Origin of the sequence: Salinicoccus halitifaciens, from assembly GCF_021026095.1 — a bacterium.
Taxonomy (GTDB): Bacteria; Bacillota; Bacilli; order Staphylococcales; family Salinicoccaceae; genus Lacicoccus; species Lacicoccus halitifaciens.
This window is the reverse complement of record NZ_JAJNCU010000001.1, coordinates 1-57,671: the sequence shown is the minus strand read 5'-3', so window position 1 is coordinate 57,671 and position 57,671 is coordinate 1. Positions and strand designations below refer to the sequence as shown.

51 protein-coding genes are annotated in these 57,671 nt (G+C 44.6%); 9 read left to right on the top strand and 42 right to left on the bottom strand.

The features are described 5' to 3' along the window. Nucleotides 1-47: 47 nt before the first annotated feature. Genes LPW40_RS00255 through LPW40_RS00220 form a run of 8 tightly spaced genes read right to left on the bottom strand, consistent with a single transcriptional unit; the run spans nucleotide 48 to nucleotide 7,841 of the window. Nucleotides 48-875, bottom strand: coding sequence for an SDR family oxidoreductase (locus LPW40_RS00255; protein ID WP_230820243.1), 828 nt, complete (start codon nucleotides 873-875; stop codon nucleotides 48-50). Beyond that, nucleotides 872-1,939, bottom strand: a complete 1,068-nt coding sequence (gene uxuA / locus LPW40_RS00250) for a mannonate dehydratase (protein ID WP_230820242.1) — start codon at nucleotides 1,937-1,939, stop codon at nucleotides 872-874. The genes LPW40_RS00255 and uxuA (LPW40_RS00250) overlap by 4 nt, the downstream gene beginning before the upstream one ends. A gap of 12 nt (nucleotides 1,940-1,951) precedes the next feature. Next, nucleotides 1,952-2,962, bottom strand: coding sequence for a zinc-binding alcohol dehydrogenase family protein (locus tag LPW40_RS00245; protein ID WP_230820241.1), 1,011 nt, complete (start codon nucleotides 2,960-2,962; stop codon nucleotides 1,952-1,954). Nucleotides 2,963-2,976: 14 nt separating this feature from the next. Next, complete coding sequence (locus tag LPW40_RS00240) at nucleotides 2,977-4,251, bottom strand: TRAP transporter large permease (protein WP_230820240.1); 1,275 nt, start codon at nucleotides 4,249-4,251, stop codon at nucleotides 2,977-2,979. Then, a complete protein-coding gene (locus LPW40_RS00235; RefSeq protein ID WP_230820239.1) occupies nucleotides 4,248-4,721 on the bottom strand; it encodes a TRAP transporter small permease in 474 nt (157 codons plus the stop codon). The genes LPW40_RS00240 and LPW40_RS00235 overlap by 4 nt, the downstream gene beginning before the upstream one ends. Nucleotides 4,722-4,778: 57 nt before the next feature. After that, a complete protein-coding gene (locus LPW40_RS00230) occupies nucleotides 4,779-5,828 on the bottom strand; it encodes a TRAP transporter substrate-binding protein (protein ID WP_230820238.1) in 1,050 nt (349 codons plus the stop codon). After that, nucleotides 5,825-6,862, bottom strand: a complete 1,038-nt coding sequence (locus LPW40_RS00225) for an Ldh family oxidoreductase (protein WP_230820236.1) — start codon at nucleotides 6,860-6,862, stop codon at nucleotides 5,825-5,827. The genes LPW40_RS00230 and LPW40_RS00225 overlap by 4 nt, the downstream gene beginning before the upstream one ends. Then, nucleotides 6,852-7,841, bottom strand: coding sequence for a LacI family DNA-binding transcriptional regulator (locus tag LPW40_RS00220; RefSeq protein ID WP_230820235.1), 990 nt, complete (start codon nucleotides 7,839-7,841; stop codon nucleotides 6,852-6,854). Before LPW40_RS00220 ends, LPW40_RS00225 begins: the two co-directional genes overlap by 11 nt. A 120-nt stretch (nucleotides 7,842-7,961) precedes the next feature. On the opposite strand from LPW40_RS00220, the gene uxuA (LPW40_RS00215) reads away from it, so the two are divergent. From uxuA (LPW40_RS00215) to LPW40_RS00205, 3 genes are read left to right on the top strand one after another with little or no spacing between them, the layout of a single operon-like run. Further along, a complete protein-coding gene (uxuA, locus tag LPW40_RS00215; RefSeq protein ID WP_230820234.1) occupies nucleotides 7,962-9,020 on the top strand; it encodes a mannonate dehydratase in 1,059 nt (352 codons plus the stop codon). Then, nucleotides 9,017-9,655, top strand: a complete 639-nt coding sequence (locus tag LPW40_RS00210) for a bifunctional 2-keto-4-hydroxyglutarate aldolase/2-keto-3-deoxy-6-phosphogluconate aldolase (protein WP_230820233.1) — start codon at nucleotides 9,017-9,019, stop codon at nucleotides 9,653-9,655. Before uxuA (LPW40_RS00215) ends, LPW40_RS00210 begins: the two co-directional genes overlap by 4 nt. Before the next feature lie 2 nt (nucleotides 9,656-9,657). After that, nucleotides 9,658-10,665, top strand: coding sequence for a sugar kinase (locus LPW40_RS00205; protein WP_269063138.1), 1,008 nt, complete (start codon nucleotides 9,658-9,660; stop codon nucleotides 10,663-10,665). Between the two features lie 911 nt (nucleotides 10,666-11,576). On the opposite strand, the gene LPW40_RS00200 is transcribed toward LPW40_RS00205, so the two are convergent. The 7 genes from LPW40_RS00200 to LPW40_RS00170 all read right to left on the bottom strand — a co-directional run bounded on the left by LPW40_RS00200 (nucleotide 11,577) and on the right by LPW40_RS00170 (nucleotide 20,973). Next, on the bottom strand, nucleotides 11,577-13,250 hold the full coding sequence (locus LPW40_RS00200; RefSeq protein ID WP_230820232.1) for an LPXTG cell wall anchor domain-containing protein: 1,674 nt from the start codon (nucleotides 13,248-13,250) through the stop codon (nucleotides 11,577-11,579). A 173-nt stretch (nucleotides 13,251-13,423) separates the two neighbouring features. Then, a complete protein-coding gene (locus tag LPW40_RS00195; RefSeq protein ID WP_230820230.1) occupies nucleotides 13,424-15,433 on the bottom strand; it encodes a hypothetical protein in 2,010 nt (669 codons plus the stop codon). Between the two features lie 186 nt (nucleotides 15,434-15,619). Beyond that, a complete protein-coding gene (locus tag LPW40_RS00190; RefSeq protein WP_230820229.1) occupies nucleotides 15,620-16,513 on the bottom strand; it encodes an NAD(P)/FAD-dependent oxidoreductase in 894 nt (297 codons plus the stop codon). A gap of 200 nt (nucleotides 16,514-16,713) precedes the next feature. Next, the gene (locus LPW40_RS00185) at nucleotides 16,714-17,910 is read right to left on the bottom strand and encodes a 2-methylaconitate cis-trans isomerase PrpF family protein (protein ID WP_230820228.1); all 1,197 of its coding nucleotides are present in this window, start codon (nucleotides 17,908-17,910) and stop codon (nucleotides 16,714-16,716) included. 19 nt (nucleotides 17,911-17,929) lie between these two features. Beyond that, nucleotides 17,930-18,373, bottom strand: coding sequence for a tripartite tricarboxylate transporter TctB family protein (locus tag LPW40_RS00180; protein WP_230820227.1), 444 nt, complete (start codon nucleotides 18,371-18,373; stop codon nucleotides 17,930-17,932). After that, complete coding sequence (locus LPW40_RS00175; RefSeq protein ID WP_230820226.1) at nucleotides 18,370-19,857, bottom strand: tripartite tricarboxylate transporter permease; 1,488 nt, start codon at nucleotides 19,855-19,857, stop codon at nucleotides 18,370-18,372. The genes LPW40_RS00180 and LPW40_RS00175 overlap by 4 nt, the downstream gene beginning before the upstream one ends. Before the next feature lie 12 nt (nucleotides 19,858-19,869). Further along, nucleotides 19,870-20,973 carry a type 2 periplasmic-binding domain-containing protein gene (locus LPW40_RS00170; RefSeq protein WP_230820225.1) on the bottom strand — a complete coding sequence of 368 codons (1,104 nt, stop codon included), beginning with the start codon at nucleotides 20,971-20,973 and terminating at the stop codon, nucleotides 19,870-19,872. Between the two features lie 167 nt (nucleotides 20,974-21,140). On the opposite strand from LPW40_RS00170, the gene LPW40_RS00165 reads away from it, so the two are divergent. Further along, a complete protein-coding gene (locus tag LPW40_RS00165) occupies nucleotides 21,141-22,010 on the top strand; it encodes a LysR family transcriptional regulator (RefSeq protein WP_230820224.1) in 870 nt (289 codons plus the stop codon). A gap of 40 nt (nucleotides 22,011-22,050) precedes the next feature. On the opposite strand, the gene tcuA is transcribed toward LPW40_RS00165, so the two are convergent. Both tcuA and LPW40_RS00155 read right to left on the bottom strand, forming a co-directional pair. Next, a complete protein-coding gene (gene tcuA / locus LPW40_RS00160) occupies nucleotides 22,051-23,547 on the bottom strand; it encodes an FAD-dependent tricarballylate dehydrogenase TcuA (protein ID WP_230820223.1) in 1,497 nt (498 codons plus the stop codon). A 172-nt stretch (nucleotides 23,548-23,719) separates the two neighbouring features. Beyond that, nucleotides 23,720-24,247 carry a DUF6241 domain-containing protein gene (locus LPW40_RS00155; protein WP_230820222.1) on the bottom strand — a complete coding sequence of 176 codons (528 nt, stop codon included), beginning with the start codon at nucleotides 24,245-24,247 and terminating at the stop codon, nucleotides 23,720-23,722. A gap of 714 nt (nucleotides 24,248-24,961) precedes the next feature. On the opposite strand from LPW40_RS00155, the gene LPW40_RS00150 reads away from it, so the two are divergent. Continuing rightward, complete coding sequence (locus LPW40_RS00150; RefSeq protein ID WP_230820221.1) at nucleotides 24,962-25,822, top strand: DUF4393 domain-containing protein; 861 nt, start codon at nucleotides 24,962-24,964, stop codon at nucleotides 25,820-25,822. Nucleotides 25,823-25,974: 152 nt separating this feature from the next. Here the strand turns inward: LPW40_RS00150 and LPW40_RS00145 are convergent, their stop codons facing one another. The 17 genes from LPW40_RS00145 to LPW40_RS00065 all read right to left on the bottom strand — a co-directional run bounded on the left by LPW40_RS00145 (nucleotide 25,975) and on the right by LPW40_RS00065 (nucleotide 44,425). Further along, on the bottom strand, nucleotides 25,975-27,117 hold the full coding sequence (locus LPW40_RS00145; protein ID WP_230820220.1) for an O-antigen ligase family protein: 1,143 nt from the start codon (nucleotides 27,115-27,117) through the stop codon (nucleotides 25,975-25,977). 206 nt (nucleotides 27,118-27,323) lie between these two features. Further along, the gene (locus tag LPW40_RS00140; protein WP_230820219.1) at nucleotides 27,324-29,348 is read right to left on the bottom strand and encodes an acyltransferase family protein; all 2,025 of its coding nucleotides are present in this window, start codon (nucleotides 29,346-29,348) and stop codon (nucleotides 27,324-27,326) included. 355 nt (nucleotides 29,349-29,703) lie between these two features. Next, nucleotides 29,704-30,477: a 2-keto-4-pentenoate hydratase gene (locus LPW40_RS00135; protein WP_230820217.1), complete on the bottom strand. Its 774-nt coding sequence runs from the start codon at nucleotides 30,475-30,477 to the stop codon at nucleotides 29,704-29,706. Nucleotides 30,478-30,492: 15 nt separating this feature from the next. Further along, a complete protein-coding gene (locus tag LPW40_RS00130; protein ID WP_230820216.1) occupies nucleotides 30,493-31,320 on the bottom strand; it encodes an FAD synthetase family protein in 828 nt (275 codons plus the stop codon). Nucleotides 31,321-31,351: 31 nt separating this feature from the next. Then, the gene (locus LPW40_RS00125; RefSeq protein ID WP_230820215.1) at nucleotides 31,352-31,828 is read right to left on the bottom strand and encodes a flavin reductase family protein; all 477 of its coding nucleotides are present in this window, start codon (nucleotides 31,826-31,828) and stop codon (nucleotides 31,352-31,354) included. 36 nt (nucleotides 31,829-31,864) lie between these two features. Beyond that, nucleotides 31,865-32,659: a 2-keto-4-pentenoate hydratase gene (locus tag LPW40_RS00120; RefSeq protein WP_230820213.1), complete on the bottom strand. Its 795-nt coding sequence runs from the start codon at nucleotides 32,657-32,659 to the stop codon at nucleotides 31,865-31,867. Between the two features lie 66 nt (nucleotides 32,660-32,725). Next, nucleotides 32,726-34,192, bottom strand: a complete 1,467-nt coding sequence (locus LPW40_RS00115; RefSeq protein ID WP_230820212.1) for an aldehyde dehydrogenase — start codon at nucleotides 34,190-34,192, stop codon at nucleotides 32,726-32,728. 9 nt (nucleotides 34,193-34,201) lie between these two features. Further along, entirely contained in the window at nucleotides 34,202-34,657 is a 456-nt protein-coding gene (locus LPW40_RS00110; protein WP_230820211.1) for a RidA family protein, read from the bottom strand. Continuing rightward, entirely contained in the window at nucleotides 34,638-35,666 is a 1,029-nt protein-coding gene (locus tag LPW40_RS00105) for an amidohydrolase family protein (RefSeq protein WP_230820210.1), read from the bottom strand. The genes LPW40_RS00110 and LPW40_RS00105 overlap by 20 nt, the downstream gene beginning before the upstream one ends. Next, nucleotides 35,651-36,190: a 3-hydroxyanthranilate 3,4-dioxygenase gene (locus tag LPW40_RS00100; RefSeq protein ID WP_230820209.1), complete on the bottom strand. Its 540-nt coding sequence runs from the start codon at nucleotides 36,188-36,190 to the stop codon at nucleotides 35,651-35,653. Before LPW40_RS00100 ends, LPW40_RS00105 begins: the two co-directional genes overlap by 16 nt. A 73-nt stretch (nucleotides 36,191-36,263) precedes the next feature. Next, complete coding sequence (locus LPW40_RS00095; RefSeq protein WP_230820208.1) at nucleotides 36,264-37,757, bottom strand: 4-hydroxyphenylacetate 3-hydroxylase family protein; 1,494 nt, start codon at nucleotides 37,755-37,757, stop codon at nucleotides 36,264-36,266. 296 nt (nucleotides 37,758-38,053) lie between these two features. Continuing rightward, nucleotides 38,054-39,331, bottom strand: coding sequence for a TRAP transporter large permease (locus LPW40_RS00090; protein ID WP_230820207.1), 1,278 nt, complete (start codon nucleotides 39,329-39,331; stop codon nucleotides 38,054-38,056). Beyond that, entirely contained in the window at nucleotides 39,328-39,813 is a 486-nt protein-coding gene (locus LPW40_RS00085; RefSeq protein ID WP_230820206.1) for a TRAP transporter small permease, read from the bottom strand. The genes LPW40_RS00090 and LPW40_RS00085 overlap by 4 nt, the downstream gene beginning before the upstream one ends. A 78-nt stretch (nucleotides 39,814-39,891) precedes the next feature. Then, a complete protein-coding gene (locus LPW40_RS00080; RefSeq protein WP_230820205.1) occupies nucleotides 39,892-40,947 on the bottom strand; it encodes a TRAP transporter substrate-binding protein in 1,056 nt (351 codons plus the stop codon). A 27-nt stretch (nucleotides 40,948-40,974) separates the two neighbouring features. Next, nucleotides 40,975-41,724 carry an IclR family transcriptional regulator gene (locus LPW40_RS00075; RefSeq protein WP_230820204.1) on the bottom strand — a complete coding sequence of 250 codons (750 nt, stop codon included), beginning with the start codon at nucleotides 41,722-41,724 and terminating at the stop codon, nucleotides 40,975-40,977. Between the two features lie 119 nt (nucleotides 41,725-41,843). After that, entirely contained in the window at nucleotides 41,844-43,052 is a 1,209-nt protein-coding gene (locus LPW40_RS00070) for an MFS transporter (RefSeq protein WP_230820203.1), read from the bottom strand. A gap of 404 nt (nucleotides 43,053-43,456) precedes the next feature. Continuing rightward, nucleotides 43,457-44,425: a LacI family DNA-binding transcriptional regulator gene (locus tag LPW40_RS00065; protein ID WP_230820202.1), complete on the bottom strand. Its 969-nt coding sequence runs from the start codon at nucleotides 44,423-44,425 to the stop codon at nucleotides 43,457-43,459. A gap of 113 nt (nucleotides 44,426-44,538) precedes the next feature. Between LPW40_RS00065 and LPW40_RS00060 the strand changes: the two genes are divergently transcribed. Then, the gene (locus LPW40_RS00060) at nucleotides 44,539-45,177 is read left to right on the top strand and encodes a bifunctional 2-keto-4-hydroxyglutarate aldolase/2-keto-3-deoxy-6-phosphogluconate aldolase (RefSeq protein ID WP_230820201.1); all 639 of its coding nucleotides are present in this window, start codon (nucleotides 44,539-44,541) and stop codon (nucleotides 45,175-45,177) included. Between the two features lie 2 nt (nucleotides 45,178-45,179). Then, the gene (locus LPW40_RS00055; RefSeq protein WP_230820199.1) at nucleotides 45,180-46,187 is read left to right on the top strand and encodes a sugar kinase; all 1,008 of its coding nucleotides are present in this window, start codon (nucleotides 45,180-45,182) and stop codon (nucleotides 46,185-46,187) included. A gap of 58 nt (nucleotides 46,188-46,245) precedes the next feature. Here the strand turns inward: LPW40_RS00055 and LPW40_RS00050 are convergent, their stop codons facing one another. After that, nucleotides 46,246-47,097: an SDR family oxidoreductase gene (locus LPW40_RS00050; protein ID WP_230820198.1), complete on the bottom strand. Its 852-nt coding sequence runs from the start codon at nucleotides 47,095-47,097 to the stop codon at nucleotides 46,246-46,248. 93 nt (nucleotides 47,098-47,190) lie between these two features. On the opposite strand from LPW40_RS00050, the gene LPW40_RS00045 reads away from it, so the two are divergent. Further along, nucleotides 47,191-47,670 (top strand): MarR family transcriptional regulator, encoded by a 480-nt coding sequence (locus tag LPW40_RS00045; RefSeq protein WP_230820197.1) that lies wholly within the window; start codon nucleotides 47,191-47,193, stop codon nucleotides 47,668-47,670. Next, a complete protein-coding gene (locus tag LPW40_RS00040; RefSeq protein WP_230820195.1) occupies nucleotides 47,667-48,365 on the top strand; it encodes an ROK family protein in 699 nt (232 codons plus the stop codon). Before LPW40_RS00045 ends, LPW40_RS00040 begins: the two co-directional genes overlap by 4 nt. A 42-nt stretch (nucleotides 48,366-48,407) precedes the next feature. Here the strand turns inward: LPW40_RS00040 and uxuA (LPW40_RS00035) are convergent, their stop codons facing one another. From uxuA (LPW40_RS00035) to LPW40_RS00005, 7 genes are all read right to left on the bottom strand, one after another. Next, entirely contained in the window at nucleotides 48,408-49,445 is a 1,038-nt protein-coding gene (gene uxuA / locus LPW40_RS00035) for a mannonate dehydratase (RefSeq protein WP_230820194.1), read from the bottom strand. A 15-nt stretch (nucleotides 49,446-49,460) separates the two neighbouring features. Continuing rightward, a complete protein-coding gene (gene uxaC / locus LPW40_RS00030) occupies nucleotides 49,461-50,858 on the bottom strand; it encodes a glucuronate isomerase (RefSeq protein WP_230820193.1) in 1,398 nt (465 codons plus the stop codon). Between the two features lie 26 nt (nucleotides 50,859-50,884). After that, nucleotides 50,885-52,189 (bottom strand): TRAP transporter large permease, encoded by a 1,305-nt coding sequence (locus tag LPW40_RS00025; RefSeq protein WP_230820192.1) that lies wholly within the window; start codon nucleotides 52,187-52,189, stop codon nucleotides 50,885-50,887. Continuing rightward, entirely contained in the window at nucleotides 52,186-52,683 is a 498-nt protein-coding gene (locus tag LPW40_RS00020; RefSeq protein WP_230820191.1) for a TRAP transporter small permease, read from the bottom strand. The genes LPW40_RS00025 and LPW40_RS00020 overlap by 4 nt, the downstream gene beginning before the upstream one ends. After that, the gene (locus LPW40_RS00015) at nucleotides 52,670-53,677 is read right to left on the bottom strand and encodes a TRAP transporter substrate-binding protein (protein WP_230820190.1); all 1,008 of its coding nucleotides are present in this window, start codon (nucleotides 53,675-53,677) and stop codon (nucleotides 52,670-52,672) included. Before LPW40_RS00015 ends, LPW40_RS00020 begins: the two co-directional genes overlap by 14 nt. A gap of 191 nt (nucleotides 53,678-53,868) precedes the next feature. Continuing rightward, nucleotides 53,869-55,671: a beta-glucuronidase gene (gene uidA, locus LPW40_RS00010; RefSeq protein WP_230820189.1), complete on the bottom strand. Its 1,803-nt coding sequence runs from the start codon at nucleotides 55,669-55,671 to the stop codon at nucleotides 53,869-53,871. 39 nt (nucleotides 55,672-55,710) lie between these two features. Beyond that, nucleotides 55,711-57,261, bottom strand: coding sequence for an MFS transporter (locus tag LPW40_RS00005; protein ID WP_230820188.1), 1,551 nt, complete (start codon nucleotides 57,259-57,261; stop codon nucleotides 55,711-55,713). Nucleotides 57,262-57,671: the final 410 nt, after the last annotated feature.

The following is a 57,671-nucleotide window of genomic DNA, read 5'->3' as shown; positions in this document are numbered from 1 at the left end:
ACCTAACTCTCCATAGAGAGTCAGATGCTCATAATACTGTTCTAAAGCTAGACTCCAGAATACGCCATAAAACCACCATCAATAGGTACAACGATTCCGGTAACAAACTCAGATTCTTCATCATTTAACAACCACTTTACGGGACCTATCAAATCTTCAGGTTTACCAAACCTGTTCATTGGAGTATTATTCAAAATTTTCTTGGCACGAGCGGTATACTCCCCTTCTGAATCGATAAGTAAATCATAGTTTTGTTTAGTTATGAAAAATCCTGGAGCTATTGCGTTGACCCTGATATTAGCTTCACCATAATAAACTGCCAACCATTGAGTGAAATTATTGATGGAAGCTTTGCCTGCACTGTATGCCGGAACTTTTGTCATTGGCGAGAAAGCGCTCATTGAACTGATATTCAGAATGGTTCCACTACCTGATTCAACCATATCTTCCACAAAAATCTGTGTAGGAATCACCGTCCCCATAAAATTAAGATCCATGGCTTCAGAAAAGCTTTTCAGATCCAAATCTTGAAAGCCCTGGCCTTGCTTTGTGGCCTCTATGTGGGTCTCAAAAGTAGTGGATGCTTTTGGATTATTGCCACCCGCACCATTGAGAAGAATATCGCATTTACCTAAAACCCGATTGAATTCTTCTTTGGCACTCTGCACGGAATCCTCATCCAGCACATCACATCTTATAAAACGGACTTGCCCCTCATACTCGGACAGTTCTTTTTCAACTTCTTTGCCAGCTTCTTCGCCTCGAGATAAGACGGCTACATTTGCACCTTGTTGCACCAGGAATCTTGCCAAGGTCTTGCATAATATCCCGGTTCCGCCAGTAATTGCGATGTTTTTATTTTTGAAATAACTCAATGCTTTTCCTCCTTGATAATATGATCAATAATCCCATTCAAGTACATAATACCAAGTGCTCTATCGTACAGCCCATACCCCGGCCTGCATTTTTCATTCCATATTTGACGTCCATGATCCGGACGTATGTAATATTTATAGTTGTTCTTCTGCAGTATCTCAATGATAGATACGATAGGGATATTACCGTCACTCTCTCTATGTGAGGTTTCTATAAAATCCGTTTCATTCAGGTATCTAATATTTCGGATATGCGCAAAGAATATTTTATCGATAAATTCACCAGCTATTTCTTCCAAATCATTTTCCCGATTTGCTCCTAAGGAACCCGTACAAAAAGTGATTCCATTATGAGTGCTCGGATGGAGATTTATCACTTTCTTTAGATCATTTTTATCTGAAATGATTCTTGGCAATTCAAATAGAGACCATGGTGGATCATCCGGGTGAATTGCAAGTTTGATATCCAATTCTTCGGCCCTGGGAATTACAGCATCCAAAAAGTACTTCAGGTTGTTCCATAGATCCTCTTTCGTAACACTTCTATACTCTGCAAATAATTCTTGAATGATATCCAGCTTTTCTTTTTCCCACCCTGGAAGCTCAAATGTCGTATTGTCTTTCATATTCTTTATAAGTTCTGCAGGAGTCATATTGCTCAATATTTTATGTTCATAATGCATCGCCGTGGAGTTATCTTCCAAGGGCTTTTCCAAATCGGTTCTTATCCAATCGAAGACTGGCATAAAGTTATAGCAAATCACCTTAACACCGTGTTTTGAAAGCAAATCCATCGTTTTAATATACTTCTCTATATAGTCGTCTCTTGAAGTCTTACCCAACTTGATATCTTCATGTATATTCAGACTTTCAACCACTTCAGGATGAAAACCCTTCTTTTTGATTTTCTCTACTTCCTTTGCGATTTCAGATTCAGGCCAAATTTCGCCGACAGGCTGGTCTAACAATGTCCAGACTATCCCTCTCACGTTGGGTATTTGACGAATATCTTCCAATTTGATTGAATCATTTTTTTCTCCAAACCATCTGAATGTCATTTCCATAAAAGCACTCCCTTAGAACTTTATAAGAATCTTTCTGCTTGAGTTATCTTTAAATAATTCCAGGGCATCATTAATTTCTTCTTTATCTTTAATATGTGTAACAATTCCATCAACATCTATAAGATTTTTTTCAAGAAGTGAAATAATATAAGGGAACTGATCTGTCTGAAGTCTTGAACCTCTTACATCCAATTCTCCTTTTGTAATATCCACCTGGCTCACTTGTGCCGGCTTTTCCTCGAAGCCCAACACTACCACTTTGCCAGCTGGTGCACAGCTTTTGACCGCAGATTCAAATGTTGCATTCAAACCTACAGCATCCATAGAGACATTTACACCTTTATCTTCAGTAATTTTAAAGACTTCATCCAATAAATTGTTTTCTCCGATATTGATTGTATAATCTGCCCCTTTGTCTTCAGCAAACTGCAGTTTGTCATCATCCAAATCAGATACTATCACGGTAGCTCCTTTATGCTTGGCTATCAATAAACAACATAAACCAATCGTACCGGCGCCTTGTATGAGTACCGTGTCGCCTTCTCCAACTTCTCCTCTCAATGAAGCTTGAGCACCTATTGTGAGCGGCTCGGCGAGCACTGCTTTTTCGGGTGTTACCTCTGATGAAATCTTATGGAGTTTGTCACTTTCAATGACAAAGTATTCCTGCATACCACCGTCTCTGTGTACTCCATAAACTTGAAGGTTTTCACAAATGTTTGGTCGTCCTATTCTGCATGGCCTGCATTCTCCACAAGTTTTAATCGGTTCAAGTATCACTTGATCTCCCGATTCAAGATCGGACACATCTTCACCGACCTCTTCTACGACACCCATAACTTCGTGCCCGATGATTCGTGGATAAGTTGCAAAGGGATTATGACCTTCGAAAATATGGACATCTGAACCACAAAGTCCGGCATATATCACCTTAACCTTCACTTCATTTCTCTGAGGCTTATCTATTTCCTCAGCTTCAACGATCTGTATATCCTGAGGGTTTTTTACAAGTACTTGTTTCATTATATACACTCCTATTATTCAAATAAACTTGGTAAAAACAGTGTAATCTGCGGAACGAATGCAACCAGTAAGAGAACAATCAAACTTACTAACAAGAAAGGAATGAGTTCTTTACTCACGGTCAAAATCCCCACTTTCCCTATACTTGCGGCGACAAACAAACAGACGCCGACAGGTGGAGTTGAAAGGCCGATTACAAGTCCAAGTACCATTACTACACCAAATTGAACGGGATCCATTCCAATTTGTGAAGCTACCGGAAGCAGAACAGGGAATAAAATCACGAGTGCTGCAATTGTTTCCATAAAAGTACCAACTATAAGCAGCAGTAAAATAATCAGCAGAATCACGACTATATCATTCGTGCTGATGGAAAGAATCGTGTTGGCGACCAGCGTAGGAATCCCCTCGCTTGTCAGAATCCAACCGAAGAGGTTCGCGAATGCAACCAGCATCATTATTGATGCCGCCTGAACCATGGATTTTAGCATTACACTTGGCACGTCTTTTATATTTAAATCTCTATATATAAAAAGACCCACTAAAAGTGCATAAACTACAGCTATAATTGATGCTTCAGTTGGCGTGAAGAAACCACTGAGAATTCCATAGAGAATAATGACAACCATCATAATAGCCCAAAAAGCACCGAAGAAATCCTTGATGATCCCTGTTAATGGAACCCTTTCCCCTTTCGGATATCCCCTCTTCACTGATATGAGATAAGTAGGTATCATCAAACCAATTCCCATCAAGAAGCCTGGAACAGCTCCTGCAATGAACAGATCTCCTATAGAGACAGTAGCAAGTGTACCGACGATAATAAACGGTAAAGAAGGCGGTATAATCGGACCCACTACAGAAGAAGCTGAGGTGACCGCCGCTGCAAACTTAGCATCATATCCTTTTTTCTTCATCGCAGGAATCATTACAGAACCAATGCTTGCAGTATCTGCCAGCGCCGTTCCGGAAATGCCGGCAAAGCCGAGTGAAGCGCCTACGTTAGCAAGTCCCAATCCTCCCCTTATATGTCCAAGGAGGCTGTCCGCAAATTTTATAATTCTATCCGTGATTCCACTCGCATTCATCAAGTTTCCCGCAAGTATAAAGCCAGGAATACAGATGAGGACAAATGAATTGAGTCCACCAAACATACGTTGAGGCACGATATTAAGGGGTATCCCATTTACCAATAAGTAAATGATGGAAGATAAAGCCAAGCTGAATGCAATTGGAATTCTCAAAAACATAAAGAGAAAAAACAAACCGAATAATAATAACGCCATCATTTCAAATCCACATCCTTACTCAGAAGTTTTTCAATATAAAAGATCATTATAAAAAAGGACATGAAGAATATTGAAAGATGTATATAACCCATATGGAATCCAAGTGTAGAAGTCATCTGGCCCTGCCCGAGCAGTACAAACTCATATGCATAATATGAGATAACTAAGTTCATCCCAATTATTACTATGTAAGTCCCTCTTAAATAAATAGCCTTCCATTTTTCTGAAAAAAGTTCAAGTATAAAATCAATTCCCATATACTCATTCCTCACGACTGCCAACCCGGCTGAAGCTGCAATTGAATATAAAAAGAAATAACGGGTCAGTTCCTCAGTCCATACAAAAGAAAGGGGAGTGAAGCGTGTGATTATTTGTAATAAAACAATAAGAATCAAAGCCGTGAAAAATACAATTGTGAGCACTGAAAGTATTTTATCAAGTATACGAAATAAGCTTTTAATTAATTTCATAATTTCACCCTCAATATAGTAGAGGGAGGGATATCATTTCATCCCTCCCACCATTCTTTATTCTGTATCGATAATACGCTCGTAAAGGTCCAGTTGTTCCTCGTCAAGTGAATTTTCAATGCCTGGCTGCATAGCTTCCTGGAAAGCTTCTCTGTCCACTTCAACGAACTCCATACCTTCATCTTCAAGCATTTGTCTGTAATTCTCTATTTCCTCTCCAAGTAAGCCGGCAGCATATTCTTCGGATTCTTCAGCAGCTTCCATGACGCTTGCCTGCAGATCCTCTCCAATAGACTCCCATTGCTCGTTTCCGACTACAACATATATCCAAGAATAAACATGCTCTGTTTCGTTGACGTATTCTTGTACTTCGTATAGCCCTCCACTGTGGATAAGATCTACCGGATTCTCTTGACCATCAATGACATTTTGCTGTAACCCTGTAAATACCTCGCTAAAGTCCATAACTTGTGGACTTGCTCCAGCTGCACTCCAAGCATCCATGAAGAGCGGTACGTTCGGGATTCTCATGCTGAATCCACTGAGGTCTTCTGGTGATTCAATCGGCTCATTAGAAGTGAGGTTCCTTGGTGCTCTCTCCATATAAAATAATGGAGTCACTCCAACTTTATCAACGATATCTTCTTCAATTTCGCTGCCTACATCTCCTTCTACTACTGTCTGAAGATGTTCTGAGTCACGAATTGCATAAGGAGCAGCGAGCAAAGCAGCCTTTGGTGACCAGTTCTCCATGGACTCACCTGTAATGACCATATCGGTGTTACCTGCTCTGATACTATTGATGGTATCGACTTCTCCGCCCAGTTGGCTGTTTGGATAAATTTCAATATTTATTTGACCATCTGTTTTTTCCTCTACAAGTCTGGCGAACTCTTCTGATGTTGTGTGCCAAATATGATCTTCATTAGAGAGGTGTCCTAAGCTCCATGTAATTTGCTCTCCATCACCGCTTGCCTGCTCTTCTGAATCATTATCGTTGTCGGCTGTCTGCTCTTCTGTTTCCTCTCCTTCTTCTCCACCGTTCCCACATGCTGCTAAAGCTAATACCATAACTGATAATAAAGTTAACCATAAAAATTTCTTCATCTTTCTTCCTCCTCAAATAATATTTTGTAAGTATTTTCATTGATAACCACTTCATCGGATTCAAATGCTTTTTCCATCTCTATTTCTCCTGGTATTTTTACAAATGAACCATCAGTTGTGGGAATATCTTTTAATTCTGTTTCCATCTGTTTCAACATACTTTCAAACATCAAATTATTGCCGAACATCTTGGGATTGATCACTATAATACTTTGTGATAGGTTACGGTACCTATGCAGGTCTTCGTACATCGGCGGGATGTTAGTGCCATATGATTCATTGCCCAAAATTCCTGTAAGAACATCTATGGCAAATGCAAGAGCATATCCCTTGGGCCCACCGAAGTGTTTTAGATATTTGATATCATTTGGATTATTTGTCTCTTCTCCATCTGCAGTTGTGCCCCATCCGTAGGGGATTTCTCCTCCTGCCTCTTGAGCATGCAGGACTTTGCCCAATGCGACTTCAGTAGTTGCAATATCTATTATTGTTGGGTACTCCCCTTCACCCTTTGGAAAGCCAAAAGCAAGAGGGTTACTACCAAAATATGGGGCGCTCCCTTTGAAAGGAACTGCTATCGTATCCGTTTGGCTGAACATCATTCCAATATATCCATGTTCAGCGATTTCTTTGACGTAATAAGAGAGCGCGCCACAATGACTGCTGTTTTTAATCAATCCCATTACAATGCCCTGCTCTTTTACTTTGTCTACCGCATATTCTGCGGCTTCATGGACAATATAATGGCCCAGTCCATCGTCTCCATCACATACAAAGGAAGAGCCTGAAGTCATCTCTATATGTATATCAGGTCGAACATTTAAACCACCGTGTTCAATTCTTTTTAAATAGTGTTCAAGGCGCATGAGTCCATGCGAGGAAACCCCTCTCTGGTCTGCATGAAGCAGGACATCTGCAACTATGCCGGCAGGCCCCCTTTCCACTCCCCTGCTTACTAGTTTTTCTGTCGCTCTCTCCTTTGCCATCGGGATATCTACTGATTTTAAAATACTATCAACTCCTTTATCTCTCAATTAATTGAGGTGGGTATTCATTGATGAATTCATAGTTGTGTTCTTTAAACTTAATCTGTTGAAGTAAACAATCAAAAGCATTTTCAGATATGATTTCAATTGGCTGCTTGATTGTGGAAATTGGCGGTTGATATAACTGTGCCAACGGTATATCGTCTATTGATACCAGTTTAAACTTCTCTTGGATGGCAACTTCATTCTGACTTGCAAATCCCAAGAATTCTGCAAGGGCAAAATCATTTGCCAATATTACCCCATTACGCTCAATCGATAAATCTATTTCTTTCGAGATTTTCTGTGATAAGTCCTGAACATCATTTGCAATGATTGAGTGATCGATGGCAGACTCTGATTCTTTTTGTATAGACTTGAATGCCCTCATTCTTTCTATCCTGGGAGTGATGCTTTTTTCAAGGGAGGTGCTGATGTAATAAATCCTATCCAAATCATACTTCATTAAATAATCATATGACTCTTTAATCGCAGTAATGTTATCTAATTTAAAGCAAGGGATCTCCAATCCCTCAATATAACGATCGACGAATACTAAAGGAAATTTTTGTTCAAGCAGTTGACGATAGAGCGTTTCATTCCCAAAAGTTGGAAATATTATTAAACCATCCACTTGCTTGGACATTAAATTCTCTATATATTTCCTTTCTTTTTCAGGGTTATCATCAGCATTACAAATAATTAAATGATAACCGTTTTTATCACAAATATCTTCTATACTCCTGGTGATTGAAGTGGAAAAATGATGTAGTATATTGGCAACAATGATGCCTATTGTTTTTGTAGAACCGCCCTTTAAATTTCTCGCCAGATAGTTCGGCTTATAATTCAATTTTTCTATAGCTGAATCGATTCTTAACTTTGTAGATTCACTCATATAACTAAATCTCTTGTTCAAGTATTGTGAGACAGTACTTACAGAAACACCAGCTTCTTTTGCTACCTCTTTGATTGTAATTTTTTTCATGATATACTACCCTCGAGATTAATAAATCGGTTTACTAAATCGATTTGATATAATATTATCAAAAGTGAAAGCGTTTTACAATAGTGTTTTGAAAATTGTTATTATTCGGAGGAGATACCTATGGAAATGAGTTTTAGATGGTATGGTAAGGAGGATCCTGTCACGCTTGAGAACATTCGTCAGATTCCGCAGATGAAAGGGATTGTATCAGCCATTTACGACATTCCTGCAGGTGAAGTTTGGCCATATGAAGATATTGTGGAATTAAGAGATCAAATCGCAGCTCATGGTATGAGGTTGAATGTGATTGAGTCCGTCCCAGTGCATGAGGGCATCAAGATGGGACGAGGCCGTCGCGATGAATTGATTGAAAACTATAAAGAAACAATCCGCAATCTATCCAAAGCAGGAATCAAAACCGTGTGCTATAACTTCATGCCGGTTTTCGACTGGACACGGATCGAGCTTGATGCACCACTTGAAGATGGTTCCAATTCCCTGAAATATGATGAATCATTGATTAAAGACATAAATCCCTTGAGTGGTGAACTCACATTGCCGGGGTGGGACTTGTCCTATCAAACGGATGATTTAAAAGAAATAATGGATGCCTATCAGGACATCGATGAGAATCAACTTTTTGAAAATCTCATTTATTTTCTGCAACGTATCATCCCGGTAGCCGAGGAAGAAGACGTACTGATGGCAATACATCCGGACGATCCACCATGGAGCATTTTCGGCCTGCCACGCATCATTACAGGCGCTGAAGCGTTACGCAAATTATTCAAGGCCGTACCAAGTAAAAATAACGGTATTACATTCTGTACCGGTTCTTACGGGGCAAGCTCTGAAAATGATTTATTTGAAATCATTGATGTAGCTAAAGAGCGTATTTATTTTGTACATGCCAGGAACGTCAAGTGGACCGGTGAACGTTCATTCCAGGAAACTTCACATTCCATCCATGATGGTTCTTTAGATATGGTTGGTATTATAGAGAAGCTCGTCAAAGAAGGCATAAATGTACCAATCCGACCTGATCACGGACGAATGATCTGGGGCGAAACGGGCAGACCAGGATATGGACTTTATGATCGCGCCTTAGGAGCAACATATTTAAATGGCATTATTGATACACTGAGAAATCAAAATGAAATCCAGGAGGAAACGACATGAAAAAATTCGAAACTCTGAATAAAATTCATAAAAACTATCTGGTAGCTGTTGTGAGAGGGAAAAACTTTGATGACACTGTTAAGATGATAGACGCTATCATTAAAGGTGGAATTAGAAACATTGAAATCACTTACACAACACCGAAAGCAAGCGAGCTTATCGAACACTTTGCAGACACCCCGAACATTTGTGTAGGTGCCGGTACTGTAATGTCCAGAGAAACTGCTGATGCAGCCATCCGTTCCGGCGCAAAATACGTGGTAAGTCCGCATTTTGATCCGGACATCTCTGCACTTTGCAACTTAAACCAGATTCCTTATCTTCCGGGATGTACTACAGCAACTGAAATCACCCAAGCCTTAAAAAGTGGTGTAGATGTCATTAAAATCTTCCCGGGTGGTCTTCTCGGCGCTTCATACATGAAAGATATCAAAGGTCCGATTCCACATGTGAATTTGATGCCTTCCGGTGGTGTCAATAAGGAAAACATGGGAGATTGGATTAATAATGGTGCATTTGCTGTTGGTATCGGAAGTGCGCTTGTAAAAGGTTATGATGGCTCAAATCCTGAAGTCATTTCAGAAAATGCCAAAGCTTTTTCGACCAGATATAAGGAACTGACAGGAGGAGAATAATATTGAAATTCATTACTTTTGGCGAGATATTGATGCGCCTGAGTACAGATGTCTCCTCCACATTTAAAACAGCTGATCAATTCAACATCAATATTGGTGGCAGTGAAATGAATGTAGCGATGAGTCTTGCAGCTTCGGGAATTGAAACATCCGTAATCAGCACTTTACCAGATAATGGATTTGGATATCGTGTGATATCTCTTCTCAAGAGTAACAACGTTGAGACTGGAAATATCAAAATGCAAGGTTCCAAAATGGGTGTCTATTTTTTGGAACAGGGATTTAATATGCGATCTTCATCTGTTATATATGACAGAAAACATTCCAGCTTCGAACAGTCCGGTATTGAAGATTACGATTTCGAGAGCATCTTCGAAGATTATGACTGGTTCCATTTCAGCGGCATCACCCCCGCGCTCAACATCGAGCTACAGGCCATACTGCTCGAAGCATTGAAGACCGCTAAAAATAAGGGCATGACCGTCAGTGCGGATTTGAACTTCAGGGGCAACCTCTGGAGCTTTGAAGAGGCCAGGCGGACGATGCCGCAGTTCATCCATTACTGCGATGTCATATTCGGCTATGAGCCATTAGAACTGATCGAGGACGGCACAGACATCAAGGACGGCCTTCAACGCAATCCGAATGCTGATACACTCAAGCCGATTCTCGAGAAAATCAGCAGCCATTACAAGATCAAGCACATCGCATTTACCCAGCGCACGGTCATCCATTCCAACAAAAATATAATCAAAGGAATGATGTTCACTGACGGGAAGATTATCGAAACAGATGCATATGAAGTGGAGATTTTAGATCGGATCGGTACAGGAGATGCATATACTTCAGGAATCATCCATGGGCTGATGAATGGTTTAAGTCATGAAGAAACTCTTGATAATGCACTAGGCAATATGCTTTATAAGCATACAGTGAGTGGAGATTTTCTTGTTGAAGATATTGCCATGATGAATAAAGTCCTGCATGCTACCCAGGAAGTTAAAAGATAAGAAAGATTCCTTATAAACGTCTGCTACACATGCTACTAAGGAATCTTTAACAACAAAGAGGCCAATGAGAAATCTCATTGGCCTCTTAATGACAAGCTTGAACAAATTGGTGACCTTCGGAAGTTTTACCTCGATGGATCCTCACGGACTCACTGCTTGGAATGCATAGTCATCCTTCAATTTTCCTTTTTATAAACAACCCATATGAAATATAACACTCAAGCAAGCTCAGCCATTTTTTTTGAAAAACTTCTCACCACCCTGCAGTCGTGTAAATAGTTCGAGCAATTTCAATGATTTACTCATGGTTCATCTCCTGACCTTTAATGATTTGATGGTCAATTCAACTCTATTATATTTTTACGACAAAAACTGTCCACTCGTTTTTTTATACTTAAGGCAGATCATTAAAAAGAAAGTAAAACCATGAACCTTATCAATAATTCGCACAACTCAAAAAGATTTTCTGAAATTGAACTGAACACAGAAGAAAAGACGCTCGATATGTTCACCTGTTTTCTCAATCCACTCATTACTTATGTACTGAAAAAGATGAATCAAATTTATCCACATCCAGGGCAAGAACTATTTCAATTTCATGATCAGTTATGACATCTACATTATCATTTCCCTTATATTGCGATTCTGATTGGCGTTGTACCGTTAATCATCTGCTCAATCGCATTTTACGTCTATTCATTCATCGGCATGGCAAAGGTCAACCAAGGGGAAGATTACTTCGTACCCTTCTCCCTACAGTTTATGAAATGAATAAAACCCTATGTGCAGCATGCAAAACCTTCCCCTTTCAGTTACTTTTCTGTATACAAAAACCTTCCCAATACTATTTACTTTAGACAGGGAAGGTTTTTTTATTTCTCTTGGTTGATTAACAAGTCAATTCATTATTATCAGTTTTGTTTGCGTCTAGTGAAGAAGATGAATGCACTTCCCAAAACCATCATTACAGCAGCTGGAATGATTATGTTATTCCCAGCGAGGCCTGTATCAGGTAAAACTTCCTGAGATCTTGCTTCAGATGCTTCAGAAGGATTTACTGAAGTACTATCTGACAAAGCTTTTTTGGTTCCATCTTCAGTTGTCTGAGTAACAGCTTTTGTTACGTTGGATGTCTGAATTTGTCCTGCGTTCTTTGACTCCTTGACATTTTCTGTTGAATAACCAGTCACCAAATCCCCGCTTTCAGTCAAACCATTCTCTAAGTCATTATTTAGATTGGAACTTTGACCTGGGATCACCGGCTCATCCTCAACATTTTCTTCTTGTTGAAGAAGTTGATTACCATCGTTTTGATCATACTGCTCCCTTGATTCTTCGCCATGGTCAGTAGCTACTTGTCCACTTCCAGTGGAAGGAATGCTGTTGACATCATCTTCTGCGCTTTCGTCTTCACTTTCCGGTTGGTATGAATCGCCTAAATAAATTTGAATATCGTATAGATGACCTGTATAAGATTCACCTGATTCAAAAGTTTTAGTGCCGTAACCGGTGGAAACGTCAATATGTCCTAGAGTGAATTGTCCACCAAAAACATGCTCCATATTATATAAGGCATATCGAATGGAATCATCTATCGTTTCACTTGCAACATAAGAGTAAGGCGGAAAGATTCCGTTATCATGATGGATGGTTATAGTGCGCATGGCCTCTCTAGAGTCTACATCATCATAATAAGTTTCCATTACAGTCTCGTCAGTCATCACAAAAATCGTCAAGTTATTAAATGTCCTTGTGAAAGTCTCACCTTCATATTCCACTTCTTCTGTATAAGATTGAGGAATTATGTCTCTCACTGCTTCATAATCCATACTTTCCAGATATGACTCTAATTGCTCTTGATAGTTTTCCCCGTATAAAGTGAGTATTTCTATGATGTCATTACTACCCGCATCGAGGATACCGACAGCAGTAATCACTGTTTCTCCCTCATATGGATCTTCTTGTAGCTCATAATATTCTTCATATGTTTCGTCCCATTCTTCAGCAACATACTCTCCCTCTTGTGCAGGAGATGCATCTTCTGAATACCACTCTTCAGTTTCATTTTCTGAATCGCTTATAGAGAAATCATCTTCCTGTTGAGTTTGATTTTCTTGCAATGTTGTTTCTTGAAATGGCACTTCTACCTCAGATTCTTCAATGATTACCCCGGTATCTTCAGCATGACTTACAATATCTTCTTCCTGAGTTTGAGCTCCCTGAACCGACTCTTCTTGAACTTGCTCTTCTACTTCAGGTTCGTCGATGATTACCTCAGCATTTTCAGAGGCTATATCTTCATTTATTTCTGGGACTTCAACTAACTGATCTTCTTCGGTAAGAGTGTCTGTATCATCATTGCTGGTGTTGTCTCCTTCTGCAACTTCACCTTCAGAAATTTCATTTTCAGTTTCCACTGGCTCCAAATGAATTTCAGTTTCCAGGTTTAATTCTGTACTATCTCGAACTTCATTTTCAATATCTTCTGAAGCAGATACAGTCAGCGGCATTGTTACTAAGACAGATAGTGTGAGAACACTTGCCAGAGATGCTTTCTTCATATAAGAATTTCTTTTCTTGTTCAAATTAGTTCCTCCAAAATTTTCTTTATTGATATTTATGCATTAATTCATTTTAATTATGCTACAATTAAAAAAACTTATCAACAATATTTTTACTTTTAATATAAATATTGGAAAATAAGCCGCATTATTGGTTCAGAGTTTTATCTCCATAAGAGCAGCTGTCTAAAGTATTATCAATCCTCATCCAGCAGATCCCACTCTTCATCCTTGGTCATCAGCCACGCTGTCCCCGATAATCCGACTTCAATATAGATGGCATAGCCATTGCCCCTCGTGTGGTCATATATTGTCTGGTCTCTACCTGGCCCTGGTCCCAGCTCGGAATATTCCTCATAACTGAGTGTCGGTTCGCCATAGGCTGCGACGACTTCTTCATGTGGCACTCTTAAAATAACTTCGGTATCGGTGACAAAGTTCTCATCCGGATTGATGTGTTCGAAAGCTCCTGAACGTGTAGGGAAATATTGCGAATAAAGTATTGCCAAGTTATCGTAAACCGCAAATTCTGCGCCCTCCACTGCATAATACTCCTCAGGAAGACCGAGCAGGTTTTCAACCTCTGTCTGACTCATGCCCTCTTCTATTCCATCAAAAGTATACGGCTCAGGTCCTGCAAAGTACTCATTCATGAAATCTGGTGAAAGCACATCTATGGATGTCTCAATCGAGACTGGTTGATCCACTTCTTCAATCGAATCCACATCTTCCGCTTCAGCCGAATAAACCCATCCATCCTCTTCAGGCTCCCTATCACCATTGCCTTCTTCTACATACAAATGACCGTACTGGTCCATCAACATGACTTCATTATCGATTTCAAGTAGCGTGAACAGATTTTGGTACTCTTTATTATATGGTTGGTCGAGGAAGGGTTTCATAACACCTCTCGGTATTAACTGACCGGTCTCTTCTTTATATACGTAGTCTTCTATCGTAATCTCACGCTCGATGACCTGCTCGTAGTCTTTCAGGTCACGCTCGGTCTCATAAATCACTTCTTCCTCAATATCCAAGTAACGCGACTGCAACTTGCCGTCGATCACCATTTGCCAGCTGCCCATATAATCTTCGAATGCCTTATCTCCTGTTCCGAAAGTCCCGTTGAACTTAGCAGGAGTGTAAAGTGGTTTCTTAAAGCTGAATGTGTCATCATCTAATGAAGTGAAATTACTTCCTACTACTTCGAACCACTCATATGTTTCATTCCACTGATACAGATTCTTACTGATGATGCTCAAATCTGGAATATCATGAATCACATCCACTACAGCAAGGCTAAAATGTTCATCCGCCTCGTTCAACTTCATCGCCTTCTCCGGGTAGACCCGCCTAGACTCTCCAACGAGCCTTTGCCCTATCCGTGAATCATAATCATCAAGGAGACCATGTTCGATCATTAAATCCACTGATTCATTATCTTTCTCCCTGTAATTCAGAATATCTGATAAACCGCTGACTCTTTCATCAATCTGTACTGCGACATCTTCCTGCCAGACGATATCATAATAACTGCCGATTGCAGGCAACTGCCTAAAGTTACCTGTGTAAGCATCGAAACCATATACAAGGCGGCTGATGGATTGGTCGCCATTTCCTTCCATATAACCATAGCCCCTGGTGCTATCTATGACAATTTCAAGAAACCCATCGCCTGTAAGTTCAGCAACCGTCAAAATCGGCATTGGCTTCTCCACTGATTCCGCATTATACAGATATTCTGCGTATTTAGGATTACCCCTGTGGTCATAAATTGCCAGGATAAACGAAGCATGTTCACCTGAATAAGTACCATCCATCAGAATTTTTATTTCTTCTTCATTGCCGTCACTGTCGAGGTCGAATCTTTGAACGTAATTCTCCAGATTTTCCTCATTCACCACCGGATAATCATACTGATTCTTTTCTATCTCCAGAGCCAGGTCATTGGGGGAAATATCTTTTATGTATTGTACTGATGGTTGCTCCATATCTTCATAAGCAATCCATTCCTCCTCTTGCACTGCCTCCTCCACATCAGCCTCCTTTTCCTCAACTGCATTTTCCTCTGCGGCTTCGGCTGCATCCGTACTCTCTTCGCTTGAAGCAACTGTTTTTGATTCATCACTTTCGGCTTCATCAAAAACAATGTTGTTACACGCACCAAGAATAAAAGTCACACCTAAAATCATTAGTAAGTTTTTCATATTTTTCTCCTAATCGTTATTTGTTTTCAAAAGGAAGCATACATTGAATTCGAAATAAATATATTGTAATAATTATCCTATATTAAGAAGATATTTACAATAAGATTTAGTAATATTCCGAAATTTATATCAATTTAAAAAGGAATCCGTCTCCAGATTCCTTTAAAAATAGATTTAAATATCGCTTTAGAATTCTTCCTTCATCAACCCGATCATCATGCTTTTCGCGACATCGGCACCGCTTGCGGCAGCGTTGATCAGTTGGCTGGAGACGCCTGTCTTCGTTTCGCCAGCTGTAAAAAGTCCTTTCACCGATGTTTCACCGACTGGATTTGTCCTGAGTCCGCCGTCATCTTCCCTGTCCGGGTTCAGAGTCTCGAGGAAATCAAAATCGGTGTCCCATTTCATTTTGGCGAACATGCCTTCAACCGCTTCAGTCGTTCCATCTTCAAATTCGAGTTTTTCCAGCATGCCGTCACTGCCCACCATCCTGGAAACTGGTGATTCGCTGTAGTCAAATCCTTTATCTTTCAGCATTATCTTATCTTCATCATTCAATAGACTTTTACCGCCCGTGCATAGGATGAGGTCCTGACTCCAATTGGCAAGCAGCATGACCAGGTTGCTTGTGGAGTCTTCATCGGCCATGACGGCAATCCTCTTACCTTTCAGTTCATAGCCGTCGCACCACGGGCAGTAGAATGCCGAAGTACCGTAGAATTCATCAAAATTTTCGATATCCGGTGTTTCTTCCTTAAGCCCTGTGGCGAGCAGGACCTGACGGCTTTTGAATTCATCCGACTCTGTAGTAATAATAAAGTCCTCTCCGTCTTTATCGATATCCGTCACCCGGTCCTCCGTGAGCGATACATTGTCATACTTTAATACATCTTTTCGTGCCTTTTCCCTGAATTCGTACGGATTGATATCATCCTGTGTCAGGAAGCCGTTCGACACCTCAGCGACTCTGTTCCTCGGCTCGCCTGCATCGATGACGAGCGTCTCCTTCAATCCACGGCCGAAATTCAAGGCGGCACTGAGCCCTGCGGGCCCTCCTCCTATAACGATTACATCATACATATTTATTCCACCTTCATTTATATTGTCAAAGTCTGAGACTCATATCAGACTTTTATAATAGAATCTGTTAAATAAACCACATTCACATGTATATCACTTTCCCGATTTCTGGAAAAATAAAGCCCTTCACCACAAAAAAATCATATCCATTCAATATGGATATGATTTCCCTCATCTTTCACTTATGGTTTACTCTTTGATCAGGCGAGCGTCTTCTGCTGACTCTGATGCTCCTCACCCACCGGCGACTGCCAGAATATTTCCTTCGAAACATAGGCATTGCCTTCCATCAGACGCCTTGCGGTCCTTGCCGTTGCGGTCTTATGGAATACGACGGCATCCCCTGAGTCTTCAATGTCGACGACAAACTTCATCTTCCCCGTCGGGTGGCCGATCACGATATCACCGTCACTCTCCGTCCCGCTATAAACATCATGGACGACTGTCCCTTCAAGCTGCGTGGCACTGGCTGTGCAGAGTCCACCGGTCACGGGATAGGCTTTGTGCATCTTCTGCATTGACATCGCCCGTGCGGTGAGGCTGGTATCTTTCCCCTCAATCACGACACCCGCCTCCGATGTATAATCCATGCTTTTCGCAACCATGATGACTTTCGGGGAAGACGGGGTCTTCGCCACCGCTTCCGTCGGATCATCGACGAAGCCGAGCCGCTCGGCTGCGGTGCCGCGTATCCGTTCCAAGACTTCAAGGTGTTCATCGGAGAGCTCATGGCTCAACTCCCTTCCCGTCAGTCCGAGGCTTTCTGCCCGGACGAAGACGGCAGGTGCCGCAACATCGACAATACTGACTTCGATATCACCGTAATCACCGAGTGCCATAAACTCCTTCCTCTGCCCCGTCGGGAACAACTCACCGGTCTTGGAGCCCGCTGCATCGATGAAGTCGAGAGTGATCTTCGCCCCAGTGCCCGGCACGCCGTCTATCGCATAGTCACCGGTGATTGCCGCCTTGCCGTTCTGCACCGGCACTTCCGCATGGATTACCTTATCCGTATTCGTATTGTAGATCCTGACGCGGGTCACAGGTTCCGTGATTTCAACCAGCCCTTCATCTATCGCAAAAGGGCCGACACCGCTCAATATATTGCCGCAGTTGGAGTTGTAATCGACGACTCCGGTTTTCACATCGACCTGGCCGAATGTGTAATCGACATCTGCATCTTCCCTTCTCGATACACTGATGATGGCGACCTTGCTGGTCAAGGAGTTTGCACCGCCGAGGCCGTCGATCTGCCTATCGTCTGCACCGCCGAACATTGATGAAATGACTGCATCCCGCACCACGGGATCTGTCGGCAGCTCATTCTTCATTATGAATACACCTTTGCTTGTGCCGCCCCTAATGATGACGGAGCGGATCTTTTCAAATTCATGCATGGTTTACTCTCCTTTTCTCCTATAGTCCGAGCAGGCTCGCCGGCCACTCGATGTTGATTGCTGCGCTCAAATATGTCACGACGACAAGCGTGATGGCCATGGACACTAAAGACTGCATCACCTTCATGCGGGATTCGTATATCAGGAATACGAACAGGAAGACTGCGGTCGCTATGATGAATCCGAAGACATAGATCAGCAGCAGATAGCCGAGCACCCATACGACGTAACGCAATGGTTTAAGTATCTGTATATGCTCTGCGCGTTCCTCCGCCGACGTCTCCTTCCTGTAATCAATCAGCGTCTTCAACAGATATACGAGCGATAAGGTCGAACCTGCGAGTGATATATATAATGGAAAGAACTGCGCCAGCCGGGTGAATGTCAGCGCCTCGATCCAGGCGAGGGTGAACATGACGAATATGAAGCCGGTGAATAATATATTGGCCAAAGCTTTGTTCATCGGCTTTCACCTCCACTTTCTATCCTTCTACTGAACCGCTTCATGATGGCGCCTCCTGTCAGGAGCACGATGATGACCACCGCAAGGATGATCACCAGCGGATTGGTGATCCATTCCCAGCCGTACCGTTCAATGGATATCCAATAGTATCTTTCAGCCGACATCGCAAGGACGAAACCGATGAGGAGCGGCGGCCTCGGCCAGTCGAGTATGGTCATGAGATAGCCGAACAGTCCGATAATGACGAATACGACAAGATCGCCCCAGGACAATGAACTCTGATATGCGCCGATGACGAGCAGCACCAGCAGGAACGGCACGATCATTTCACCGCTGATCGTACTGAGTTTAGAGATCGGCCGTATCAACATCAGGCATAGTATTGCACCGAATATGTTCGCGAATACAAGTGTCCATACTATTGAAAGTGTCACGTCCAAGTTCGTCGTGATCATGGACGGTCCCGCTTCAAGCCCCATCAGCGTGAGTCCACCGAGCAGTATTGCGGTCGTCCCGCTCCCCGGTATGCCGAATAAAAGCGTCGGGATCATCGATCCGCCCTCTTTTGCGTTGTTTGCACTTTCAGGTGCGATGACACCCCGGATGTCCCCTTCGCCGAAGGTGTTGTTCTTCACGGTCTTTTTACCGAAGCCGTAGGCGATCCAGTCGACGACGCTGCCACCGAGGCCCGGTATGAAACCGATGATGACCCCGATGACTGCACTCCGTGCCATGAGGAATTTATTCTTCAATGAAGTCATCACACCCTGCAGGGCGCCGCCTTCAAGCTTTGCGACTTCAGACACTTTCTTCTTTTCCGTAAGCATTGTAATGATGATCGGGAAGGCGAATATCGCCATGGCCACCACCGGCAGCGACAATCCCTGCGTCAAATACAATGAGTCGAAAGTATAACGGTATTCCGGCACCGCAGGTGCACTGCCGATTGCACCGAGCAGCAGACCGACCAGGCCTGCAAGAATGCCTTTGAAAACCGATTTTCCTGCCAGGAGTCCCGTCATGCTGAGCCCGAGCATCGTCAGCATGAACAGTTCAGGTGAGCTGAATGCTGTGATCAAGGGTTCTGCGAACGGGATCGTGAGGAACAGAGCGATGCCGCCGATGACCCCGCCGACGAGCGAACTGAAGAACGCCGCCCCCATCGCTTTTGCGGCCTTACCCTGCTGTGCGAGCGGATAGCCGTCCATGATGGTTGCCTGGGAGCCGGAAGTGCCGGGTATGCCAAGCAGTATGGAGGGGAACGTGTCCCCGGTCTGTATGACCGCGACCATGCCGATGAGTAGGGCGATCCCTACATAAGGGTCCATCCCGAAGACGAACGGCAGCAGCAATGCCATACCCACCGTGCCGCTCAGCCCCGGCAAAAGACCCACGACGATGCCGATTCCGATGCCTAGGAACATATAAATGAGCCGTGAAGGATCAAGTACGATCGCCAATGCTTCAATTGCGCTTTCTATCATAATGAACCCCTCCTAGAGCTCTGTAATATCCAGATCGTATTTTTCAAGCAGGTAATCCTGTATCAGTGTCTTACTGCTTTCGGAAACATTGAACGCTTCGTCAATCTGTTTCTGCAGCGCATCACCGGACAGGACATCGTAGCCTTCAAGCACGGTTTCCGAGTTTTCTATAAAATCTTCGTCCTGTCTGATGCCTTCGGCCCCATCCTGCAGGCGGGCGATTGATTCCACCGGTGCATCTTCATGGACCCAGATGACTTTATTCAAAGTATATGCGGCATTCACCATCTGCTTGTACGCCTCCCATACTTCACCGGACGGTGCTTCGCCGTATTGGTCAATATAAACTTCCTCCACCGTCGGCAGCTCCGGGAACTGCGGATCCCTTACAAGGTCGCCGTTCTGATCGATCTGTCCGAGACTGTACAAAGGTTCGGCCGTGCCGTTCTCCACAAGCGGCTTGACGTTGTTGTTGTAGGCAGAGGTCGTCTGGTAATCCAGATTGCTCTCACCCTGCTCGAATGCAACACGTGACGGGCCGCGTCCGCCGTAGCCGAGTACACCATGGAAATTGAGGTCGAGCACTTCATATGACAACAGCGTCACGAGGTCCAGTCCGCTCGGTGAAATGCCTGCGTAATAAAGCGGCTCCTCGAAACTCGTCAAATCCTCCCTGAACTGTTCGGCTTTCTCAGGTGTGGTGTAGACGACACCGCCCATTGGCGAGCCGATGATCGGCTTCATGTTTTTGAAATCATAGTTCACGGAAGACTGATCCAGCATATAAGGGATATGCGAGGAAGCACTGGATGTCAGCAAATGGCTGCCGTCCTTCGGCTTCGACTGCGCAAATTCATTCGTCCCCGTGATGCTTCCCCCGCCCGGGATATTCTCGACCTGCACCAGCGGATTCCCTTCCATCTGGTCCGAGAAATATGGTGTGAAAAAGCGGCCGAATATATCGGTGCCGCCTCCTGCCTCAAAAGGCACGACGAATGTCAAAAGGTTGTGCCCGGCCGGATCCTCTTCCCCGCTGCCGCTCGTGGTCAGCGGATTCAATGCCATAAGCGCGCCGCATAAAAATATTATCGATATCATCAAAGATAGTTTTTTCATATTCATCCATCCCCCTGAATGTTATAGACATAGAGTAACCGCTTACATTACATAAGTGAAATATTGATATTTTATCCGATACGATAAAATAATTTGATAACCCTGTGTTTATAAGCCATAATGATATATGAGTTAACAAAATATTTTAAATATTCAAGGTGATATCGATGGACTATAAAGATTGGCATATGCTGAACATACTGCATGAAGAGAAGAATATAACGAAGACGGCGGAACGTTTGTACGTCTCCCAGCCTTCCCTAAGCTACAGGCTGAAGAACCTTGAGGAGGAAATCGGGGCGGGACTCATCATCAAGACGCGGAGCGGCATCGAGTTCACTGCGGAAGGTGAATACCTCGTCGCCTATGCCCGCGATATGCTGAAAGCGTTCATGGTCATGAAGGACAACATCAATAATATGGAGGGCGAAATCGCAGGTACATTGAAGATCGGCGTCTCGAGCAACTTTGCACAGTATGTGCTGCCGGACCTGCTCAAAAGCTTCTCGCTCAAATACCCGAAAGTCCGCTTCAACGTTCAGACCGGCTGGAGCAGTGCCATCCACAGCGCCTTATCCAGAGGCAATATCCATATCGGCATACTGCGCACGGACTACCCGGGCCATAAACATAAGACACTTTTAAATAAAGAACCCCTCTACATCATCTCCCAGGAGAAGCTTGACCTTAAGCAGCTTCCGGGACATCGGCAGATCCGGTACAGCACCGACACCTCCCTAAAGGAAACGATTCAGCACTGGTGGGCCGATACATATGCCACGCCCGCCACCATCGAAATGGAGGTCGACCGGCTGGAAACGAGCAAGGAACTGGTGAAGCGCGGCCTCGGCTACACCATCGTACCCGCCATCTGTTTAAAAGAAGAAGACCATCTGCACAAAGAACCGGTCCTGGATTCGGAAGGTGCGCCGATCACACGTGACACCTGGCTCATGTACAATGCTGATGTCCAGCACCTTGTGACTGTGGATAAGTTCATCACCCACATGCAGGAGTGGGGAAATATCAATCACTAAAAAAGCGCGCTGCCTCATGGCTAGCGCGCTTCACTATTAATTATATCCCTGCCGGCTGCTTCAAATATTCTTTGACGGAATCCCCTGCCGTCCTTCCGAAGACGGAACCGGACATGAGGCCCGAACCGCCCGGATAGTTATGATGGAACAGGTCCCCGACCATTTCCCCGGCCGCATAGAGGCCGTCGATTTTCTCACCGTTCTCATCCAGCGCTTCGGCATGCTCGTTCACTTTGACCGCACCGAATGTGAATGTGATGCCGCATGTGACCGGATAGGCATAGAATGGCCCCTCTTCGAACTTCAATGCCCAGTTCGTCTTATCGACATCCAAACCTTTGGTCGACTTGCCGTCCTTCACACCCGGGTTGTAGTCGCCGTCCTGGACCGCCGCATTGTATCCTTTGATGGTCTGAAGGAAGTTCTCCTTATCCACGCCCATCTTCTCAGCCAATTCCTCCACTGTATCAGCTTTAATCATCGTCGCCTCTTCAAGGTCGTACTCTTTCCTGAGCAGGTGTCTCACCTGGGAATCATAAATCTGGAATGCCTTCTGATCCGTCTGCTTCAGCGTTTCCTTGCCGTACTTGGCATAAGTATAGTTTCTGAAATCCAGACCTTCATCGACGAAGCGTTCACCTTCCACGTTCACGATCAGACCCAATGGATACGAGGACTTTTTATAAATGTCGCCCGGTTTACTGTAATCTCCAGTACGTGGTGAATTGTAATCCGTCGTATGCGCATGGCATCCGTCATACTGTCCTGACTTCGCTACACCCACACCCAGTGCCATGGAAATACCGTCGCCAGTATTGTACTCACTGCCGCGGACGACCGCATTTTCCCACTGCGGGCCCAAGTGCTCCGCACGCTTCTCCTTGTTCGCTTCAAATCCGCCGCACGCAAGAATCACAGAACGGCATTCCACGAGCACTTCACCAAACTCCTTACTGTCTACATGGACGCCTGAAATCTTTCCATCCGTCTTTTCAACGGAGACCGCCGGCGATTCGTACCAGATATCGATGCCGCGCTCCTCAGCTTTATCAAACAATGCCTCCACAAGACCGATGCCCTTGTTCACCGTCTTGATCGGCAGGCCGCCCCAGAACACCTTTTTGCCATCCTTCTCGAAGTACTGGTTTTCGTTGAGCTGGAACTCGACGCCCTGCTCCTTCATCCAAAGGATTGTCTCATAGGATTTCGAGCTGAGGTGACCCGCCAGAGCCGGATCACTTTTCTCCTGGGTCACCTTCATGATGTCCCCGTAGTAATCCTCCTCCATGTATTCCGGAAGTTCTATTTCCTCAAGCTCCGATTCACTTAAGCTATCAATGACACGGCTTAAACCTTCCTTATCACCGTAGGCCGTACGGATCGCACCATCTGTGAAGAATGAGTTGCCCCCACGCTTATGCTTCGGCCCCTTCTCCACCATCAGCACCTTCAAACCATCTTCGCCTGCACTCAGCGCTGCACTCAAAGCCGCGTTTCCTGTACCCACTACCACTACATCATAATTATAATTTGTCATTTTCATACCCCTCACTGAAATTGATAACTCAAGGATAGGATATATTCGGTGATAAGTGAAATACCGGATTTGTATAGAGTGTGATAAAAATATTTAATAACACTTAAGGTGCAGTCTTCCCCGACTACTTTTTTTGCTTTTCCAAAATGAAAAAAGCAGGCCGATGGCCTGCTCACTCAAAATGTCTTTCAATATATTCCTCTTCTTCTTCCGGTGTCATCAGACCTGTAGCCTTACCGACATTGCCGTTCTGTTCAGTCCATATAATGTTGTGCACCTGAACGGCATTCGAGAAGTCGCCTTCCATCCAATCTTCAAGAGCTCTCATATAAAATTTCCTGTAGGTATAATCCGATGCCTCGGCTGTTTCATACATCTGCTCGATACGCTCATCTGTGATTGCAAGGCTCCCCCACTTTGGTGAGGCTCTGACCTTCTGATGGGTCATATGGTGAAGATCGTCTGCGAATTGCTGCTCACTCGGCAGGCCATCATCCATTGATTCATCGGATACATTAAACTCTCCGTCCGAACCGGCATCGGCCAGTTCCGCAAGTTCTTCGTCCTCTTCAGGCATTTCCGACTCATCCGGAGAAGACTGACCGAAAACACTCCCGATGCCGCTTCTCACTTCGGAGAAGTTGAGTGCGATGACACTGGCAAGGACCACCCCAATCACCGTAATGAAGCTTAAAGTCAATAAAACCATCCTAGTGAACCTTGGCATGAAAACGTCCTTTCTCATCATTGTTTTAACTTGTATTTTTTACCATAATACAGTTTAACATTGAACGGCTTAAAATAAAATGACCCTGTCCTTACAAAAACTTTAAAAAATACCCACGCCTCTTGGCATGGGCAAACTCACTCAATGATTCTATTATATATATCTTCTTTTTTCCTCCCGGATAACTTCAAGCAGATGACTCACTATCACAAACAACAATATCACCGGGCTGAAGTAGACGAACATGAAAAGGTAAATAGATTCGGAGTGCTAATTAAGATAAGATCTTAAAAATACTCATCAGTATTTCTTACTAAAATAATAAGCAATAAATCTTGAAAGAGAAATAAATTTAATTCAGTAATAATTTTTCAAATTTATTATAGGTATTTCGTAATTGACTTTAACGTAAGAGAAAAGCTTAAATACTATTACAGTAGATTTCTTAAAATTCTAAATAATACATGTTATATTTGAAGAAATGTTAGAATTTATAATCCTATCTTTATATATTTCACAAAGAAAAAGTATCAGAATAGATATTCTAGATTTTTAGAAACTCAATAAAGATAAAATCCAAACTATGACTTTAGAATTGGACAAAGTTAAAATTAAAAGAGTAGTTATGGACTGTTATTTTCAAAATGATATTATAATTTTTTGAAACTAAGAGGCGGAGGAAGAAAAATGGATGAAAATAATTTAGGATATGGTGCAACAAAAGCTTTTTTAGATAAATTCGCAGGCAAAGCTGCGGAAAAACCTGCAGAAACATTTGGAGCAGCCTGGGATTATGCATTCGGTTGGGTAAATTTTGCCAGTGCTAAGAAACAAGCGATCCGTCAAAAAGATTTAGAAAAATTTCTTTTAACAATTGGTGATAATATATCAGAAATACCTGACGAAAATATCCAGGAACCTAAACTTAGCCTTATTGGACCAGCCTTAGAAAGTACTAAATATTATATAGATGAAAAGGATTTAAGAGAGTTGTTTATCAACTTAATATCAAGGTCAATGGACAATAGATATAACAAAGAAGTTAATCATGCTTTCGTAGAGGTTATTAAACAATTATCTCCTATTGATGCTTATCTTTTTAAAAAGATGAATAAGTCAACGATTCCGGTGGCTCGTTATCTTCTAAAATTTGAGGATTTAAGTAGTATTTATTTAAATAATTATTTTATAATAGATGATATGTTCGACTCTGATCAAACTGCTATTAGTTTAAGTAATTTGCAAAGAGTAGGATTAATCAATATCCCACCTGGCAAACCTTTGAAAAAGAAAACTTTTTATGATCCCTATTATAATACTCAAGAATATTTTGATATTAAGTCTAACGATAGTATTATAAAATCTAAAGAAGCTATTGATCGTTTATTAGATGAATTTGGTGGAGATGAAGAAAAAGTCATCCAGACCTTAGGAATGACACGTGAGATTTTCGATAGCACTAAACAGTTCAGAGAAGTTGATGTTGATAAAACTCATGCTTCTGTAACTAGTTTCGGTACTGCATTTTACAATGTTTGTATAGAGTAATCATTTTTTGTAAAATATTATGATTTGTTGTTAAACATCTTGAGTTTCAAAATGCTTAATTACTTTATTATTCACCTCAATTATTCTAGGAGACATCTCACACAAAAAAGTTATTAACATTTTCATTTAAAGAACAAGATAAACACCTACACTCATCTAAATGGGTGCAGGTGTTTAAAATAATTTATATCCGCTGTCTCTATCATATAACTCACTATCGCAAACAACAGTATCACCGGGCTGAAGTAAACAAACATGAAAAGGTAATTGTACTCCGTCATCCCAATCAGGATGAATGTGAAGATGTACAGTGCGATATGAAATGTCCTGACCGACCTCAACGCAATGATCAACGCCCCGATAAGCAACACGGTAAACAGCAGAGTGGTGATGAGGCCGTACCGTCCCAATGTATCAAAAAATATATTGTGCACATGGAGCAGTGATGTAAAGTCGATATAGTCACGCCCCTCACCGAACCATGACATATTATCCACGACATGCATCCACGGCTCGAACCTGCCGGAGGTCAGCTGATTCAAATCCGTCCCATCGGAAGTGATGCTGCCGCCGATGAAGAAATTGTATATCGGTCTGATGAATGCGATGATCACCCCGAGAAGCACTGCTGCCAAAACAATAAAGAACCGTCTCCTGTCCCGTCCTGACTTCTGATATAAATTGATGTAAATCAGCTGGATCACAGTGACCACCACAAACACCGCAATCGCAGTTCTGCTGTGTGTCATTACCAGCAGCAGTGCAAATGCCGGCAGGCCGTAATACAACATGGCTTTATTACTCCTCGGCAGGAACATCAATCCAGCAGTATAGATCAATACGAATGTCGCACCGGTCTCATTCAGGACATGCGGCTGCAACAGCAACGCCGGCAGACTGATCAAGGCTGAAATCACTATGATAGTTAAAAGTTCCCTCGGCAGCCTGAAGCAGAACATGACCGACAGCATCACAAGCACGAACCCTTCCGTCCATACGAAGTCCCGGTTCACGACCATGCTGATGAAGATGCTGAGGACGTACAAGCTCCATACTGTTATAAATAAAAATCTCGTCTGATTCATTTCAACTTTCGAATTTTTAAAGAGGTATGCCAGGATCACGATGAGTATCAGGATGAAGAACGGTGTCTGGTCCTGTCCTATGATCAGCTCCTGAACACCTGCGAAATCCACCATGATGAGGTTCGTGATGATGAAGATCAGGGTGAATATGAATGTCAGTACGATACCTTCATTGCTTGAGAATATCCGCTTCATTTCCTGCATGTCCATAACCGTCCACCCCGCCTTCATCGTTATACTATCATGTACCCGCTGTAATTATGTAAGTAAACTATACTGAAATAAATAAAACCATCCTGGCCGTACACTCCCCATCAGTTGAATATCTGTTTCTGTCCACGCAAAAACACCTCCGGGACTCGGTACCTGATTCATTGTACCATTTCGGAGGTGTTTTATATTGTTTTAAACAGTTTCTAGCGCTCCAAGCTCTCAAGCTTCTCCATCAGATCTTCCCTGACTATCGGACCCATGGACTCAGCATAGCTGTTCGACATATGGAAGCCGTCGAAATAGACGATTGTCTTGCCGATGATGGCCGGACAGCTGCCGTCCGGACAGAAGTATTCGGAGTAGTCATATTCTGTGACGTTTCCGGGTTTATTTTCCACCCTGCTCCATTTGCTCGGTTGCGGGACGTATTCTTCTGCAGGGATTACACAGTCTTCATGATCGACATTTTCAGGATTTGCGCATATGTTCATATCGAACAGCGGGCGCGGATTGTTCCTGATGCCGAATATTTCAACGTCGTGCTTCTCCAGTTCCCGGTACAAATCGACCCTTTCAGGTTCGACTTCCGGCACGCTTCCATCCCCCACGTCCGTATTGACGATAATCAGGTCCGCATCGAGCTCGATCACCTTTTCTTTCGCCATCTGGTTCCATTCAAGGCAGTCCGGCGACATTTCCTCACCGACACCTTCCCCGTTGAAGCGGCAGCTGATCTTGGTGATGTTATAGATCTTGATTTCCTCTTCCTGCGCGAAGGTCTGCAGTGTACCCAGCCACGGCACGACATGCGACCCGCCGACCAGTATCACTTCATATTTCGGATCTTCCAGATCCCCATATTCACATACCGGGAGTTCCTTCTGTCCGTCTTCATGATGGCAGCCGATTTCATAGGTGTCGGCGACATCGCCATCCAGGTTCGCTGGCCTCGGCAGCAGCGGGGTGTCGGCATCATAAGTAATGTCTATATCATTTTCCACCGCCATCGCTCCCGGAAAATCCTGCGCCGAATCTGTCGTGCTTTCAGCGACATTGTTCTGGAGTGAACCGACCCACGCCGTGTTGGCTATGACCGCCGGAAGTGCCATCATCACCAGGACGGTGGCCACCTTCGGCCGGTAGTTCTTTATTCCTTTTATGCTTCTGATTGGTTTTTCAACGACATTCGTCACAATCCATGACAATCCAAATGACACCAGGATAATGAGGATACCGTGAAGCACTGGTATATCTCGCGTCTCCATCACCACATAATAAAATGCCACAATCGGCCAATGCCATAAGTACAGGCCGTATGAATAGCCGCCGAGTTTCCTCATAGGTCCGGAACCGAGGAATTTCTCCACTCCGAATCTTGTCGGATTCTCTCCTGCGGCGAGGATCAGTATTGCCGCCAATACCGGCCAGAGGGCGACGTAACCTGGAAACTGTCCGCCTACATCCAAAAGCACACCGCAGCTGACGAGGGCAGCGAGACCGAACCATCCGACCATGCCGCTCATCCAGTACGGAAGTTTGATTTTGGTGATGAACAGGAACAACAGACCGCCGAGGGCGAATTCCCATACTCGTGTCCTTGTATCGAAATATGCGAAAGGCTGGTTCACTTCCGTGAGATAAACGGAAAAACCAAAGGAGACAACCGTCAGGGCAGTGAGTATGATGAACAGCGTCTTTTTGATTTCCCCTCTCAGCTTCCGACTGATCCAGAGTGCGAGCATAATGATGAAGAACCAGATGATATAAAACTGACCCTGGATGCTCATGGCCCAGAAGTGCTGCACCGGGCTTTTCGCATTTGATTGGTCCAGATAATCGGTATTCGATATGGCGAGCTGCCAGTTTTCAAGATACAGAATTGAAGCGAAGACTTCTTTGATCGTCTGCATCCACTGTGTTTCAGGCAAAATGAAGTAGCTTACGATGATCACGGTGAAAAGTACGGTGAAAGCGGCGGGAAACAGCCTTTTGGCAAGACCCAGTATGAAGTCGAAGAAATTGACTGTACCGTCTTTCCTGACTTTCGATAACAAAGAAGCAGTAATGAGGAAACCCGATACGACGAAAAATACATCCACACCGCCCGACACCCTCTGCATCCAAATGTGATAAACCGCGACAAGCAGTGCTGCGACGATACGCAACCCTTCAATTTCAGGTCTGAAGCGCTTTCTTTCCATATCGAGTTCGGAGCTTGACTTTGTCATCATAACACCTTCTTTTCATTTTGCTGAATAGTTGATGTAATTATACATCATAATTAATTGAAATTTCAATTAAATTTTAAAAATAATTAATTTATGTGAAATAAAATTCAGTTAACGTAAATCTTTTATCAATAAAAAAATGATGTACCCTTATGGATACATCACTTTCTCAACTTATAAATTACACTCATGCCTGTGTTAACTGCGTATGAGGAACATGGACGAAAAGCTACAAAGGATTCAAATTAAAACAACCATATTCTCATGGGTGCTTTCTCATTTCTGTATATAAATTTTATAAGAGACCAGTATCTAATGCGAAATTAAAATATCTTCGATAGGAATGTTAGTGTACTTAAAATTCAACCTTGACCGAGCCAAGATTCTCAAAATGCGCTTCGAATATATCACCAGCGTCCACATCCATGGCTTTGGTCAGTGATCCGGCCAGCACGACTTCGCCTTTTTTCAAGCCGATATCGTACTCGTCGAGGGACTTCGCAAGCCATACGACGGCTTCCAGCGGGTTGCCGAGCACCGCGCTGCCATAGCCTTTGTCGATCTTCATGCCGTTTTTGAAGATCTCCATCCGTTCAGCCGGCAGGTCGATATCGTCAAGCTTCAGCTGCTTTTCACCGAGCAGTGCACCGGCGGAGGAACCGTTATCGGACACCGTATCCTCGAACTTGATCTTCCAGTCGGCGATCCGGCTGTCGATGAGTTCTGCGGCCGGCACCGCATAATCGATGTAGTCCGCCGCATTATCCGCTGTGATATTCGCAGCATCGATGTCTTCTTTCAGCACGAAGGCGATCTCGAATTCGATCCTCGGCTGAATGAACCGGCCGACATCGATTTTCTCGCCTTCCTTGTAGATCATATCATCGAAGATATGGCCGTAATCCGGCTGGTCGACGCCGAGCATCTCCTGCATGGCCTTGGACGTCAGGCCGATCTTCTTGCCTTTGACGACCGCGCCGTCATCCATCCGGCGTTCGGCATATTTCAGCTGGACCGCATAAGCATCCGCAGCTGTGAGCTCCGGATGCCTTTCGGTGAGCGGCTGGATGGGTACGCCCGTCTTTTCTGCTTCATATATTTCATCTGCTAATTTCTTGATATCTGGCATTATGCTGATCTCCTTCTACACGGTGGCATATTGCTTGTACGCAAATGCAGCTGTTTTATTGAACCATGTGATCTTGATATTCCTGTTGTTGAAATGCTTCAACAGCGTCTTGTCGGTAAAGCCGATATGGTTGTTCTCATTATCCACATATAATGTACAGTTCAGCTTGTGGAACCGCGATTCGAGCATCACGTCATAGTAGCCGCTCTCCGGCAGTATGAATGCCGGCTGATGCTGGAAGTAGCCGTTCGAAATGCGGGTATGGGTGGTGAAAGGCCTGCCCATCAGCTCTTCCACTTTCTGCATGCGCCCGGTGAGGATCATCTCCCGGATCAGCGTCGAGCTCACTTTCTCGCCCTGGCATTCCACTTTGCCGACCTCTGTCGCTGTGATCCGGCGGCCGGATGTTTCGTAGAGCGTACCGATCTTCCCTGCGCCTTTGGAACCGTACGTGAAATCGAACCCTGCCACGGCATGCACCGTGCCGAACTTATAGAGATATTCTTCGATATACTCCTCCGGCGGCAGCGCGGCGAAGGCTTTGGTGAAATTGACGATATAGAACCGGTCCACGCCCATCGCTTCCAGCGCTTTCGCCTTCTCATCGAGCGTCATCAGGTACTGGATGACGATTTTGCCGTTTGAGAGCACCGTCTTGGGATGAGGAAAGAAACTCATGACATCGAGCGATACGTTCTTCTCATCCGCGACTGCCTTGGCTGTATCAATGACATGTTGATGACCTTTATGCACCCCGTCGAAAAAGCCGAGTGCGACAACATTTTCCCTTGAATGTGTTTGCCAATACTGCAGATTGGTATCTTTCAGGTGTATGATTTCCATTTCCAACATCCCCTTTAAGGTTTAAATATAATTATTTAACTTCTTCCATAGCTTCCAGTCTTCTGTATTTTCCGCAGTTGAAAATCAACGGATCCGCTTCTGTCATAGCCAAGTCATTGACTTTTCCGATGAAGAGAACATGGTCCCCTTCGGTGTGTTCGTTGTACACTTCGCATGACAATTGGCAGACTGCGTTTTCCACGACCGGCACACCGGCGAGTTCATCGAATTCGAACTTATCCTCGAACTGCTTCTGGCCTGCAAAGCGCATGGATTCTTCCTGCTGCTCACAAGACAACACGTTGACCGAGAATTTGCCGCTCTCCCTGATGCGCTCCAGCATCTTTGCTTTGTCTCCGATTGAGATGACGATGAGTTTTGGATCGAGTGAGACCGACATGAATGCATTGGCTGTCATGCCGTAAGTTTCACCGTCCACCTCTGTTGCGATTACGTTGACACCTGTAGCAAATTTACCCATTGCATTTCTAAACTGACGATCATCCATGATACCACTCCTTCAAGTATTTGAATTACTTCCGCTCTATTCGGAGAATGATGCCTTAATTGCCCCAATATAGTCAAATTCAGCTGAAATAGTGTCTCCAGGTTCAACTGTGACAGCTTCAGTGATGGCACCACTGAGCACAATATCACCTTTCTTGAAGCCACCTCCATTTTCAATCAGCAGATTCGCTGCCCAAGCCATAGCTGTGAGCGGATGTCCCAATACAGCTGAACTTACACCGGTTTGTACTGTTACTTCATTTTTATCCATAGACATCTGAATATTACCTAAATCAATTTCTTCATTTAATAAAGTTTTTTCGCCGACCAAAAATTTAGAAGAAGAACAATTATCCGCTACTACATCAACAAGAGTAAACTTAAAATCTTTATATCTGCTGTCGATAATTTCTAAGGCAGGCGCTATATACTTTGTCGCTTTTAAAATATCATCTTCGGAGATATTACTCCCAACTATATCTTCCTCTATGAAAAAAGCGATTTCCGGTTCAATTTTGGGGTGAATCAAATCTGAACAACTGATTGGCTGATCGCTTTCCTCTCTCATGTCGGCATGTAAATCTCCATAAATCGGCTCATTCACGCCCATCATTTCTTGTTTCGCTTTACTGGTCAACCCTAGCTTTATGCCGACTTTTTCCGTATTGTTTTCTTTTATTCGCTTTTCCAGTAACCCTTTTTGAATCTTATAAGCCTGTTCTATATTCAGTTCGGGATATTCGTTTGTTATTTTAAGTACTTCATGTGCGTCTCTTTCCGCATACAATAAGTACTCAATAATTTCGCTATTAATCTCCTCAGTAACTTTCATTTCCGCACCTTCACTTCTATTTATAATAGATTATATTGATTCAATAAATACTTCATATTAAGCCTTTTATTTTTTCATTGTGATTGTTTTAATTTCAGAATAGAAGTCAAAGCTATATTTGCCGCCTTCTCTGCCGATTCCGCTATCCTTGGAGCCACCGAAAGGTGTACGTAAATCACGTATGTACCAGCAGTTGACCCATAATAAACCTGAATCGACAGCAGAAGTGACTCGCTGAGCTTTTCTTAAGTCATTCGTCCAGACCACCCCTGCTAAACCATATATGGAATCATTGGCTATATCGATTGCTTCCTGTTCGTCCTTAAAAGGAATGACAACAGCGACGGGGCCAAATATTTCCTCCTGGGCAATCCTCATTTTATTGTCTACATCATAAACGACTGTAGGCTGATAATAATTACCATTCTCAAATTCTTTTACTCTCTCTCCGCCATATGCGATCTTAGCACCCTCATCCAATCCTAACTGGACGTAGTATTCTACAGTGCCCAATTGGTCCTTAGATACTATAGCTCCCATATCTGTCTCTTCATCCAGGGGATCGCCGACCTTTATCTTCTTAACCCTCTCGACGAACCTGTCCAGGAATTGTTGATAGACTTTTTCCTCCACAAGGATTCTTGATCCGGCCAAACAGATTTCTCCTTGATTTCTGAAGATGGCTTCTATGGAACCTTCAACTGCTTCATCAAGATCAGCATCTTCAAAAATTATATTGGCTGATTTACCCCCTAGCTCTAAAGAAACAGGAGTTAAACTTTTCGCTGCGTTTTGCATAACAGTCTTTCCAGTTTCTGTTTCTCCTACAAAAGAGAGTCTTTTTACTTTCGGGTTGACTGACATTTCTGTACCTACCACGCTACCCGAACCGGTGATGATATTGAGTACACCTGGCGGCAGCCCCGCTTCGTTTGCAATTTCTCCGAGCTTCAGTGCACTGAGCGGTGTATTGGAAGCTGGTTTTATCACTACGGTGTTTCCAACTGCGAGCGCCGCTGATGCTTTCCATGTCATTTGCATGAAAGGTAGGTTCCATGGGATTATCAAACTCGTGACCCCGGCTGGATTATACTGGGAATATGAATAATAATTATTCATTTCATAATATTCCTGCGTGATATATTTAATCATTTCTGCAAAGAATCTGAAATTGGAGGCTGACCTTGGTATATCAAAACCTTTGCTTTCACTAATTGGTTTACCCACGTCCATCGTTTCAATGTATGCCAGTTCATCTAGTTTTTCCAAAATCAAGTCTGACATTTTACACAGAATTTTGGATCTTTCCTCCACTGGCATCTTACTCCAGATTCCGCTTTCAAATGTGCGGTGAGCAATATCAATGGCCCGTTTGGTGTCTGTGATATCCGCTTTAGCCACTGAAGCCAGTTTTTCATTCGTGGCTGGGTTGATAGTATCGAAAGTTTCACCTGTATGAGAATCCACATATTCACCATCGATAAATAACTTTGCATCTTCAATAAGTTTTATATTCCCTACTTCAATGTTCATTTTATCCTCCTACTCTTTTACTTCGACGACCATCTCGATTTCAATTGCCGTGTTGTTCGGTAACTGTGCCATCCCAACTGCTGAACGGCTGTGTTTCCCTTTCTCAGAAAATAATTCTTCCAAAAGGTCAGAAGCTCCATTTGCTACTTTAGGCTGTTCGATAAACTCTTCGGTCGAGTTGATCATGACCAACAGCTTTAAGAATTTGTTAACTTTACCAAGGTCGCCCAGCTCATTTTTTAAGACAGCTAAGAGATTAAGCATGGACTGACGCGCTGCGAGGTAGCCTTCTTCGGTCGTCAATTCACGCCCCAGCTTTCCATGGTATTCGTCCACACCTTGACCAGCTGTGAAAATCAGATTACCGCTTCTCATGCAACTGACATAACTGCCGACAGCAGGACGCAGAGCAGGAAGTTTCAAACCCATTTCCTCTAGTTGTTCTTCAGGACTTTTTGTTTGCATGAAGAAGTGCCTCCTTATCAATATTCAGAAAATCAAGTGCATTCAGGCCAAGTACTGCTTCTCTTTCCTCATCGGCGAGCTCAGGCGTATCATCAATGACTTTTCCAGGGGGAATTTCACGTAACAGGAAAGGATAATCCGATCCCATGACAACATTCGTATAGCCGAACTTTTCAATTAGATACTTTAAATTCTGTGGACTATAATTCAAGGAATCAAAATAAAAGTTCTTGGTGTAATGACTTGGTGGTTTACTGGTTTTTCTCAAGTCCGGCCATACTTCCCAGCCTTGATCCAACCTTGGGAGTATATATGGAAAAGAACCGCCACCGTGTGCAAAGCACACTTTCAAATCTGGGAACTTTTCGATGACTCCGCCGTTAATAAGGCTGGCAGCAGCAAGTGCCGTCTCACTCGGCATGCCGACGGTATACATGAAATTATGTCGCGGCATCCTTTCCCTTCCCAACGTTTCCCACGGATGAACAAACAAAGGGACTTCCCACTCTTCTGCTTTTTTGAAAAACTCGGTGAATGCAGGATCATCAAGGTTTTTCCCATTAATATTGGTGCCAATTTCTATACCTTTCAAACCCAATTCATATTTACAACGTTCCATCTCTCTTATGGAGACTTCAGTATCTTGCAGTGGCACCGTCCCAAGACCGATGAAGCGATCGGGATATTGCTGCACCGTCTGTGCGATGAAATCGTTTTGTATTTTAGACATTTCTTCAGCCTGACCCGCTTCAGCCCAATAAGAGAAGGTTACAGGGATTGGCGACAACACTTGAATGTCGACGCCTTCCCTATCCATATCTTCAATCCGCTTCTCGGGACTCCAAACTTGATCAGTCACTTCCCGAAAAACTTTACCTTCCACCATAATGTTCGCTCCGCAAGAGCATGTTTTTTCCAATGTCGGCCATTTTCCGTCCCCAAACTTTTCTACAAAGTCAGGAATTTCCTCAGGGATGATATGGGTATGAAAATCTACTCTGGTTTCCATAGTTCAACTTCCTCCGACATGACATGGCCACAATTGTCACAAGTTCTCAGTTCTTTACTGGAGTTGAATTCATCGATGGCCCCCTTGATCTGAACAGCAATATCTGTCAGTTCCATTGTGGCTCTGTGCATTTCATGGTTGCAGTTTTCACAGTACCAGACCATGTCTTCCTGCACCCCTTCGCCTCTGTTTTCTTCTATGACCATGCCAATTGTGTCAGCAACACGGTGTGGTGAATGCGGGACATTGGCCGGGAGCATGAATACTTCCCCTTCCTTAACCTCAACGACTTCACGATTTCCTTCATCATTGATAATTTCCACATAACAGTCGCCCTTAATCTGATAGAAGAATTCCTCCGCTGGGCTGACGTGGAAATCACGTCTTCTATTCGGTCCCCCGACCATCATTACAATCATATTCGAACCTGGGAACATTTCTTTGTTGTTGACAGGTGGCTGTAATTTATCCTCGTTTTCAACAATCCATCCTTGTAAACTTTCTGCTTTGAATTCTCTAACCATAAGTAAAACCTCCATAATATATAATTTATTTTTTTGCTTAATCCTAAAGTTTCTCTGTTTATCTTTTTATTATTTAATTAGCTGTTTGAGTTTTACCATACTCTGAAAGCTCTGCACCCTCTTGTAATGCTCTTTCCACTCTTGGATAAGTCGGATTTTTCTTTTTATGTGCATTGTAGAACATACCCATTTTCCTGACAGGGTCTCCTGAATAATATCTCTCATACTGGACCAGTCTTTGACCAAATGCTTCACCACATAAATCCCAGGCCAGTTTGAACAACCTGACTCGGTCTTCTGACGTCACATCTGTTCGGCCTACATAGTATTGCTCCATTTGATCAGCAATTTCAGGATTATTAAAATCTGCTTCAGTCGGTGACATCAATAACCCTCCTGCACCGATCGTCTGTAAAATTTGAATTGCTTTTGGATATGTGTGAGGTAACAATCCCCGTATCGTTTCAAGCGGGACGATGTTCGGTCTGAGTTCTCCTGTTGCAGTCACTTCGTATTCCCTTTCTGCCGTTCTGACCAAAGCCCTGATAACTTCTGCAGATTGAATCAACTCTGAGAGTTGATTTTGTACATTTAAGAATCCATCCACTCCTATGCTGTCTGCCACAGAGCAAGCAACGTCGGAAACGAAGGAAAGCTTGGCAAGACCCCTGACAGCTGACTGATGTGAAGGCTGCTGATTGACACCTGTGCCTGCGTAAAGTCTGTTCCCTGCTTCCACGTTCTGATTGATGAAAACCCTCTCCCAAGGTACAAGAACATCATTAAATACAAGCAGAGCATCTGACTCTTCAAACCGGGAAGCCAGTGGGTGATCCCAGGTGGAACGCTCTCCAGACTGGGCTTGTTCACGACAGTATAAACGCAATCCCGGTGTGTCGATTGGAAGTGCAAATGATATTGCATATTTCTCGTCTCCAGGACTGAAGCCAGGGTAAGAGTAAATGATCACTTCGTTTGTAATAGGGGCAAGCGTGGCCAGCATTTTCGCACCTCTGACGACCAGACCTTCTTCAGTTTCCTTAACGACACCCAGATGAGTGAATTCATCCTGTTGTCCATGGGAAGACTGGCTTCTGTCATTCTGCGGATTCACAATTGCATGCGTTAAAAATAAATCATTGTCCCTGATATATTTATAATAGTTGACTATATTATCCCCATATTCTTCTCCATAATTCCTGTAGAACCAGTCATTTGCAGCCATGCCTGTCACTACTGTATTAAGAAAATCGGGCGTTCTTCCCATGAGTCCAAAAGTGGACTCGGCCCACACTTCAAATAGACGTCTTCTCATTTGAATATGTTCAGGTTCCGTCGGATTAAGGAAAGAGTTATTAATTCGCTCGCCTGTCTCCTCACAAATATGGGTGATCTCATCTTGATACTCCGGATCATGCTGCATGTCATACAACTTTGCAATCTCTTTTACTGGTTGTTCAAAGTATGGATGGTCGACCACATTTTCAATTTTCTTTCCACCTAACCAAATGTCCGGTTTTTGCTTCCTGATTGAATCGATGAACTCTTGTCCTGTTCTTATGCTCATTTAAAGATTCCTCCTCCAACTTATTCCTAAGTTATATTTAGTTTAAATATGATGCATTGAATTTCCTGATAGAGACTTAGTAAAATCAGGAAAATTCTAAATGTTAATAATTACTCCATAAAATTTTTCCTCCTTAATCTGAAATATGTATTATCTAAACTATAATGTAAGCCCTTTCATCCAACAACTTGATAATTTCACATGGTGATATTATCTGAAAATTCTTATCTAAAATATAAAAATTTTAGTTTCAATAAAAAAAGAGCAACTCCAACGAGTTGCTCAGCATGTAAAATTTATTCTGAATATAGATTGGGAATCCACAATATGGCATCTTCCCAATAAGTAATGACCAGCAACATGATGATTGCTACTACTAAAAAAGGAAACATTGACTTCAATAATCTTTCCAAGGTGACTTTAGCTATGGATGAAACTATGAACAACCCGGTTCCTACTGGCGGTGTCATTAAACCTATGGTCAAGTTGATTGTTATGATTACACCAAAATGTACAGGATCCACATCATAAATTGGCAGTAAAGGAGTAAAGACAGGCACCAGTATAATCAATGCCGCTATACCATCCAATACAGTCCCCAACAAAAGTAGCAATATATTGACCAGAAGCAGGAATACAATTGGATTTTCAGAAAGACTTAACATCGTCTCAGTAATCAACTGAGGTATTCTTTCGAAAGCGAGAATGAACCCGAACACATTCGCCATAACTATTAAAAAGGTGATGACAGCTGTACTGATTGCTGTACTTTTTAAAATTTCAGGTATATTTTTGATTTTTAGCTGTTTATAAGAAAAGCCGAGGATGACTGCAAGAATACATGCCACAGCAGCTGACTCTGTTGGCGTAAAGATGCCACTCAATATACCAAAGATGATGATGAATGGTATCAAGAGAGCTGGTATCACTTGAAAAAAATTTATTGTCATCTCCTTAACAGGCGGACGTTCACTTTTTGGAAAATTATTTTTTTTGCTTAAATATATGATGATGAGCATGAAACTCAGTCCCAGCATCACACCTGGTACAATTCCGGCGAGGAATAATGTGCCGATCGATGCGCCGCTCAATGTGCCATATATAATGAATAGCATACTTGGCGGGATGACAGGTGCGACTATGGAAGATGACAAGGTGAGCGCTGAAGCAAATCCCCGGTCATACCCTTCACGTTCCATCTCCGGCACCATAACTTTACTCATCATTGCTGCCTGTGCATTCGCCGAACCCAATATGGAGGCAAGGAACATATTAGCTATGACAGCAACATAAGCGAGTCCTCCTCTTAAATGTCCTATTATGGATTTGGAGAAAGTAATCAACCGTGTGGTTATCCCTCCGGAGTTCATCAATTCTCCTGCCAGCATGAACAAGGGAATCGCCAGCAATCCGCTGTTATTAATCCCTGAAAACATTTGCTGCGGTACAGAGTTCAGCAAATCCAGATTACCTGTCAGAAGAAGGTAGGACAATGATGAAATAATCAAGACCAACGAAATTGGCATTCCTATAAACAGAAGAAGAATGAATATAAGTATGGTTACAATGATCATACAACAGCCTCCTCCTCTTCTTGACCTTTGAATAAATTAACCAGATGATTTAGCAAATGTATGAATGCGAATGTCAATCCAACCGGGACACATGAATACGGGATCCACATAGGTATTCTCAAAGAACTGGAAGAACTTCCGGATAGAGATAAAACCCATTCAAAACTGACATAAATCAGAAGTCCTAAAAAACCTAACATCAGTATATGGGTTATGATGCTCAAAACCCTTCGCTGTGCTGCAGTGAGCCTATTTATAAAAAAGGTAAATGATGATTGCATTTTATACTTTAAACCTAAACTTCCCCCAAGAAATGTAGCCCAAGCCATCATGAATATGCTGGCTTCGCTTGCCCAATAAATGGGGTCATTTAATATGTACCTAAAAATAACATGTATAAATAGAACCAGTGTAATTCCAGCTATAAGCAAAATAGAGAGGAATTTTTCAATTGTTGCGATTAGATTGCTGATTTTCTCCATATGTCCTCCTCCTTTATATAAAAATGATACGAGATGACCATCTGTCGAAGATGATCATCTCTGCTCAAAATTACAGTGCTATCTGAATTCCCCGATAAACTCATCAATGAGAGGGTCGAGCTCTCTATACTGTGCATCAAATTCTTCTATATATGAGTCGAATGCACCATCTTCCATATTATAAAGTTCCATACCGCGATCTGTGAGCGTTTCAATATATTCTTCTTCCAAACTCGCTCTTTCCATAGTTCCATATTCGGAAGCTGCGGCCATAGATTCTTCAACTATCGCCTGGTCTTCTTCAGACATTCCCTCATACAGATTCTCGTTCATTACCATTACAGAAGGCCAGACCATATGGTTGGTCATCGCCCCGTAACCTGTAACCTCATTGAAGTTTGATGTGACAGCGGCATCCAGATCCATTTCCATTCCGTCAATGACGCCTGTTTGTGCTGACTGATAAACATCCGGAAGAGGAATAGATTCAGGGCTTGCACCTAACATGCGGTACCAGTCTTCCAGTGCGGGGCTTGGTGTCACTCTCAAAGTCAAACCTGAAATATCTTCTGGAGACTCAACTTTTTCAGTGAACATCATCGTACGGTGTCCGGAGAACATATAATCCATCGCTTTTACGCCCTGCCCGTCCAGAGTGGCCAAAATTTCAGCGGCCAGTTCTGTGTTACTTGCTTCCAAGGCTTCTTCATAGGAATCAAACAGGAATGGTGCAAACCATGCACTGAATGCATCTGATTCTGATGTTAAATGTGCATTAGTAATCAGACCAAAATCCAGAGAGCCTGATTGTATCTGCTGCATCATATCTGCGTCGTTACCCAGTTGGCCACCAGGATAAATTTCCATTGTCATCCGGCCGCCGGATCTTTCTTCAAGCTCTTCAGCAAGCTTATTTGCGCCTTCATTCCATATATGGTCATCAGGTGCTATATGTCCCAATCTGAATTCATACGTCTCACCGTCTTCGCTTGCTGCGGCATCCGCTTCTGCACTACCCTCAGCCTCTGCATTTTCCTCTGCTTCCCCATTATTTTCAGACTCACCGTTTCCGCATGCTGCCAAAACTAATACCCCAATCAACGCAAAGAATAAGTAAATATGTCGAAATTTCATAAAGCTAGTCCCCTTTTTATAAGATTTTTAAGCAAGTTCTATATACCCTAGTTCTCTGGATACTGACTTTCCTGTATTTATAATAGTTCTGACCATTTCCTCCTTATTTTGATTTTTCATATACTCAATCGAGCCAACCAGGTTTACAGATGCTATAGTTTCACCAGAATAGGATTGAATGGGTGCCGCTATTGCATATGTAGAAGTGTCATTTTCATCTATACTGACGGAATAACTATTCTTTTTAACTGTGTTCAATTCTCTTTTCAACATGTTCACTTCTGTGATTGTGTTTCTTCCTTGCTTCGAAAGTCCTCTTGCTATCGTTTCCTGTAAATAAGCCCGATTGAAAGCGAGAAGCACTTTGCCAAGACTCGTGCTATGAGCCGGTTTTCTACCTCCGAGGGAAGTTGACACTGGATAGGCATTCTCTGAAGAAATTCGAAGTACGAAAACTACATCCCCTTTGTCATACATCCCAATGTGAGCTGTGCCATTGTATTTTTCAACGAGCCCCTTGACCATCGGTAAAGCAGTGTTATAAATTTCATGCTGATGCATAACTCCATTATTCCAATCGATGATTTTCCATCCGAGACGATACTTACTCGCACCTTCTTTCATTAGAACCCCTTCCGTGTGTAACGTCTTAATTAGATGGTGCGTTGTACTCCTGCTTAAGTTTAACTTCTCTGCAATTTCTGCATTTCCTAAAATAGGTTCTTCGTTTGTGAAACAACTGATAATGTTACAAGCTCGCCGGACTGATTCAATCAATTCATCCTCCCCCTAATTTCTCCCTTTGCTTATAAAGCGCTTTCATTTCTGAAAATTCTAAATCAATTATATGTTTAAAAAAACCACTAAACAAACTGATTGTTTAAAATAGTGAAATTTCAATATTTATTTTTGGATTTTACAGCTATTAATAATGCCAATGTGGAAATTATCATCAATAAAACAATCAACCACCAGCCCCAAAAATATGAACCTGTATAATCCCTGATTATCCCAAACAAAGGAGGAAATAAAATTGCTCCCCATGAACTGAAGGTTATACTGACACCTGTCGCTGTACCTGATAAAGAAGAAGGAACGATTTCTGAAGTGGCGTTCATCCATATACCATTAAAACCTGATGCTCCAAGACCGAAAATGAAGATAATAATACAAGTTAAATAAAAAGGCGTCCCTACGGGCATTAATGAAGTGATTATGCTTTGAACAGCCACCAACACTGAGATGATCAGTAATACAATCAATCTTCTTCCCGAAAATAAATTGTCACTCAGCCAGCCCCACCCTAGCCTCCCCACGGCACCACCAAATTCTGCTATACCCAGCAAAATTCCTGCAAGAATCAGTGATAAACTTAATGACTCGAATGCATATAAAACAATAAACGTGTTAAGCACAGCCTGCGAACCGCTTAATAACATGGCACTAATCGTTATAAGAATCAGTTTTCTATGTAAAAATATATTTAAGGGATTCGATTCTATTTCTGTCTTTTTTATTGTATTTAATTTCTCAGGTTCCTGATACTTAAAGTAAAATATGATGCCGAAAATCAACAGAATTGAAGCTGCAACACTCAAAGCTCCCGGCCAACCAATACTGGTTGCAAGTGGAAGGAGCAGTAAAGCTGCTGATGCCGATCCCATGGTCACTCCCATTTGTTTGATACCCATCGCAGTCCCTCTTTTTTTCAAATCAAACCAAGAGTTGACCCCTTTGTTAGTGGAAGGATGTGACGAGCCGTAGGCAAAACCTGCAAAAATTATCAAAATGAAAATCATCAGAAATGAAGATGAAAGAGCGATGAGATAAAAAGTGATGCTTAAGAGCAATGAAATGATCACCAGCATATTCCTGGAGCCAATTTTGTCAGTTAATATACCGGATGGAATGGAAACCAGAGATTGACCTAAAAACAAAGCAGCAGGAAACAGACCAATCTGAAACATTGTCAGATTCAAATCCTGACCTATCACTGCACCCAAGGGTGCCAGGCTTCTGGCTACAAAAGCGATGACAAGTTGAATAAAAAATAAAAACACCAGCATTTTCCAAGGAAAAAGCCTGGATTCAGTTACATTTTCCATACTTTCCTCCAACTTTCTTTGTTAATCTTTAAACCACTATATCAACAGTGTATATTTTTAAATTTCTAAAGTTTCATATCATGAACTTTTATCGATTATTAGTGAGAAGCTATATTAAATATCTCGAAAAAACTATGATTAAAAAGTTTATCAAAGCGAAGGCACTATTTATCTAGGAGAACTGCGATAGCAGGGAGAAGTAAAACAACACTATCATAATCGTTCTAATCAAGCACAATCTTTTCCAGCTGTTGATGAACCATAATGAAAACCCCATTAGCATGATAAAACCATCATTAAAAAATATTAATGATGGTTTTAAAATTAAATTTAAATTAAGCACTTACTCTACCCTTCTCACCGAACCGCTCGTATACATATTAATATAATCAATAAAGCTAAAGTCACCGCTCTACAATCTTCCCCTTATAATTGTTCACCATCTTCGTTGCACGGCCCTCGCCTTCGATATGCCTCATCAACTGCCGATACGCGTTCTGAGCAATCTCCTCTATCGGCTGGGCGATGGTTGGGATGCTTGGATTATAAACACCGGCAAGGGGGGGGTCGTCTATCGCGATCACTTTGTTCGCTTCCACCAAATCCAACCCCTGCTGTTTCGCATACTCCAAGAAAGCCATTAATGCGAAATCGTTGGCGAGTATGATGCCGTTCGACTGGCCGTCTGTGAATTCTTCCTCTATACGGTTGTACAACCTTTCATTTTCACCTGTGATGATCTTCCCTCCGGGTGCAAGTTTCTTGAAGGCCTCAAGGCGCTCGGTGCGCGGGGTGATGTCCATGACATTGGAGGCGCCGATATAATAACAGTTTTCGACCTGCTGCCTCCTCAGATAATCATAAGAGAGTCCCACTGCATGCCGGTTGTCCAATTTAAATGAAGGTATATCCACGCCTTCCATGAAGCGGTCGATGAAGACGACCGGGAATTTCTGCTCGGCGAGTTTCCTGTACAGCGCGTCATTCCCCGCCGTCGGCATGATGACAAGACCGTCGACCTGCTTCTCAAGCAGGTTGTTGATGTACTTTTCCTCTTTCGCCGGGTCATCGTCTGCATTGCAGATGATGAGGCTGTAGCCGTCGGCATCGCAGTAGTCCTCGATCTTCCGGGTCACGGACACGGCGAAATGGTGAAGTATGTTCGAGACGATGATGCCGATCGTCCTGGTGGAGCGCTTCTTCAGGTTGCGCGCCATGAAGTTTGGCCGGTATCCGAGCTCCCGCACGGCTTCTTCAATCCTCCTTTTCGTCTCCTCCCCCATGTAGCTGTAGCGCCCGTTGATGTACTGGGAGACCGTACTGATGGAGACGCCGGCATGCTCTGCGACATCTTTGATTGTGATTCTTTTCATGGTATAATGCTCCTAAATGATAAAACGTTTTAGTAAATCGTTTTAGTAGTATTTCAAATGTATACCCTCTTGTGTATACCGTCAAGATTATTAATTTTTAAGGAGCGGAATTTATGAAGAAATATGAAATATTGAAACAGATCAAAGAGAACTACCTCATTGCGGTCGTCAGGGGCCAGGGTTTCGACGACACCGTCAAAATGATTGAAGGCATCATCGAGGGCGGCATCAAGAATATTGAAATCACCTACACAACGCCGAAAGCGGGAGAACTCATCGAGCACTTCGCAGAACAACCAGGCATATGCGTCGGTGCAGGTACGGTGATGTCCGTCGGCACCGCCGATGCAGCCATCCGCAGCGGCGCCCGCTATGTCGTGAGCCCGCACTTCGATGCGGAAGTTTCCGAGCTGTGCAACCTGAACCAGATCCCCTACCTGCCGGGATGTGCCACCGCAACGGAAATCACTGCTGCGATGAAGTCCGGTGTGGACGTCATCAAGATCTTCCCGGGCGGGGTGCTCGGTGCTTCCTTCATCAAGGACATCAAAGGGCCGATCCCGTACGCAAACCTTATGCCGTCCGGCGGTGTCAATAAAGAGAATATGTCCGAGTGGATGGCGAATGGCGCGTTTGCGATCGGCATCGGCAGCGCGCTTGCGAAAGGCTATAATGGTTCCAATCCTGAAGTCGTCAAAGAAAATACACAGAGCTTCGTCGCAAGATACCAGGAATTGGCGGAAGGAGAATAAAGATGAAATTTATTACTTTCGGTGAAATCATGATGCGGTTGAGTACGGAGACTTCCTCCACTTTCAAGACCGCCAATCAGTTCAACATCAATATCGGCGGCAGTGAGATGAATGTCGCCATGAGCCTTGCCGCTTCAGGCATCGATACATCCATGATCACTGCCCTCCCCGACAATGGGTTCGGCCAGCGTACAGTCTCCTTACTCAAAAGCAACAATGTCAACACTGAGCACATCAACATGCAGGGTGCACGCATGGGGACATATTTCCTCGAACAGGGGTTCAATCTCCGCCCTTCCGCCGTCATCTATGACAGGAAGTACTCGAGCTTCGAACAGTCCAGCATGGAAGACTACGATTTCGAGAAAATTCTCCAAGATTATGACTGGTTCCATTTCAGCGGCATCACGCCGGCACTCAACATCGAGCTGCAGGCCATACTGCTGGAAGCATTGAAGGCAGCCAAAAGTGAGGGCATGACCGTCAGTGCCGACCTGAACTTCAGGGGGAACCTCTGGAGTTTCGAGGAGGCCAGGCGGACGATGCCGCAGTTCATCCATTACTGCGATGTCATATTCGGCTATGAACCGTTGGAACTGATCGAGGACGGCACAGACATCAAGGACGGCCTTGAACGCAATCCGGATGCTGATACGCTCAAGCCGATCCTTGAGAAAATCAGCGATCGCTACAAGATCAAACACATCGCCTTCACACAGCGCACCGTCATCCATTCCAATAAAAACATCATCAAAGGGATGATGTACACGGATCGTGAAATCACTGAAACGGAATCCTACGAAGTGGACATCCTCGACCGGATCGGCACCGGGGACGCGTATACAGCGGGCATCATCCACGGCCTGATGAACAATCTGAGTCACGAAGACACCGTTAAGAATGCACTTGGCAACATGCTCTATAAACACACGATCAGCGGCGACTTCCTGACCGAGGACATCTCCGGCATGCACACAGTGCTCGATGCAACGAGTGAAGTGAAGCGGTAAAATAATATACAATAAAAAGACTCCCCTCATCTTTTTGAGGGGAGTTCTTCATTTCCAATTAGACGCCGGAGTAGGCAGAGAATCCGCCGTCCACCGGTATGGTGATGCCCGTGACGAAACCTGAGGCTTTCTCGTCCGCCAGGTAAAGCAGTGTGCCGAGCAATTCCTCCGGTTCGCCGAAGCGGCCCATCGGTGTTGCACCGATGATCTTGTGGCTGCGTTCGGTGAGGTTGCCGTCCTGGTCGAAGAGGAGGTCTTTATTCTGCTTTGTTGCAAGGAAGCCCGGCGCGATGCCGTTCACACGCACGCCCGTTTTCGACATGTAGACGCTCAGCCACTGGGTGAAGTTCGTCACCGATGACTTCGCCCCGCTGTACGCTGGTATTTTGGTGAGCGGCGTGAATGCGTTCATCGATGAGATGTTGATGACCGTCGCATGCTCTTTCGGTGCCATATCCTTCCCGAAGATCTGGGAAGGGATCAGCGTGCCGAGGAAGTTCAGCTTGAAGACGAAATCGATGCCGTCGGTGTCGAGTGCGAAGAAATTCTTCACATCCGGATCATCAAGTTTATCGAGATCGAGGTACTCGTCCTCCGTCGAGGCGGAAGGATGGTTGCCGCCCGCGCCGTTGACAAGGATGTCGCATGTGCCGAGCGCATCATTGATCGTTTCACGCGCCGCTTCGACCGATGACTTATCCGTCACGTCACAGCTGACGGCGATCGCTTCCCCGCCCGAGATTTTAATCTCTTCAGCGACATTCTCGCATGTCTCAAGCGTCCGGCCGAGTACGGCGACTTTTGCCCCCGCTGCAGCAAGTGCCCTGCAGAAATAAGACCCAATGACCCCGCCGCCGCCTGTAACGATAGCTACTTTGCCGCTCAAGTCTGTCTGTGTATTGATATTCATCATTATTCCTCCTGTAATTCATTATGGGTTTGTCCACTGTGCTTCTGTTTGGTAGAATTAGTTCAATAACCATACTAAAATGAGGTGCCTTCAATGGTAACAGGTGATGCAAACTATATTAAATCCATGAACCGGCGGCTTGTGCTGGAAGATATCATCCGCAGCAGGTCGATCTCCCGGGTGAACATCGCAAAACGCACCGGTCTCAACAAGGCGACGGTCTCCTCCCAGGTCAATACCCTGATCAACCAGTCCCTCGTCATCGAGAAGCCGGTGGAAAACTACCAGCAGCCGGGGCGCCGGCCGATCAACCTTGAACTGAATCCAATGAGTACATACACCATCGGGATCGATATCGACCGCGGCCATATACGCATCGTCCTGATCAACCTTAAGGGGATGACGATCTACAACAACATATTCGACTTCGACATCCGGCGCACCGATGAGCTCGCATCACGCCTGCCGGAGATCCTCGGTCCGATTATCAAGGAGTACAACTCGGTCTATACGCCGAATCGGCTCGCCGGGATCGGCTCGCCGGGATCGGCATCAGCCTGCACGGCATTGTGAATGAAAACCATGAGCTGCTTTATGCCCCGCCGACACAGTTTGAGCTGGCCCCGCTGATCGACCTGCTCAAAGACACTTACCAGGTACCTGTGTATGTCGATAATAATGCGAATATGGCCGTCCTTGCCGAAAAATCCTTCACGGACTACCAGTCGAACCTGTTCTCAGTGACGCTTCAAAGCGGCATCGGACTCGGCATACTCTTAAACGATGAAGTCTTCCGCGGCTTCACCGGCTATGCGGGCGAGGTCGGCCATATGATCATCCGGAAGAACGGCGCCGAATGCCGGTGCGGCAATAAAGGCTGCTTCGAACAGTATGCTTCAGATGAGGTGCTGGTCCAAAAGCTCAGCAGTCACAACATCAGCCTGCATGACCATCCGACTTACGCTTCCCTGATGGCGGATGAGAAGACGAAAGTCGTCATCAAAGACTATATTTCGGACCTCGCTGTCGGATTGAATAATATCATCAACATATTCAACCCGAGGAAACTCGTCATCAACAGCCGCATATTCACGCAGTACCCGGAGCTGCTGGATGATCTGAAACCAACTCTCTCTTCATCGTTCATCGATTATGAGGAAATACTCATCTCCCCGCTCGGCGAGCATTCCAGTGCGCTCGGCGCAGCACTCGTGCCCCTTGCGAAGTTCCTGGATGTGAACCACCTGAACCTCAATGCTTACCGCTGAATAAGTGAACCCTCCCTGCATATGCAGGGAGGGATTTTTTTATCAGTCTGTCCGATTCACCGTATCGATGATGCCGTTCAGGTAGGCGGCACCGAGGGCCCTGTCATAAAGACCATAACCCGGGCGCCCAGTCTCGCCCCAAATCATGCGGCCGTGGTCCGGACGGATTGGTGCGTCAACGCCCGCCTGAATCAGCGCTTCAACGATGCCCACCATATCAAGCGACCCGTCATGGACCGAATGGGACGTTTCCTGGAAGGACAAGTCCCCCGTCCATTTCACGTTCCTTGCATGGACGAAATGGATTCGTTCTTTAGCAAGCTCAATGATTTCAAACAAATCATTATCCGGGCTTGCACCGTAGGAACCGGTGCAGAACGTGATGCCGTTATGCCTGCTCGGCACCGCTTCGAACAGCTTGCGTAAAGCACTAGCACCCGTGATGATGCGCGGCAGTCCGAAGATACCCCATGGCGGATCGTCCGGATGGATGGCCATCAGCACGTCTTCTTCTTCAGCCACCGGAATGATCCGCTCAAGGAAGTAAACCAGGTTTTCAAACAGCTGATCTTCACTGATTTCCTGGTAAGCATCAATGATTTCCTTCAGGTCATCCGTCTGATAGGACAAGTCCCACCCCGGCAGTGTCAGTTCACCGCTCAGCGGATCGATGTTTTTGACCGTCGCTTCGTCATACTTCAGTGAATTCGATCCATCTTCCAAAGGCGCCTCAAGCTCCGTGCGCGTCCAGTCGAAGACCGGCATGAAGTTATAACAAACTGTCTTAATTCCTGCCCTAGACAGATTACGGATCGTCTCCTTATAGTTTTCAATCAGCTCATCGCGCCGTCCGCGGCCCATCTTGATGTCCTCATGCACCGGGACGGATTCTATGACGTTCAATCTCATGCCATGCCCAGCAATCTGATCCCGCAATTTCACGATCTCTTCATACGGCCACACTTCGCCTGCAGGAATGTCGTAGATTGCAGAGACGATGCCTTTCATCTGCGGAATCTGGCGTATATATTCAAGTGTCACAGGGTCGTCGTTGCCGTACCATCTGAAGCTCATTTCCATTGATATCTCTCCTCCTCAGCCTTCCAGGCCGAAGTAATTTTTCGCATTTAAATAGCAGATGCCTTCCACGTACTCTTTCAAAAGATCCTCATCACGTGGAATCATGCCCTGCTCCGCCCACTGCCCGAGCAGCTCGCACAGTATCCTTCTGAAGTACTCGTGGCGCACGAAACTGAGCATACTCCGTGAATCCGTCAGCATGCCGATGAACGTCTTGAATGCACCCGCATTCGCAAGCTCCTTCATCTGTGCCATCATGCCGTCATAGTTGTCGTTGAACCACCATGCCGTGCCGAACTGCACTTTGCCAGGCACACCGCCGGATTGGAAGTTACCCGCCATCGTCGCCATGATGATGTTGTCCCTCGGGTTCAATGTGTACAGTATCGTCTTCGGCAGCTCATCCGTCTTATCGACTGCATCTAAAAATCTGCTCAATGGCTGTGCCACAAGCCCGTCATTGATGGAGTCGAATCCGCTGTCCGGACCCGTGCGCTCGAACATCCTTGAATTATTGTTCCTGAGCGGCCCTATGTGCAGCTGCATCGCCCAGCCGTACGCATTATACCGCTTCGCAAGATGCACAAGCGTATACGTCTTGAACTGCGCGACTTCCTTCTCACTCACGGCACCGCCGCCCAAAACTTTTTCAAATATATCAGCCGCCTCATCAACCGAAGCTTCCTCATAGAACATCTCATTGATGCCATGATCGGAAGCCTTGCAGCCGTGCGCATCGAAGTACTCAAGACGCGCATCCATCGCCTCCAAAAACCTCTCATAATTGTCCACTTTCATATCCGCAGCAGACTCTAGTCTTTCAAGCCACTCGCCGTAATCCTCCGCATCGATCGCCAATGCCTTATCCGGACGGAATGACGGTGCAATCTTCACATCAAACGTCTCGTCTTCTGCAAGCAGCTTATGGTACTTCAAATCATCCGCAGGATCATCCGTCGTACCGAGGAACTCGACATTCAAGTTCTTCAAAATGCTTCTCGGCTTAAGAGCATCATCCGCCAGCATCCTGTTCGTCTGCTCATAAATGTCATCCGCCGTCTTTGGGGAAAGAAATTCTTCGATACCGAAAAAGTGCTTCAGTTCAAGCTGCGTCCAGTGCAGCAATTGGTTGCCGAAAAGCTTGGGCAGGGTCTCGGCGAATGCGTCGAACTTCTCTTTTTCATCCGCATCACCCGTGATCTTTTCCTCATCAATCCCTGCCGCCCGCATGGCACGCCATTTGTAGTGGTCGCCGCCGAGCCACACGTCGGTGATGGAGGCATAGTTTTCATTTTCATATATTTCTTTTGGATCAAGATGATTATGATAGTCGATGATCGGCATATCTTTTGCCACATCATGGTATAACCATTTCGCCGTCTCTGTAGTGAGCAGGAAATCCTTGTCAATCATTGTATCTCTCCTAAATTTCATTTATATCAACTCAGGCCCAAAAGGTCCGGTAGGAACATGCTGAACCAAGGTACGAACGTGATGACCAGCAGCATAACGATCAACGCGATGAAGAAAGGCACCAGCATCGGAATCACTTTCTCGACCCTGATGTTCGCAACACTTGCACCGACGAAAAGCGCTGAGCCGACCGGCGGTGTGATGTTGCCGATGCACAGGTTGAACGTCATGATGATACCGAAGTGGATCGGGTCGATGCCCATATCCATCGCGATCGGCAGGAATATCGGTGTGAATATCAATACGGCCGGCGTGATGTCCATAAATGTGCCAATAGCCAAAAGGAAAATCGTCATCAGCAGCAGGATGAATATCGGGTTGTCGGTGAGGCTGAGCAGCCCTTCACTCATCGCCTCCGGCAGACCCGTATAGGACATGACGAGTGAAAACAGGCCGGATGCCGTGATCAGAAGCAGTATCATGCCGGTGATCTCCACCGTCTCCTTCATGATCTTCGGGAAGTCCTCGAACTTCAGGCTCTTATATATAATCGACAGCACTGTCGAGTAGATGACAGCGATCGCCGCACCTTCCGTTGCCGTAAATATCCCGGCAACAATCCCACCGATGACGATGATGATCAGAAGAAGGCTTGGAATCGCATCGACTGTCAAAAACGCCTTATCACGCCATGAGATTTTATCGGCAACCGGATATTTATATTTTTTCGCGAATATATAGGCAATCACCATCGTTGTAAGTCCCCACAGTATACCCGGTATGTATCCGGCGATGAAGAGCGCTGCAATGGACGTCCCGCCGCTCACAAGCGAGTAGACGATCAGTATCGTCGTCGGTGGAATGATCAGACCGGCCGGCGCCGAGGCGATATTGACGGCAGCAGAATACTTCCTGTCATAGCCGCTGTTCTCCTGCATCGGCCCCATGATGCGCCCCATTGCAGCAGCAGATGCCACACTCGATCCCGCAATCGAACCAAATAACATGTTCCCGACGACGTTCGTATGCGCAAGCGATCCCGGCATCCTGCCGACGAGCACTTTCGCAAAGTTGATGAGACGGAACGCGATGCCACCGTTGTTCATGATGATCCCGGCCAGGACGAATAAAGGAATCGCAAGCATCGTGAAGCTGTCCATTTCGGTGACGAGCCGCTGTGCCCCGGTCAAGACCGTCGTGTCAAACGGCAGTATGAGCATCAGCGTGAACAATGAACTGAGCAGGATGGCGATCGCGATCGGAAACCCAATCACCAGGAATAAGAGCAGCAGCCCGAAAATCATGATGCCTGCCAATACGGTTGTACTCATACGCTTTTCACATCCTCTTCATCTGTCATTGCGGTACGTTCGATCGTCATGATGTTATATATCGTATAGAATAAAATGATCACACCCGACACCGGGAGTGCCGAGTAGACAAACCCCATGGAGATGCCCGTCGCCGGCGCAATCTGTGGGATTGTGAGCATCGTTATCCTGATGCCGCCGTATATGAAGACGACGATCGCGGTCAAAAGCACGGCGAACTGCGCCAGATATGTCAGGAACAGCTGCACCTTCCAAGGGAATTTTTCACGTATGAATAAAATCGTAATATGCTTATTCTGTCCGAATACATAAGCCGCACCGAGCAGTGTGAACCAGATCAGGGTGTATCTGATGATCTCTTCACTGAGCGTACTCGGGTCGTTCAGTATGTATCTCGCGATGACCTGCCACACCGCAAGGAGCGTCATGGCGACAATCGCGATACTCGCAAAACCGAGGATCACTTTATCCACGGTCAGTTTAATTTGCTTCATCATCTTCCCCCCTGAACATTTCATAGATCGGTGCCATCGTTTCATCCTGCTTCATCTCTTCGTGAAGCGGCTGGGATGCTTCGATGAATGAAGATTTGTCGACTTCCCTGAATTCAACACCCATCTCATTCTGTGCTATGTCTTCCGCTTCACGCGTCGCCTCAGCCCACACCACTTCGTGGAACTCGTTTGCAGAATCCGATGCGTCATAGATGATTTCACGGTGTTCATCCGACATCTCATCCAGAAGTGCCTTGTTCATGATGAACATATCCGGTACGACAGTGTGCTCCGTGTAGATCCAGTAATCCGCCACTTCACCGTGACGGCTGCTGACAAGTGAGGTCAGATTGTTCTCTGCAGCATCAATGATGCCCGACTGCAGTGCAGTATAAACTTCACCGTAGCCCATCGGTGTCGCCGTCCCGCCAAGTGCCTCGATCATATTGACACTTGCAGCACTCGGCTGGACACGCACCTTCAGACCGGCCATATCATCCGTACTCTCAACCACACGATCCGCCGTATAAAGGCTCCGCATTCCCGCATCGAAGTAAGTCAGGCCCACGAATCCGATATCTTCTGAAGACTGGTAAAGGACATTCGCGATTTCCGGATCATTCATCTTCTCTTTGAATTCGTCCTCCGATTCGAACAAGTAAGGCAGGTTGAAGATTGAATACTCCGGACGGAAACTTTCAAGTGCTGCGGCACTGACCTTCGTCGCATCCACCGCACCCGTCTGCGTCAGCTCGATCACTTCCCTTTCACTGCCGAGCTGCTCATTGGCGTAGATTGTGACCTGCATATCACCGTCAGAATTGGTTTCGACTTCCTCCTTAAAGTGTTCCAAAGAAGCATGAACCGGATGGTCCGTTGCATGGTTATGCGCAAGCGTGATATCATGCCTGTCCGCTTCACCCGCCGTGGTATTGGTGCACGCGCCTAGAAATAAAATGAAGACGCTTACAAAAACTATATAATATCTCATCATATTCAAAAATCTCCCGTAATTTAATAGTTTAATGGTACAACTAATTATGCTTAAATTCAATGTCCAAATTAAAAACATTTATTATATTTAGTTTTTTTCAATGAACCATCTCACTATAATTGATGGGAAGAGATTCTGAAGTATGAACATAAAAGGCACCGGCATCAGCAGGCCGGCACCTTTCATATCCATCATTTCTTATAGTTGAAGTCCGGGATGCTTTCCCAGCGTTCTTTCATATAATGTGCGGCAAGCTTCGGCCTGCGGTCACGCGTAAATATGCCCTTCCTGTTCCCCTGGACCCTGATCACGCCCTGGCTTGTTTCAAAGTCTGCGAAATTCCATATATGCTCACCGACGAAGTTTTTCGTCTTATCGAAGACTTCATGATTCGCTTCCAGGTATAACTTCTGGTATTCCTCTGTGAACATGATCGGATCGACTGCATGCAGTCCGGCAACGGTATCTGCACCGTACTCTGTCATAATGATCGGTTTGTCCGGGTACTCGGATGTATAAAAATCGAACTCCTCCTGGAGTGCGATTTTCGCATCCTCCAGATCACCGCTCTGGGAATACCAGCCGTAGTAGCGGTTCATCCCCAGTACATCAACAAGACCTGCCACCTGCTCTGTTTCCGGTGTGGACATCATATGCGTCACGACTGTGGCCGGACGTTTTTCAGGGTCGAGCTCTTTTGTCAAATCATATAATGGTTTGAAGTATTCATATGCCCCTTCTTCTTCAGACGCAGGTTCGTTCGCAATGCTCCACAGCACAACCGATGGATGGTTCTTATCACGGGCGATCAAGTCCCGGATGACGTCTTCGTGGTGTTCTGCCGTCTTAATCTCTTTCCATGTATCTTTCTTTTCAGCATCTCCAAACATTGTCGCCATGAAGTTTAAATGCACCCCGACCGCCGAAGTTTCGTCAATCACAACAAAGCCTTCCCGGTCGGCAAGCCGCATCATCTCTTCTGAATAAGGGTAATGCGCCGTTCTGAATGAGTTCGCCCCGATCCACTTCATCAGATTGAAGTCCATCACATTTGCCGCTTCATTGAATCCCCTGCCGTTGATGTGGACATCTTCATGTTTCCCAAACCCTTTGAAGTAGAATGGTTCTCCGTTGATCCTGAACTGACCCTCTTTGACCTCAACCGTCCTCAACCCTGTCGGAAGTGTATAATGGTCGACTGTTTCGCCGTCACCGTCTTTAAGGTACACATGGAAGTTGTACAAATAGCTGTCCAACGGCTGCCAGAGCTTGGCATCCTCAATCTTTGCACTGCCGCTTGCGCCTTCCCCTTCATAAACGATGTTCCCCTCTTCGTCTTCAACTGCGATTTCCACCGTTTCCGCCGTGCCTGCAACTTCCACGTTATAGTTGAATGCATATTCATTACCCGTCTGCTCTGTAAATACCTTCAGGTCCTGAATGTGGTTTTCAGGCACCGTGTAGATCTTGACCGGACGGTGGATACCTGCATAATTGAAGAAATCGAAGTTCGGGCTGTTATATCTCTTCGTACGGCCGTTCACTTCTTTTTCCTCGTACATCCCGACCGGCAATGTGGATTCATCTAATATATTATCCACCGCGACCGTCAGCCTGTTCTGCCCATTTTCCAGATGTTCATTCACGGCCACTTCGAACGGCAGGAATCCGCCTTTATGCTGGGTGATCTTTTTACCGTTCAAGTAAACTTCCGCATGGTGCGTGACAGACCCGAACCTCAGGATGATCGTCTCACCCAATAGCATTTTAGGTACGGTGAATTCTTTTTCATACCATACCGTCCCCACATGATTTCTGATTTCTTCATAAACAGCCGCATCGTTGTAAGAGGCCGGGACCGCCATATGCCTCTTGGTATCGAGCTTATCTTCATACCATTTTTCATCGTGGCCATTACCTTCGTCCACCTTGAATTTCCATATACCTGATAGATCGATGACATTTCTTGTTTCTGTTGTGATTGGATATAGCATTGAAATCTCTCCTAAATAATTTTTATATGAATAAACTACTTATCTCCTGGAATCATCGTCTTCTGAGCCTTCTTCAATACCCCGACCCGGATCAGCAGCTGCCTCTGCTCTTTTCTTATCACGTGCATCCAGTATGAAATTCTTAGTTTTGTTCAATTCTTCCTGGACTTCAGCCATTTTCTCTTTTGTCAGAGGATAAAACCGCATCGCAATGATTGAAATGACCCACCCGGCGATCGGGAATCCTAATGCCGTGATCATCGCCACCCAGAATATCCCGGTCGTCATTTCATCGGTCACCGTCGGGAACTCATCGCCAAAGCCAATCAGGGCAACCAGAGCACCGATTACAAATGGCGTCAGACTGGACACCAGCTTATCAACGAAGGAGAACAATGCAGAAATCATGCCCGGTATATACCTGCCCGACGAATATGTTTCGTAGTCGGAGACATCCGCAATCATCGGTATGACGATTGAGGGCGTCAATGAACTGATGGCCCTGCCGGCTGAATACAGGATCAGGAATGCAATCGATAGTACACCCCAGTTGCCGAGCGCAAACTCTTCCGGGTCAAACAGCACCATCAAGATGAAAAGGATGGAGAATGAAATCGCACCAATATAAGAGAACAGCACCAATGCGCGCCTGAGCCCGAGGTTCTGAGCGTACCTGACACCAAAGAAAATGAAGATCAAACTTGGCACAAGGACGATCAACCCAAACTGTCCACTCAGCGCAAAGTTGCCCATCAATATGCCGAAGAACATGACCTGCACAACCTGCTGATTCATGAACATCGCTGCAAACTTGTCGGTCGCAGCTGACAACACGAGCATCTGCAGCGCCCTGTTCCTTTTCAGCACCGGCCAATAATCCCTAAACCTTGTCCGGACGTTCACTTCCTCTATTCCGTAAAACTCTTTCCTGTCCTTGCCCCAGATTGCGATGACGGCGAGTACTGTGAAGAGTGCTGAAACGGCTGCGAATGTCAGTGACAATTCAACAAAATAGCCATAAGTGAAATCTCCGTACCTGCCCATAAGATATTGTGAAGCATATACCTGTCCAAAAGTGAACAATGACAATGTAAACACCGCATCAAAGATCGAGAACAACGGCCTCTGCCTCGGATGGTTCGTGAGCACGGTCTGCGCCGCCCGGGTCACCGTCGTCTGCATTGTATACCCGATGATATAGATGAACTGGAGCACTATGAACACCATCATCTGCATGTTCTCCGGAAAGAGATGCAGGACATTGAACATTAGCAAGAACGCTGTGAGCAGGATCAGGTTACCGATGACCATGATCGGCCTGAATTTTCCGAGCTTGGTTTCCGTCCTGTCGATAATGAATCCTATGATGGGATCGGTGATGCTGTCGAACACCCGCATCAGTGCGAGGATGGTGCTGACTGTCATGACAGCAAGCCCCGCAATCCCGGCTGCATAGTAGGTCACAAACCCCATACCAAACAGGAAAATATTTGTCGCAGTATTGTTCAGTGCAAAGAATGCAATCTGCCACAGTTTTGCTACATGATATTTTTCCCTTGAGAAATCACCTTCCAATTTCGGCCTTGCCATAAAATCATTCTCCCCTTTTGCAATCGCTTACAAACAGTGTTATAAAAATTAGTCATTCAATAACATTAGAATGTCTACAGATATTTCCCCTCAGTATCAACCCAATGTTTGATTTAATATAATTAATTTATCAATTAAACTAATTATTATTTGTAATATATCATACTGAATCTCATTGGACAATATAAAAAAGTGATTAATTAGAAAATATAGATAATTTGTTGGGCAAGTAAACCAAATAGATATATGTTACTTCTTAATTATCAGAAACTCCTGATGAATCCTGCAGGCAAGCCACACTGTGTTTTAATAAAGACCATCAAACCTGTGACGCAACATTCGAATCTGAAGATGCGCCAAAATGAAAAAGGGGCTGGGACATAAAGCCCTTCGACAGGTAAAAAAAGCGG

Excerpts from the sequence above, each read along its gene's own strand:
- LPW40_RS00050 (WP_230820198.1), bottom strand. The coding sequence starts at position 47,097 with ATGAATATCAATACACAGACAGACTTGAGCGGCAAAGTAGCTATCGTT.
- LPW40_RS00170 (WP_230820225.1), bottom strand. The coding sequence starts at position 20,973 with ATGAAAAAACTATCTTTGATGATATCGATAATATTTTTATGCGGCGCG.
- LPW40_RS00190 (WP_230820229.1), bottom strand. The coding sequence starts at position 16,513 with ATGTATGATGTAATCGTTATAGGAGGAGGGCCCGCAGGGCTCAGTGCC.
- LPW40_RS00245 (WP_230820241.1), bottom strand. The coding sequence starts at position 2,962 with ATGAAACAAGTACTTGTAAAAAACCCTCAGGATATACAGATCGTTGAA.
- LPW40_RS00195 (WP_230820230.1), bottom strand. The coding sequence starts at position 15,433 with ATGAAAAACTTACTAATGATTTTAGGTGTGACTTTTATTCTTGGTGCG.
- uxuA (WP_230820194.1), bottom strand. The coding sequence starts at position 49,445 with ATGGAAATGAGCTTCAGATGGTACGGCAACGACGACCCTGTGACACTT.
- LPW40_RS00165 (WP_230820224.1), top strand. The coding sequence starts at position 21,141 with ATGGACTATAAAGATTGGCATATGCTGAACATACTGCATGAAGAGAAG.
- LPW40_RS00015 (WP_230820190.1), bottom strand. The coding sequence starts at position 53,677 with ATGATGAGATATTATATAGTTTTTGTAAGCGTCTTCATTTTATTTCTA.
- LPW40_RS00005 (WP_230820188.1), bottom strand. The coding sequence starts at position 57,261 with ATGGCAAGGCCGAAATTGGAAGGTGATTTCTCAAGGGAAAAATATCAT.
- LPW40_RS00140 (WP_230820219.1), bottom strand. The coding sequence starts at position 29,348 with ATGACAAAGTCAAGCTCCGAACTCGATATGGAAAGAAAGCGCTTCAGA.
- uidA (WP_230820189.1), bottom strand. The coding sequence starts at position 55,671 with ATGCTATATCCAATCACAACAGAAACAAGAAATGTCATCGATCTATCA.
- uxuA (WP_230820234.1), top strand. The coding sequence starts at position 7,962 with ATGGAAATGAGTTTTAGATGGTATGGTAAGGAGGATCCTGTCACGCTT.
- LPW40_RS00045 (WP_230820197.1), top strand. The coding sequence starts at position 47,191 with ATGGTAACAGGTGATGCAAACTATATTAAATCCATGAACCGGCGGCTT.
- tcuA (WP_230820223.1), bottom strand. The coding sequence starts at position 23,547 with ATGACAAATTATAATTATGATGTAGTGGTAGTGGGTACAGGAAACGCG.
- LPW40_RS00240 (WP_230820240.1), bottom strand. The coding sequence starts at position 4,251 with ATGATGGCGTTATTATTATTCGGTTTGTTTTTTCTCTTTATGTTTTTG.
- LPW40_RS00185 (WP_230820228.1), bottom strand. The coding sequence starts at position 17,910 with ATGCATGAATTTGAAAAGATCCGCTCCGTCATCATTAGGGGCGGCACA.
- uxuA (WP_230820242.1), bottom strand. The coding sequence starts at position 1,939 with ATGGAAATGACATTCAGATGGTTTGGAGAAAAAAATGATTCAATCAAA.
- LPW40_RS00175 (WP_230820226.1), bottom strand. The coding sequence starts at position 19,857 with ATGATAGAAAGCGCAATTGAAGCATTGGCGATCGTACTTGATCCTTCA.
- LPW40_RS00180 (WP_230820227.1), bottom strand. The coding sequence starts at position 18,373 with ATGAACAAAGCTTTGGCCAATATATTATTCACCGGCTTCATATTCGTC.
- LPW40_RS00090 (WP_230820207.1), bottom strand. The coding sequence starts at position 39,331 with ATGATCATTGTAACCATACTTATATTCATTCTTCTTCTGTTTATAGGA.
- LPW40_RS00130 (WP_230820216.1), bottom strand. The coding sequence starts at position 31,320 with ATGGAAATCATACACCTGAAAGATACCAATCTGCAGTATTGGCAAACA.
- LPW40_RS00220 (WP_230820235.1), bottom strand. The coding sequence starts at position 7,841 with ATGAAAAAAATTACAATCAAAGAGGTAGCAAAAGAAGCTGGTGTTTCT.
- LPW40_RS00055 (WP_230820199.1), top strand. The coding sequence starts at position 45,180 with ATGAAATTTATTACTTTCGGTGAAATCATGATGCGGTTGAGTACGGAG.
- LPW40_RS00110 (WP_230820211.1), bottom strand. The coding sequence starts at position 34,657 with ATGCAAACAAAAAGTCCTGAAGAACAACTAGAGGAAATGGGTTTGAAA.
- LPW40_RS00150 (WP_230820221.1), top strand. The coding sequence starts at position 24,962 with ATGGATGAAAATAATTTAGGATATGGTGCAACAAAAGCTTTTTTAGAT.
- LPW40_RS00125 (WP_230820215.1), bottom strand. The coding sequence starts at position 31,828 with ATGGATGATCGTCAGTTTAGAAATGCAATGGGTAAATTTGCTACAGGT.
- LPW40_RS00060 (WP_230820201.1), top strand. The coding sequence starts at position 44,539 with ATGAAGAAATATGAAATATTGAAACAGATCAAAGAGAACTACCTCATT.
- LPW40_RS00135 (WP_230820217.1), bottom strand. The coding sequence starts at position 30,477 with ATGCCAGATATCAAGAAATTAGCAGATGAAATATATGAAGCAGAAAAG.
- LPW40_RS00210 (WP_230820233.1), top strand. The coding sequence starts at position 9,017 with ATGAAAAAATTCGAAACTCTGAATAAAATTCATAAAAACTATCTGGTA.
- LPW40_RS00085 (WP_230820206.1), bottom strand. The coding sequence starts at position 39,813 with ATGGAGAAAATCAGCAATCTAATCGCAACAATTGAAAAATTCCTCTCT.
- LPW40_RS00080 (WP_230820205.1), bottom strand. The coding sequence starts at position 40,947 with ATGAAATTTCGACATATTTACTTATTCTTTGCGTTGATTGGGGTATTA.
- LPW40_RS00105 (WP_230820210.1), bottom strand. The coding sequence starts at position 35,666 with ATGGAAACCAGAGTAGATTTTCATACCCATATCATCCCTGAGGAAATT.
- LPW40_RS00065 (WP_230820202.1), bottom strand. The coding sequence starts at position 44,425 with ATGAAAAGAATCACAATCAAAGATGTCGCAGAGCATGCCGGCGTCTCC.
- LPW40_RS00095 (WP_230820208.1), bottom strand. The coding sequence starts at position 37,757 with ATGAGCATAAGAACAGGACAAGAGTTCATCGATTCAATCAGGAAGCAA.
- LPW40_RS00020 (WP_230820191.1), bottom strand. The coding sequence starts at position 52,683 with ATGAAGCAAATTAAACTGACCGTGGATAAAGTGATCCTCGGTTTTGCG.
- LPW40_RS00120 (WP_230820213.1), bottom strand. The coding sequence starts at position 32,659 with ATGAAAGTTACTGAGGAGATTAATAGCGAAATTATTGAGTACTTATTG.
- LPW40_RS00070 (WP_230820203.1), bottom strand. The coding sequence starts at position 43,052 with ATGGAAAATGTAACTGAATCCAGGCTTTTTCCTTGGAAAATGCTGGTG.
- LPW40_RS00230 (WP_230820238.1), bottom strand. The coding sequence starts at position 5,828 with ATGAAGAAATTTTTATGGTTAACTTTATTATCAGTTATGGTATTAGCT.
- LPW40_RS00235 (WP_230820239.1), bottom strand. The coding sequence starts at position 4,721 with ATGAAATTAATTAAAAGCTTATTTCGTATACTTGATAAAATACTTTCA.
- LPW40_RS00100 (WP_230820209.1), bottom strand. The coding sequence starts at position 36,190 with ATGGTTAGAGAATTCAAAGCAGAAAGTTTACAAGGATGGATTGTTGAA.
- LPW40_RS00145 (WP_230820220.1), bottom strand. The coding sequence starts at position 27,117 with ATGGACATGCAGGAAATGAAGCGGATATTCTCAAGCAATGAAGGTATC.
- LPW40_RS00025 (WP_230820192.1), bottom strand. The coding sequence starts at position 52,189 with ATGAGTACAACCGTATTGGCAGGCATCATGATTTTCGGGCTGCTGCTC.
- LPW40_RS00115 (WP_230820212.1), bottom strand. The coding sequence starts at position 34,192 with ATGAACATTGAAGTAGGGAATATAAAACTTATTGAAGATGCAAAGTTA.
- uxaC (WP_230820193.1), bottom strand. The coding sequence starts at position 50,858 with ATGATTGACAAGGATTTCCTGCTCACTACAGAGACGGCGAAATGGTTA.